Consider the following 57,671-nt stretch of genomic DNA (forward strand, 5'->3'; position numbering starts at 1 on the left):
GCGCTATCAGTGCTCAGCGGTCCAGCCGAAATCTCCGGCAACACCCTCACCCTCACCGGTGCCGGTTCCGTAACCGTAGAAGCGTCCCAACCCGGAAATGCCAACTACGCTCCGGCAACCGCCCAGCAAGCGAGCTTCGAAGTGGCTCAAGCTGCAGCTAACCTCAGCCTTGACGGTCTCTGGCACGTTTACGACGGTGCTGCCGCCGAAGTTTCCGTAGAAACGGATCCCGCATCCTTGGAGGTTACCCTGCTCTTCGATGGCGAGCCTGTCGCTCCCACGTATCCAGGAACCTACGACGTAACTGCAACCGTCGACGATGCAAACTACCAAGGCGACGTCAGCGGTAGCCTCACCATCGTGGCCACAGCGCTCGTCCAGGACGCACCGACCTTGAACGGTGGCGTCATAGGATCCGTGCAACTGATAGAAGCCGAATCGTTCAACCTCAATGGCGGAACTGCCCTATCAGGCGATCTCCTTCTCCCCGGCACTCCGGAGATTCGCGTCAACGGCCAACCTGGATTCTCCGGAGGAATTGATGCCGGCGGCGACGTCGCTCCCGACGACTACCGCATCACCTTCAACGGAGGCGCCTCCCTCAACAACGTTGTAAGCCGCGTGAATCCACCGAGCCTCCCAGTGGTAGAGGCGACACCCGCTCCAGCAGGCAACCGCAACGTTTCCCTCAACCATCCTGAGGACGAAATCGGTGACCTCGCGACCTTGCGAAACCTCACCCTCAACAGCAACGCTGGTTCACGCGAACTCCCAACCGGTACCTACGGAAAACTCACCGCCAACGGCAGCAGCAGTTTCATCCTCGGGACCGCAGGCGCTACTGAACCAGCAGTCTACAACCTCGAAGGCATCACCCTAAACGGCTACAATACCGGTATCCAAATCCTGGGTCCCGTCGTGATCAACCTTAGCGGAAATGTCTCGCTCAATAACGCCACCATCGGCGACGAGGCTTCGCCAGAATCCCTCTGGCTCCGCTTCTCCGACGGCGACCTCACCCTCAACGGCTCCTCAAATCTTAACGGATTCGTCGAAGCACCCAGCAGCAAGGTTACCCTCAATGGTTCCTCTACGCTACAAGGCTGCATCGCCAGCGAGAAACTCGTAATAAACGGAAACGCCCTCCTAACCTGGGGCGCTGAATAAACAATCTCAGTACCGGCGTACCTGATCACTGACCCGGTCGCCGTTTTCAAGAAACTTTGGCGTGGCTCGACACTTTTCGAGCCACGCCTTACCCTTTTTCCAACAAGATCCGTGAACACACTCTCCCGCTTTTTCGCAACATCTCTTACCGTATCCGTCCTATCGTTACAGGCGGAAACGCCTCCTAAGCTCTCGACCGGCTTCGAAGAATGGCAGCTCGCTGAGCAAGGCGTCATAGATAGCATGCCCGCAGGTTACGATCTCATCGGAAGACTCAGCCCTCGCGAAGCCACTGAGATCGGAGGCTCCTTGCTCGGCATCGGCGGCGAAACCATGGACCGCGACTTTACCGACTTCGAAGCGTGGGGACCCTACTTAAAACCGCTCGGAGCTAAACATGTCCGCCTGCAAAGCGGCTGGGCCAAGTCCGAACGGAAAAAAGGCGAATACGACTTCGCCTGGCTGGATCGCATCGTCGACGGCTGCCTCGCTTCCGGCGTGCAGCCCTGGCTGAGCCTCAGCTACGGTAACCCCATCTACGAAGGCGCCGGCGGCACCGGGCTTGGCGGAGGACTTCCCCATTCCGAAACCGCCCTGCAAGCCTGGGAAAACTACACCCGCGCCGCTATCCAGCACTTCCGTGGCCGCGTCGCAACTTACGAAATCTGGAACGAGGCTGACCTGCGCCACAACCAAACTGAAGTGGGCGCCTACCCTCGCCTATACGAACGTACCGCGAAGATTATCCGCGAAGAACAACCCGAAGCGACCATACTCGCCCTCGCCCTTGCCTACGTGCACGCCCGCCCCGGCTCCGGCCTGGTTGACCTCGTAGAAACCCTCTCCGCTCGCGACAGCCTCTCCCTTATCGACGGTATCACCGTGCACGGCTACCCCGCCAACCCCGACCACAGCTTCGAGCGCCACGCCGAAGTCCGCGCCTACTTCGACCAACACATTCCCCACGCCGTTATCTGGCAAGGCGAGACCGGCGCCCCCTCGGAACGCGCCGAAAAGTTCGCCCTCAAGAATCTCGACTGGTCCGAACTCAGCCAAGCCAAGTGGGACCTTCGCCGCTCCCTCGCCCACTGGTCCCGCGACATTCCATTCTCCCTCTTCTCGATATCGGAGATGAACTACAACCAAGCCCACTTCGATATTTTGAATACGAAAGGGAAACTCAAGATCCGCCCCGAGGACCTCTCCATCGAACGGCCCAAGATCTCCTACTTCTCATACCGCCACGCTTGCGCTCTCTTCTCCGATCAACGCTTTCCGCAGCAGCGCGACACCGCCGTCTCCAACCTCTCCAGCCTCTATTCCTTCAAAGTAAAGGACCGCCAAAGCGGACATCAAGGCTTCGTCTTCTGGGACGCTGCGGAAAAACCAGACGAGTCCTTCGAAGCTCAAACCGTCAGTATCGTTGCCAATGAGCTCAGCCTGCAAGAACCCGTCCTGCTCGACCTCCTCAGTGGACTCGTTTGGGCCGTGCCCGAAGACACCCTCGCCCCCTTCGGCCCGAGTCTCAGCCTCTACGATCTCCCTGTCTGGGACAGCCCCCGCGTCATCGCCGACGCCCAGCTATTCGATTGGGCGCCTCTCGACTGAACTCAGTCGCCTTACCTTTGACTATTTAAGCCCAATTCATTGCCTACTTAACACGCTGCAAAACGCCTTAAGGCTGATCCTCTCATGCAAAAATGTCCTCCCAACATCCTCTACCTACACTGCCACGACGCCGGCCGCTATATCCAGCCCTATGGTTATCCTGTAGTGACGCCCAACCTACAGCGACTCGCCGAGGAAGGAACGCTCTACCGCAACGCTCACTGCGCCAACCCGACTTGCTCTCCTAGCCGGGCCTGTCTGCTCACCGGCCAATACGCCCACAATAACGGCATGCTTGGCCTAGCCCACCGCGGCTTCCGACTCAACGACTACCAGCACCACCTCGCCAACCAATTGCGAGCCGCTGGCTACACCTCCGCCCTCGCCGGCACCCAGCACATCGCCGCCCCGCCGCTTTCAAGTATCGAAGACATCGGCTACGATCAGATCCTCACGACCGAACAAGATTTCGAAACGCCCACCGCGGCCGCTGAAAACTACTTTGCCAACCCGCCCCAAAAACCCTTCTTTCTTTCCCTCGGCTACTTCGCTCCCCACCGTACCGACGACGGGGCCTTTCCTCGCCAAGTCGAGCCCCCCAATCCAGATTACCTGCGTCCGCCCGTTCCCATTCCCGACAGCCCGGAGACGCGTGCCGACTTTGCCAACTACGCCGCCAGTATCCAAAGCCTGGATATTAGCATCGGGCGAGTCCTCGACGCCCTCGACCGCTCCGGCCTTGCGGAGAACACACTCGTCATCGCCACCACCGACCATGGGATCGCCTTCCCTGCCATGAAATGCAACCTCACCGACCACGGAACAGGAGTCATGCTCATCCTGCGCGGTCCCGGCGGTTTCAACGGTGGTAGGGTCGCTGAATCCCTCGTTTCGCAAATAGATCTCGCACCCACCGTACTAGAATTGGCTGGCCTCCCCATTCCCAAGCGCATGCAAGGCCAGAGCCTGCTGCCAAACGCAGAGGGCAAAGTCGCCAAACGCGACTGCGTCTTCGCCGAAATCAATTACCACGCCACGGAAGAGCCCTCCCGCTCCGTGCGTACGGAACGCTGGAAATACATCCGCCGCTACAAAGACTACCCCTACCAACCACTACCCAACTGCGACGACGGCCCAAGCAAGGATTTTTGGATACAAAACGGTTGGACCGAAAATGGCTACGAACAAGAGCTGCTCTTCGACCTCACCTTCGATCCCTGCGAATCGCGGAACCTCGCCACGTCCCCTGCCAACGCCGTCGTCCTTGAGGAGATGCGTTCCCGCCTCGACCAGTGGATGAAGGAGACGGACGACCCTCTACTCTCCGGCCCCCTCCCTCGAACGGAACAGACTGTCATCACCGACCCCAAGGAACGTTCTCCCAAAGGGAAACGCCTAAGCGTTTGATAAACTCCCTTCGTTCTACCAGCTGCCTATTTACCCGAATCCAGCAATCTATCTGGATTCGTGTAACGCCCTCGAGCCTCTTCCAGCTTCGCTCGCATCTCGAAGAGTATTCGCTTCAAGGTAATGTCGCTGGCTAGGTTGTGCTGCTCCTCCGGGTCGCTCTCCAGATGGTATAGCTCCTCAAACTGCAAGGCCTGCAAACTGGAGTCGTCATAGGTCGCGATATACTTCCATTCCTTGGTACGGACTGCCAGATGCGGTTGCGTTCCATGCTGCGGAAAAGGCGCCTCGTAATAAATGTATTCACGCCATCCGGACACAGGTTCACCTTTCATGATCGGAACCAAGCTTCGTCCCTGTAAGGCGTCGCTCGCTTCAAGGCCTGCCAGTTCCAGAACTGTCGGCATGATGTCGATATTGAGCACAAGCTCATCACGTACCCCTTTCTGGACCTCCGGACCGGCTACGATCATCGGAACTCGGATCGACTCTTCGTACGCCAGCACTTTACTGGTAAGACCGTGCTCGGAATTGAACCAGCCATTGTCGCCCATCAAGATAACGTAGGTATCATCCGCCAAGCCACTGTGCCTTAGGTAGTCCATCAGCTTACCCACCGCCGAATCCATGTCGGTCACCGATGCGTAGTAACCTTGAATGTGGTCAAGTACAGATTCCGCTTCTGCGTATCCATACTCCAATGCTCTCAGGCGAGGCCGGCTCCGCGACAAGTACGGGGGCTTGCCCAACAGTTCGCCTTCCCACGTTCTCGGTAGCGGCAAGTTAGATTTCGGATACTTATCCAAAGTCTGCGCGCGTGCCGGCCAAGCGAACTGGTTGTCCATGTGCGGGGCGAAAGAATTATACCACACAAAAAACGGCTGCTCCGCCCGCTTGCGTTCAAGGTAACGAACGGCTTCTTCAGTGGTCGCATCATCTACAAAGCCGCTCGTGGCAATCTCGGTCCCTTGCCGCTTGAACTCCACATCCCAATACGGCACCAGTCCGTAAAATGTGGACGCATAGTCAAAGCCGAGCCGTTCTGGCGTAGCTTTAAGATGCCATTTACCGAATACCGAAGTTTCGTAACCCGCTTCCCCTAGCCTTTGGGCAAGCGTCCCCTCCTCAATCACTAAATCAGTCTGCATGTCTACCACGCCGTTGTGCGTACCATAGCGACCCGTGAGCAACGCCGCTCGGCTCGGAGCGCAAATCGAGAGCGTCACGAATGCATTTGGAAGATAGAGACCATTTTCCGAAAGGCGGTCTATGTTCGGAGTTTGGATACGCGAATTTCGGGAAGCACCCACTGCATCCCAACGGTGGTCGTCCGTAAAAATGACAACGACGTTGGGGCGACTTTCCGCGGCAACGCGGCACACTGCAGCCAAGGCCAGCAGCACTGCCATCGCGGTTAACGATTTTGAAATACGGGAATAAACAGATAGTTTCATAGCGGGTGTGATTCTTTTCGGGGGCACGAGATTCATTACATTGGAGCAACGAAGTCGCATCGCTTACAGCAAATGCCTATTTATGCAGCAGCATGTACAGGGCATGGTCGTCTACTAAAATTCAATCTCTCCTGATACCGAACCACCCGCGTCATGCAGATTTCCTGGCAACTCGAGCTCGAGCGAGAGACGCTGCCCAGTATCGGCTTTCTCGATAGTTACGGTAACGCCTCCAGTTTCTCTCGCCGGACTCGCAAGAGTAAGCAGAAACGTTCCTTCAGCCGATTTGCGCAGGAGCACTGCGCACCGTCGGTCTACCTTGACAGAATAGCCAACATCAAGCGGCACCGTCCCTCCTTCATAGAAAACTGCACCGAATACGCCAGCGGCTCGGTCGGCGACCGCCTGAACCTGTCCTGTATTCTCCAATACAGTAAACCGAGGCTCTTCCGCAAACGCTTCAGCGGAGTCGATGTACGCATCAGCTACGACTCCATAGACATAGCGGCTCGTTTCCGGCGAATCGTGCTCTACCGAAACCGTAAGCACTTCGCCGCTCAGAGGCAGTTCTGATTCCCTCCGACTCAGCTCCCGCCAGCTCCCCTGCTGCCTCTGGGCAACGACCTCGACCCGCTGGCCTTCTGGGAAAAAGTAGACGAACCCGTCATGAGACACCCAACGCACATCGCCTTCCACCTGACGTTCGCCTAGCTCCAAGAGGGCCTTGACTCCCTGAGCCCCTCCTATCGCGACCTCCCCGTTCAAGCGGGTTTGGTTGACCGTGGTCTGAAGCTTTCCTCCCCTCGACCAATCGATATCCGCCCCCAGGCAAACCAAGCCCCAGTCGAAGCCGAAGTAGGCTTTTTTCGCGTGTACGCCGTCCTTTCGATAATCGTACCCAACGCAACCGACCCATCCGTCGCTTACGCCTCCGGCGAAATCCGATCCGCCTTTCGAGCCTGCTTTGGGGAATTCTACAGGCCGTTTCGACTCTTCGGGAACAGGGATCGTCGCTCCTGGAATCTTTCTCCAATTCCAGATCGGCAAGAGGCCTTCGTACTCATCGCCCCTTCTTAGAAAGAGCGTCGCTCCATCCGGCAGATAATAGCTCTTTAGCCCTTCTCCGTTAAGAGACTCCGTGCCGGACATACGCTGCGAATAGACGTTAACGGACGCGTAATACTGCGGCCGGCGATGCACCATGAACTCAGAACGATGGAAGTAGCGGTTACCTTCCAATTCATCTGCCGCGTAGTCACGAGTCGCCGCAATCAGCTGCCGCAGCTCTTCTTTTCGATCCGCGTCCGCGTCAAGCAAGGTCGAGGCGGCCTCAGCCAAATAGCGGGCGCTGCTCTCTGGCCGAACTACGTTCCTGCCCAGAGCAGCGAAATCCGCAAACAAGCCTCGGGCCATCCAGCGGTTGCCCTCCAGAAGCATGTCCTCTAGAAGGGCTAGCGTCTCGCGGGACATCTCGAACTGTCCGCCTTGTGACCAATAATAAGTCTGAGTGGCGTCGATGGCAAAGTCAGCCCCGTATCCATGGGAGTACAACAATGCCCCATGCTGATGAAAGCTAAAATCCGACTGAACTCCCTCGCCCGCCGTCACGCGGACGGTATCTTCAATCCGTCCGAAGGCACGCTCGACCAATGCGGGGTTCCCTTCCAGCACCCCCCGCATAGCAGTAACCTTGTTGATCCAAACGAGATTCTGGCCGGTCATCGCACGCTTCGCTCGCTTCATGACCTCCACGATTCGCTCTTTCCTCGGCTCGGAAAGCGCTTCGTCAAGCAGGGCAATTCGTCCCATCTGAAGGGGCACTCCAATTTCATTTCGCCACCAATTCTTGAATACGAAACCTTCCTCAAACCAGTAGTCCAAACCGCGATACAAAGCGGCTCGGGCTTCTTCTCCAAAATCAGAGAAGCGAACCGAAACCGCCAATTCCAATAGTCGATTCATGTGCTCCCAACCTCCCTCCGCATCGGGAGCGCCTGAGTGGTAGTATCGGATGTCCTGCCAGGAGCCATCCTCCTGCTGCGAATTGAGGTAACCTCGCAGTTCCGCTCGATCCAACTCTCTTTGCTGGGCTTGTACGATCCTCTCACGCACGCGTCGCAGGTCCTCCTTCGTACCTGGGCTTAGCTCGTGCGGCGCGTCCGGATCGGCTTGATGCCTCTCAAATCGCTCCTCGGCCCGCAGTTGATGTTCCTGCGCCCTTTGAAGCGTTCGACGCGCAACCTCGCCGCTCGAATCTCCCAAGAGCAAATCGCCCCAGTGTATTGGCAGCGGGTTCGGCCCGGGCGCCTGCTTAAGCTCGAACTTCATTCCGAGATCCGTCCCCTCGCGAAGCTTTCTTTCACTCAGCTTACCGAGGTCCGCAGACAATTCAATTTCCCATCCCTGCCCCGAGTGCCTTCCTTGGCCTTGCATCACTTCCTTTGGCTCCACTGGGCTGCCTCCCGTTCGCACGAGCGAAAAGGATAGCTGACCATGTTCATCCGGCAGGGATACCGAGAAATGGTAGTCGTCTTCCTGATACGCGAAGTCACTGTCGTTTTCAAAATCCAGGCAGAAGTGAAAATAGCGCCCCGCTTTCATAGCCGCATCGTCTAGCTTGATTCCCACACTCAACTGCCCGTCAGTCCAACCGAACTTCAGCCAGTAGTCAGCCAACTCCCCCGTGACTCTCTCCCAGGGAACATCAGCGAGCTCCTTTCGTTGCTCGCCATCCAAGCGCTGGGCGATGTGCATGCGAAGCGGCTCGGAAGCGTTGCAAGTTATCGCTCCCGCGAGGACGAATGCGTATACGAACCCGATCAATCTCATAATGCTGCGTTACTCTTTTTTGGAAGTTCGTCCATCTCGGCCTCAGAAGGAGCAGGGAATTCGCGCATCGGGCTGTAGCGTAGATAGGAATCGAATACTTCCTTGTCCGGACCGACCACTCGTGGATCGTTCGTTTGCTTGAGCTCCGCGAAGAGCGCTTTCTTAAGCTTAGCTTCTTGCTTCGCGTGGCTTTCATTGCCCGCTAGGTTACGGAGACAGTAGGGATCCGCCTGCACGTCATAAAGTTCGAACTGCGGGCGCTTTCCGACCGCTAAATCAAGGAAATGCCTCGCCCCTTTGTTCACGTATTCTTCGACTAGATGCGACTTGCTGGGACTGGCGTCGATGTCGGTGAAAGCCCATTCGCTCACGTGCTCGCCTGTCTCGTTCATGCCATATAGGGGCAACAGTTTCCTAGAATCTTCTGGATCGACGCACTGGGGAGCGCCAGCGGGCCAGCGTTCTGGCTTTGCGTTCCACACCAGCAAATACCGCTCGCTGCGGATCGCCCGCTGCGGATACCCCCAATTGTCGTGACGAGAGGAAGAATGCCGCTCCCTTCCAGAGAACGCGTATTGATTTCTCAATACACCGGATCCGCTCTTTTTCGAGCTCAGAGCAGCGGCTATGCTCTTGCCCCTCATGGCCAGCATTTCTTCCGGCTTCGTACGCGTCAGCTCCAATAGGGTCGGCGCAAAATCAATGAAACGAACAGGGTCGTCGATAACGCGGGCTCCCGGGAACGCCTTCGGGAAGCGAATAGCCAGCGGCACGCGAACGCCGTAGTCGAAGCAGTTGGCTTTCGCCCTCGGGAACGGCATGCCATTGTCGGCAGTCACGATCACGATCGTGTTCTCAAGCTCACCCTTCTCTTCGAGATAACGCAGCATTCGCATCAGGTGGAGGTCAAACCACTCGATTTCCAAGGCATAGTCCAAAAGGTCACCGCGGATCACGTCATTGTCAGGCAAAAATCCCGGCACTTGTACGTCAGTGAGTCGCTTATCGCTCCGCTTCCAGCTTCCTTTCTCGTAGCGGCGGTGCGGCTCCGTTCCTCCGTACCAGAAGAAAAAGGGTGCTCCATCAGGACGATTCTCCAGGAAATTCTCAAAATTCGAGAAATAGTCGGACGGGCCGATCCGGGTGGTCGGACGTCTGTCCTCATGCCCCTCTTTACCGTAGCGAATGTCGCTAAGCTCAGGTCCGGCCGCATTTCCTTCGCGCCACTGACTATCGCTTTCGTCACGAGCGTACTGGAACGGGCCCACGCCCTTGCCAGTCCTACCGACGTAATATCCATTCCGGCGAATTTCGTCGATAAAAGGAACGTGCTTTTTCAGCCAAGCGGAAGCGTGCTGCCCCGATTGTTCGTTCTGCCAGTGGTGCCGGCCGGTAACAAGGGCGCTACGCGACGGAGCGCAGCCAGGCGAGCCCGCGATGCAATTCGTAAAATAGACTCCTTCTTCCGCGATCCGGTCGAAGGCTGGCGTATTCACGAATGTACTACCCGCAAAACTTGTATGGTCGTAGGACTGGTCGTCGCTGATCGCAAAAAGGATGTTCGGGCACTTCCCTTCCTCTCGGGCCCCGAGGGTTTCCACAGAAATAAAAACGAGCGCTACGCAGCAAAGAGAGCAAGTTGACTTCAACACGCTATTGAACGCAGCAAGGCAGCGCTTACCTACCCATAAGACTAACTTTATTCTGAATGGGGTCATAAGTTTCGGGGTTTAGGAAATTCGTTTCGAGATTCGGATACGAACCCACCACTCTCACAATAAAATCCTTATTGATGGCGGGTGAACAAGTTTCGACATCGAAGCACGGACGGGAGCGGACTGGATCCGATCCACTCTACGTGATTGATCTAGTATGACATTCTCGCTCGCAACGGCCTGAGTTCATTTACCGTAAACAATCCTAGGTTCTATCGGATTTTGCGCACCGTCGGCCCGCCGAGCCAACTGCCTTCCATCTTGACTGTCTTGGGAGCCGACGGCAGCCCCAACTCTCGGCTGTGCAGCTGACCTACAAGCTGCTCGACCGCAGCCCTTCCCAGCAAGTTAAAGCGGGTCCGCATTCCAGCAACCTTCGCCCCATCCTCAAAGAGTTCCAGTTGAGCGAAGCCGACCTCCTCCGGAACCGCCACACCTAATCGCTTCAAGGCGTCCCAAGCTGCAGGACGGTTCGAGACCACGACCTCTGGTCGATTCTCTTGATACCACGTCTCGAAGCCTCCGTCGTCCCAATCCTTGTATTCATATATCGGAACATATAGTTCTTGAGCCACTTCGGAGAGATGACAAAGCGCAGCCGCTTTGTGGCGCATGGCGTGCATACGCTGCACGTCTTCGTTGAATACAAAACCGAACTTCCGGTAACCGAGAGCTTTCAATTCGGCGAGCAACGTGAACGCGTTGTTGAAGTGAAACTCCATCACTCGATTGACCCGAGGTTCCACGATCGTGTCTCCCAACGCCACAAACGAAAACCCCGAACAGTCGAAGTCCAGCTTCGTGCCCGCCTTGCCCGACGAGGAGAGAATGATCCCCTCTATGCCCCGCGATTTAAGGATGCCCGCCAAACGTTGCGGACTGGTGCGTGGCTGATGGTACCAAAACAGCTCCAAGTGGTAGCCAAGTTCCTCCGCCCTTTCCGTAGCGGAATCATGGAACATTGCCAGCAAGACCTCGCGCTCTACGAAACGGCTATCTTCGCTCGTGTTCAACAAGGCGATCGTGTTCTGAAAAACCCGTGTGCCCTTCCGCCCAGCCAGATAGGACATCATGCGGGAAACCGCGGGATCCGGAACATAGCCCATCTCCTCTGCAATCTTGATGATGCGCTTTCGCTTCTCCTCAGACACGTTCGGCGCCCCCCTTAACGCATAGGAAACCGCCATCGGCGTCACTCCCGCCCGCTCTGCGATGTCCTTTAATCGTACCCGCTTTTCACTCATGCATCCAAGGTTGAGGGCCGCCAAAAGGCAGGGCAATTCATTTACGGTAAACAAACGGGAAACGTTGCTGGCAACAGTGTCAATTGGCGACAAGGTAAGGGTCAGAGGACACATCACCCCTCTCTCCCTGACACGCCTTTTCATACCAGACTTTACATGGACAGCTCCCCATTCACCGCTATTGATTGGACCTTGCTAATCGCATTCCTGCTCGGAACCACCTGGTTCGGACACGCACTGCGCGGCAAGGGCCAAGACGTCGAATCCTTCTTCGCAGGAGGCCGCGACCTGCCATGGTGGGCAGTCTCCGGCTCTCTCATCGCCACCAGCACCAGCGCCCTGACCTTCGTCGCGGTTCCTTCCGTGGTCTTCAAGCCGGGCGGCGACCTGACATTCTTCCAGATTTCCCTAGGGTTTATATTGGGCAACATCCTGCTGGCCCACACCCTCCTTAAAGCGATCTACAATGCGAAGTACTACAGCCCATACGACTTCGTAGAGGACCGGCTCGGCCGCAAGGTTGCCAACTACACCCGCCTGCTCTTCACCGTGGGGGCCGTACTGTCGCAAAGCGTACGCCTGCTTTCCACCGCTCTAATTCTTAGCGTTGTAACCGGACTTTCACTACAGCAGTCCATCCTTGTGATAGGGCTGTTCGCCGTCATTTGGACCTGGATGGGGGGCATCACCACCGTCATTTGGACCGACTTCCTGCAGTTAATGATTTTCATTTGCGGCAGCCTGTTCATACTGGCAAACCTGCTATTCGCCCTGCCGGGCGGACTGACGCAGATTTTGGAAATCGCTGACGACAAGGGGAAGCTCGTCATCCTAAACCTGACCGCCAACCCTATGGTCACCTACACCCTCTGGGTCGGCATCTTCGGCACGAGTATCTTCGAGTTCGCCCAGAAAAGCGTGGACCAAGTCGTAACGCAACGTCTCTACTGCTGCCGCAATTTGCGCGACGCCCAGAAGGCGCTCTACGGAGCCTGCTTCGCCAACGTAACCGTATGGATCATGCTCGCGGTCGGCATCGGCCTCGTCGCCTTCTTCGAAGTCAACCCGCTTCCAGCTGAAGCGGCGGCCCAAATCGCTGCCGAACCGGATCGCGTAGTGCCCTACTACATCGTGAACCACTTGCCAGTCGGCATCTCTGGCTTGCTGGTCGCCTCCCTCTTCGCAGCCGGTATTTCGACGCTCGACTCCGCGCTCTCAGCCCTCTCCCAAACCACCACCACCAACCTACTGCGCACCTACATTTTCCCAAATCGCCCCGACCGCTTCTACCTGAAACTCTCCAAAGGCTGCGTGCTCTTCTGGGGCATCACTCTTAGCATAATCGCCCTACTTTTCAACTCTACCAAAGAGCTCGGACTTCTCGACATGGGACTATCGGTACCAGGCTATGTCTATGGCTCCATCCTCGGTATCGCTTTGCTTGCTTGGATGCGACTGGGTAACTTGCAAGCGATCCTCACCGGCAGCGTCGCTGCCACTGTATCTATTCTAGCACTACAGAAGTACGGCGTGAGCTTCTTCTGGTGGTACCCCGTCGGCGCCGCCGCCCTGATTGCGATTGCCTTGGTCACCCTCCGACTGTTCCCAAGCAAAAGCCAATCTAACTAATCCGTATCCAATTTCCATGACAAGCTCACCAAACCTTTCACCTTCCTACGACATCATCGTCGCCGGAGGCGGTCCTTCCGGTTCGATGGCTGCGCTCGCCGCCGCCCGCGAAGGCTGCCGCGTCTTGCTCGTCGAGCAGTTCGGCTTCCTCGGCGGCAGCCTCACCGCCATGGGTGTCGGCCCCATGATGACCTTCCACAACAACTCCGGCGATCAGGTTATTCGCGGATACCCGCAAGAACTGATCGATCGCTTGATCGCGAAAGGCGGAAGCCCCGGACACGTCGAAGACATCATCACTTACGTTTCCACCGTTACCCCTTTCGACAGCGAAATGCTGAAAATCGAGCTGGAGGAAATGCTCACCGAAGCGGGCGTCGACATCCTCTTCCACACCTTGCTCTTGGACGCAGAAGTGGAAGACGGTCTTCTAAAGGCCATAACCATTGCCAACAAAGCTGGCGTTTCCCGCGTCGAGGCAAAGGTGTTTATCGATTCCACCGGCGACGCCGATCTCGCCTCGCGAGCAGGCGTGCCCTTCGAGTTCGGGCGTGAAGCGGACAGCCTCACTCAGCCCATGACCATGAACCTGAAGCTGGGCAACGTCGACCGAGACAAGTTAATCGACTACGTGAAGAACAACGTCGACGACTGCGAGTTCGACTACGGATCTGAGCTGGGGCTCAAGCGGCTCGAAACGGCCCCTCGCCTCTCGCTCAAAACCTTCATCAAAGCCCTTGAGCAGGCGCGCAAAACAGGGGAGATAAGCTTTAATCGGGAATTCATCCTTCTATTCGAGACGAGCGAAAAGGGAACCTTTATCATCAATGTATCCAGAATTCAGGGACTCGACCCGACAAATCCTCTCGACCTGAGCAAGGCAGAGATGATCGGACGCAAGCAGTGCCTTGAAATCTTCAATTTTCTCAAGAAGCATGCAGCAGGCTTCGAAAACGCGATCCGCCTAGACTCCTCCAGCAAAGTTGGAGTGCGCGAATCCAAACGCGTCATTGGACGTTACACGCTCACTGCTGAAGACCTGCTGGCCGCCCGCCAATTCGATGACACCATCGCCCTCGGCGGCTACCCGATCGACATTCACTCACCGGACGAGAACGGAACGAATACCCAGTTCTTCAAACCCGGAACCACTTACAGCATCCCGCTCCGTTCGCTCATGACAAACGAAGCCCGGAACCTGATCGTCAACGGGCGCTGCCTCAGCGCCTCGCACGAAGCTTTCGCCGCTATTCGCACCACGCCTACCATGATGGCGATCGGACAAGGAGCCGGCACCGCCGCCGCATTTATGCAAAGGTCGGAAAGCTTCAGCGACCTAGATCTCGATCTCGAACAGCTACGAAACTTGCTCGAAAAGAACGGTGCGCTGCTCGTCCCACCCACCGCTGCCATCGAAGCCTAGCCCTCGGAACACGCGTCACCTCTCAACCTGCCATGATCGCTGGAAACGCACAATACTACCGTTCGCTCTTGATCGCACTCGCGTCGCTTTTCCTCAGCGCGGGCGGCTATGCAGAACTGCGTCTCCCTTCGCTCGTGAGCGACGGGATGGTACTTCAGCAGGATAGCGCGGTGACGATCTGGGGATGGGCGCGAGAGGGTCAAGAGGTGCAGGTACAAGCCTCCTGGCACAAACCCACCAACTCCCATTCCGCAATCGCGAACCCAGACGGCCGCTGGTCTGCCGAGCTCGAAACCCCAGGCGCCGGTGGTCCCTACGACATACAGGTCCGCACTACCGACGATTCATTGTCCGTATCCAATATCCTGATCGGCGAAGTTTGGCTTTGTTCGGGCCAATCCAACATGGCGATGCCTGTTCTTGGCTTCAAAGACCAACCCGTCGAAGGAAGCCAAGAGGCTTTGCTCGCTAGCCGTGACGACCGCTTAAGGCTCTTTTCAGCGAGAGTTCAGCTCGCCGAGAAACCAGTCGAGGACGTCGAGGGCCAATGGATCCCCGCTAAGCTCGAAAGCGTCGCCCGATTCAGCGCTGTCGGCTACTTCTTTGGCAATCGCCTCCGCGAGACGCTCGATGTACCCGTCGGCATGATACTTGCCGCTCGATCCAGCTCCGCGATCGAGTCGTGGTTGCCGAGCGATGCAATTCTCGAATTCTCGCCTAATGACTTGATCGAAGAGGATCCAGAGATTCCGCACCGAGCCCACTCCTCGCTCTACAATGGCATGATCGCTCCGGTTAGCCCATACAAGATTCGCGGCGCGCTCTGGTACCAAGGCGAAGGAAACCGGCACGATCCACTGCCCTACGCCCGGCTCCTGCCACGGATGATCCAGTCCTGGCGCCATGCCTTCGGCGATTCGCAGCTCCCGTTCTACTTCGCTCAAATCGCTCCCAACGTCGAGCGATACAACGAGCTCACCCGTAAACAGACGCGGGCCGCCTACTTACGCGAGACACAGTTTCAGACTTCGAAAAACGTCCCCCATACAGGCATGGTTGTCACCCTCGACCTCGGCTCGCCACACACCGTGCATCCGCCCCAGAAATGGGAAGTGGCCAACCGATTCGCCTACTTCGCCCTCAACCGGCAATACGGATTCGCCCCCCTCGGGGCAACTGGCCCCGTCTTCCAAAACGCGACTTTCGAGGACTCCATCGCTATCCTGAGCTTCACCGGCATGACGCACGGCTTTCAGAACTACGAAGTCCCGCTCGAGCACTTTGCGCTCGCCGGGCCAGACCGCATTTTTCATCCCGCCAAAGCAGTCGCCAAACGCGACGGCACCGTGCACGTATCCAGCAAGCTGGTACAGGAACCGGTAGCTGTTCGCTACGCCTGGAAGAATTGGACCGAGGCGAGCCTCTTCGACTCGGCCGGCCTCCCCGCTTCCTCGTTCAGGACCGACGACTGGTCCTGGTAATTTTTGTCACAAATATTCAAACCGCCCCCCGCGTGACGCTAGGGGCTCAAACTAAACGATAACACCCTTATGAAGAAACTGCCCCTTATACTACTTGGAGCGCCCTTGTTCACGACGCTTCCCTCCTACTCCCAGTCAACCGACCAGGATGATGAAGAGACGTTCGAGCTATCGCCCTTCGTCGTATCCTCAAACGAAGATTCTGGATACATGGCAACGAGCACCCTAGCCGGCTCGCGCCTGCGTTCCTCTTTACAAGACGTGAGCGCATCCATCTCGGTTGTCACTGAAGAGTTTATGGACGACACCGGATCCACCGACGCCAAGAGCCTGCTAGTCTATACTGTTGGAACAGAAGTAGGCGGATCGGGCGGCAACTACTCCGCTACCGGTGCCTCCAGCGGATTTGCAGACGAGCGGACCAGCCGTGCCAGCGCCACAGGCCGCAACCGTGTGCGGGGACTCGCGTCCGCGGACCTGACACGAAACTACTTCGCCACCGACATCCCTTTCGACGCGTACAATACAAGCCGGGTCGAGATCAATCGCGGAGCGAACTCTATTCTATTCGGATTGGGAAGCCCTGCGGGCATCATCAACAACTCGACCGAAACCGCGCTCTTCGATGACAGCACTACCGTTGAAGCGAAAGTTGGCTCTTACGGCTCTGTTCGTGGCGTTATCGACATTAATCGCGTGGTGCTCGAAGACCAATTGGCCATCCGCATCATCGGTCTGGAGGATCGCAAGAAATTCCAGCAAAAGCCGGCGTTCGAAAACGATTCCCGCCTTTTCCTAGCTCTCGACAGCAAGCCATTTGCTGGTACGGATGGAATGCTCTCCAGTTTGTCATTACGCGGCAACTACGAGAAGGGCGAGATCGAAGCCAACCGCCCTCGCATAACGCCTCCATCGGACAACATCACCCCGTGGTTCGATCCGTGGGACCCTTCGTCCGAACCCAAATTCACCTTCGATCCGGGCAACACCCCCTACGGCAATCGCAATACCTCCGAGGCGGAACCGATGGGAGGAGCTCTGCGCAACCCAGTCGTAATCTATCCAGACGAAAACTCGCCGACGCCGCTCGATCCCGCAGCCACCGCCAGCCAAAACATCATCGGCCGCCAATTCGTTCTCTCGAATTGGACCTTCCCGAGCGGACCAACAACTACAGCAGTTCACACTGGCATTACTCGAATGAGCAACGCCTTGCGTGAAGCAGGTGAACAAGATTGGAGCTTCTATCAGCAGCCAAGCTTAACCGATACAAGTATCTTCGACTTTCGGAACAACCTCATCGACGGGCCGAACAAATATGAAGATTCGGAGTTCGAAGCGTGGAACCTGACCCTCGAACAACTCTTCCTCGACAACAAAGCCGGTATCGAACTCGCCTTTGATCAGCAGGAAATGAGCAACGCAAACGGTTCGCTTCTTGGCGACGAACGTAACGCCACGCTCGCGATCGATAACGCGCTGACCATGATCGACGGCACGCCAAATGCCAATTTCGGACGCCCCTACATCGTCAACGTACCCAAGATGTACTACGACGAAGCGCAGCGTAGCGCATGGCGAGCGACCGCATTCTACGACTTGGACCTCCGCGACACGGAGAGTGATTTTCTAGGTCGTCTGCTCGGTCGCCACGTCCTAACTGGCGTTCTCAGCGAGCAAACTCGCGAAGCCCAGTCCCGCTACGGAGCCACCACATATGCGGGTTCCGAGTTCACCCACGGAGCCAGCACGAGCATCAGCAACGGCCAAGGCCCACGTTTCGGAGCGATCCATTATCTGGGCGACAGCTTGGCCGGTCTCGATTCTCCGTCGGGAGCGAACATCCCTCGCCTTTATACCGAGCGTAGCCTTTCGGCCTTCAACCTAACCGGCAATGACGCGGTCTTCTTCCTCAAGGAGCAAGGCTCAGGCGCCGAAGCAGAGGTCATCCCGCTGAACGTGTTTAACAACGACCGCAACCTGACCATCGCTCCGGAGGACGCCGATTTCGGTCGCTCCGAAGTCGAATCGCTCGCGCTCGTTAGCCAAAGCTACTTCTGGAACGATCTCCTGGTAGCGACTCTCGGCTGGAGAGAAGACGAATTAACCACTTACGACGCAGGCCCCGCACCTCTGCACCCCCAAGGCTCGCGCATCGTAGATCCCGAGGTATACACCTTGCCGGAGAACCCAACGTTCTCGGACAAGAATGACACCTTCTCGTGGGGAGCGGCCTTCCACGTCCCCGACAGCTTGACGGAGAAGATCAGCTGGATCGATCGAATCAGCTTCTACTACAACGACTCCTCTAACTTCCAGCCTACCACCTCGCGCTTCAATGTGTACGGCGATCGCATCTCCTCCCCTCAGGGCGAGAATGTGGACAAGAGCATCGGACTCACGCTCTTCGACAATAAGCTGCATATCCGGGCGACTTGGTACGAGACCAACCAGGTAAACGTAAGCCAAGGCACCATCTCCAACCAGATCCGCGAAATCGTTAACCGCCAGTACGTGCGTTTGATCGAGACCACTCGATTCGGCCTCAATCCAGATCCAGACGGCGATGGCATCCCCTTCGAGTCTGGCTATGTCGCTCCGCCACAGTTCCTCTTGGACACCTTCAACGTGGCTCGCCTCTCTGACGGATCCGCGACCTTCAGCGATCCAGGAAACGTCGTCGGCGTAACCGAGTCACAGTCCTCCGGATTCGAACTGGAAACCGTCTACAATCCGATTGAGCGACTGAGCCTCGTACTCAACGTCGCCAAGCAGGAAGCCATACGCGACAACAGCGGCGCAGCCCTGCGCAAGTTCTACTTCGAAGATCCAGTCGGAACAAACGGCGAAAGCCTCTACGACAACTGGACTGGCCCTGTCGGACAAGGCCTAGTGATAACTCAAGGCGGCGTCACCCTTGCCCAACAAGCAGAGACGATCGCCAACGAGATTCGCTCGGTCGTAGCCCAAGACGGAGCTATCCGTCAGGAGGTTCGTGAGTGGCGCGTCAACGCCGTCGCCAACTACCGTCTCGACGACAGCTGGAATATCGGCGGAGCCTACCGCTGGCAGTCGGAGCCAGCGATCGGCTACCCAATCATCGACGGTCCTGCCGGCGACCGCATCATCGACGTTTCGAATCCCTTCTTTGGGCCGAACGAATCAAATCTCGACGTTTGGGTCGGCTATCAGCGCCCCATCATGAACGACTCGGTTGATTGGAGGCTGCAGTTCAACATCCGAAATCTACTAGACGACGATGACCTGATCCCAACCGTCGCCCAGCCCGACGGAACGAGAGCGATCTACCGCATACCAGAAGAACGCCGCCTGGAGTTGTCCTCCAGCTTCACCTTCTAGCTTCATCTATATCGGATTCGAACTTCGAAAAGCTCGATCTGCCACAAGCCAATTCTACCGCCATCAGTCTGTACACTGATGGCGGTTTTGCGTTGCGAGGACCACACGCCCCTCCCAGCACCCTGGCCTTTTGGCAGAAGACCGCTTCAAAATATAGATACCCCCCTACCCATCCTCGAGCTCGAGAGCTGCAGCGACCCACAAAAAAGCCTCTTTCGTAACGATTTACGAAAGAGGCTTTCTTTTCAAATGGTCGGGCTAGCGGGATTCGAACCCACGACCTCTTGTCCCCCAGACAAGCGCGCTACCAGGCTGCGCCATAGCCCGAATTTGAAAGAGCGGCCAATGTGAACAGCCGCTCCGCGAAGTTCAATGAAAAGTTACGCGAATTTTGACTAGCAAATCAAGGAGTCGAAATCCGAGAAATCCGCTCGAAACCCGCCATGTACTCCTTTGCAGATCACCGAAACGGCATCATGCGAGTGCAGCGACTCGAGGTGCGAGCAAGCAACCTGGAAATCAGCGATCCGATCATCGCTGGCCAGCTGCTCGTAAACGAGGCGGGCCGCGTCTTCCACAAACTTGATGTAGGCGCCGTTGAGCTCGGCAAAGGCCTGTTCGTCCTCGCGCTTGACCATGACCTGCGTCTCGGTCTTAAGGGCGGTGGCAAGGTGCTTTTGCAGGTCTTCGATATCGAGACGAGCCCCTTCCGCCAACTTCACAAATACGCGCGCCTTGCTGCGCTGGGAATGCGGGATCGAGTATGCTTCTCGCAAGTCGCGGGCGTGCTCCGCGAGCTCCGCTGAGCAAGGACAGGCAGACGAGTAAACGAAGTCGAAATGGATCAGCCGCTCAAAAGTTCCATTTTTGGACAACCGCCCTTCGAAAGCGCACTTGTAATACTGGTACCCTTCCAGACCGCTGCGCAGACTTTGCTGCACGATCGGATAATTGAAGCGGATGATAATGCGGGCGTCGTAAGACACCACCTTGTCGCGAAACAGGTCCAGCACTGTCTTGACCGTATCAATGGTGAAAACCTCGTCCTTCAATTCATAAAAGGAACGCATGATGCGGGACATATTGATCCCTTTCAGGTTAGCCTCGAGAGAGACAGACCCGGTAATGCTGGCTTCGAGAGTCAGCAGCTTGCCGTCCGCCCCGCGAAAGGTAAGCGGCAGCTTGAAGTTTGATACTCCGACCTGCTGGATCGGAACGGCCGCGCCTTGCTCCGATTCGACTGCGTCCATGATGTCCGGCATTGACTCCCGATAGGCTTCGGAAGGCTTGAAGTCGGCATCGTACGACCGCTTGACCGGTGCCGCTTCCGCGGGATCGGTTTTGTGCAGGTACATCTTTGGTTTGTTCTTAATCGACATCGGAATGGTGGCTCGCAGCCAGCTTCAATGGATCTCCCACTTGGCAAGCTACAAAAAATCGAGCCGCCAGTAGAGGTTTCGCGAGAAAAAATGCAAGAAAACAAGCTGAACGCAACGTCACGCCTCACGGCTGCGCTCATTCCCAGCTAGTTCCACTTCCCGGACAGAAGCGTCGTACCTTCTATCCACTCGCTTTCTACCAGCTCGATACGAGGGTTATCGGGAATCCCAAAGTTTTGGTTCATTATTCGGGAGGCTAAGAGCTCGACCGCCCACTCGCCCATAAGCCTTTGGTTCTGCTGCATGCCTGAGAGCTCGGTGCCTTCCAAAAGCTGTGTCACAGCGGCGATACCCACATCTCTAGGCACGCTTATCCCGTTGCTTTGTAGAATCTTCTGCAGTTTTTCCACTTCCCTGCGATGGTGAACGCAGACAATTACATCTGGTCGATTGCTGCGAAACCACTCCAAAGTTCGCTCGGCACTCACCTCCGAAGTTCGCAAAATTGGCATCAGCAAAGGATTACCCAACACATGCTCGCACCAGCCGAGATAAGCGCTGGGGTAGACATGGGCCGTTCTCCCCTCCTCGTACTCGTTGAGCAGCAACCCCGGACGTCTATACCCTATCCTATGCAGCTTGTCCAAGGTGCGGTAAAGATCGTTGAAAAAGTGACTCGTGACCCGATGCAGCGGCGTGGAGATACTCAAACCCACGGTCACCACAGCGTAGTGATCCAACTCATTGGGGAATTCCTCCTCTACGTTGGGACTTCCGAAGCAGAGAAGCCCCTGGATACCGCGGGCATCTAGCACCGAGCGAAAGCGAGCGGGGGTCATCCCCGGAGCTTTCAAACCGAGCGATTCGAGCCGATACCCCAAAGCCTCGCCGCGGGCCTGCATCGCTTCGTAAATATAAGAAAGGTGCTTGGAACGCTCCCACGGCCTTAGCGTGTCGTAGAAGGAGACCACCCCGAAACAAGCCACATTGGGCCCCGTGCTGTTGAGGCGCAGGTGGCTCATCAATTCGTTGAGCTTGGCATTGGGCCGATATCCCAAGCGAGTAGCTTCCTTCAAAACCTTGTCCCGAGTCTCTTCCGATATCTTGGGACTGCTGCGCAGCGCGAGCGATACAGTGGATGGAGAGAGTTCCAGCGTCTTAGCAATTTTCCTTACACTCATCGGTTCAAAATCAAAAGTTCGACTAGGAATAACACGCCCAAACCAATTCGACGAGTCAACGTCTAACTCACCAACTCTTCCCAGTTCCAGCACCCGTGTCATCTTTTTGGGGTAGTATTGATAAATTCGCCTCATTCCTATATCTTTGGTCATACCTCCTGTATCTCTACCTACATACCCCCCTGTTTCAACGTCTAATAAACCTCCATTTGATTCTGTTAAAAATTCCTGATTACTGAGGTTTTATTAGTTTTTTAGCCTTCCACCAAAAAACGATTTAGAAACTCTCCCCCTGCCTCTTCTTGCCTCATACTAGCAAGGCCGAAAAACCAAAAGCCTAAGTAGATACCACTATACCCCTTATATGTGCGGCTCTGACCTTATCGGGAACGTGCTAGGTACCGCATATCCCAATCCAGCATCCCTCCTTAGATGCATCCCTTTCATCGACGCTAGACACTCCGTCAGCCGTCACGAAAAACAAACGAACCCATACCCAAAAAACCAAGCTACAACTATGTATCGTATAGCTACAGACATCAAAGCACTTGATAGACGGCGATCCCTGCGGATCGCTTTTGCTCTCGGGCTCCTCGGATGTGCGCCGTTCGCATTCTCCCAAAGTGAATCAGAGGAGGATGAAGGCGACGTCTTCGAGCTAAGTCCCTTCGAAGTCACAAGTGAGGGAAACGAGGGATACCGAGCGAGCAGCACCCTAGCTGGCACTCGTATCCGCACAGACTTGAAGGACGTTGGCTCCGCCATCTCTGTCTACACCGACCAGTTCCTAAAGGACATCGGAGCGACAGACGGAGGTACACTCCTTCAGTACACCACTAACGCCGAAGTTTCCGGCACGCAAGGCACCTACCTAGGACTTAATGCTTCTGGGTCCATCGACGACTCTGGCACGCTTCGAAACCCAGTTAGCAACTCCCGTATCCGTGGCCTCTCCGGAGCCGACAATACGCGCGACTACTTCGGCACGGACATTCCATGGGACTCCTACGCCGTCGATCGCGTCGACATCCAGCGCGGCGCGAACTCCATGCTCTTCGGACTAGGTTCGCCAGCAGGTATCGTTAACGCGACCTTCTCCGATGCAGCATTCCAGGATGACGGGAAAGTAGACCTTCGCTTTGGCTCCTACGGGAACCTCCGTACCAGCATAAACCTGAACCGAGTGCTACTCGAAGACCAACTGGCAATTCGCGTTGCCGCGCTTCGCGATGCTAAAAAGTACAAACAAGATCCCGCGTTCGAAGATGACACCCGTCTGTACACAGCCGTCCGCTGGGAGCCTAACTTCGGCGGCGACGGCATGAAGACGACTATACGCGCGAAGTACGAAAACGGCGACCTTGATGCCAATCGTCCTCGCAACACCCCACCGCTCGATAGTATCACCGCATGGTACCGGCCTCTCGGGTATGATGAGGATACCAATCCACTGGGAGGTCTAGGTAAGTGGACCTCTGCAAATGTCTATGACACACAGGCCGACTTCGTAGGCACCCGCGACCACGCGTGGGTCCAAGCATTCGGTGGGCAACAGTCGCCATTCTTCACCTTCGATGGAGCGACTGGTCAACTGTACGATGCCAAGATGGGTCCCGTTAACCTTGGAGCGATCCAGTCTGACGGTTCAGTCGGCGGCACTGCGGAAAGCCTTGCCGGAAGACGCTACGCGGAACCGTTTTTCGGAATCACCTCTCTGAATTCAGCAGCGGACACCGGAGGCTGGAATTTTGAAGAGTACGGTCTCTACCGAGGACAGTCTCTCATGGACCCTACGGTCTTCGACTTCAACAACAAGTTGATCGATGGCCCCAACAAGTCCGAATGGGGAAGCTGGGATGCCTTAAATCTCGATTTATCGCAGACCTTCCTGAACAATCGCATTGGGGTCAACCTCACCTATGACAAGCAAGACTACAACCGTGGAGGCAATGGCCTTCTCGGTTACGGCACAGCGATCAGTGTTGATCTTACAGAAACCTTCCAAGACGGTACTGCGAACCCTAATCTTGGCAGGCCTTTCATCACATCTAACGGCGGAAGCGGTTCCAACTTCGACAGCTCGCGCGAAAATAAGCGCGCATCGGCTTTTGCCGAGCTTCGCGCAAGCGATGTCTTCGAAAGCGACAGTTTCATGACGAAGCTGCTTGGAAAGCATCTCTTCAATCTTGTAGGGACGGAAGAAGACTACACCTACGAGAATATGAGCTGGAGAAACAAGGCTGCCACCCAAGCTTGGCAGGGATTCTGGAATAAAAACGATGGTTCAAGAACCCAGTTTGCTGACCGTGCTCCTACCTCGATTATCTATCTCGACGATTCTGTCGCAAACCTCAGCTCCGCCTCTGGAGCGAATATCGACAGGCTACGATCGGTCATCGACTGGAGAGGCGAAATCCCGATCCAGACTTTCGAGACGATCTGGAACCCTCCGGCCGGCGTATCATGGGACGACCCATGGGTCGGTCCTATGGGTGACGTAGCGATGAGCGACACACCTCCAGATGAGGAGATCGGCTGGCAACAACGTTCCAATCCTGCTAATTACGTTGGTTGGACGCGTTCGCGCAACATTGGTATCCGCAGCTATGACAATGGAGCCGATCCTGGCCTAATCACTGGCGCCAACATGACCCAGCGGGAAATCAGCTCCGTCGCAGCGACGTGGCAGGGCCACCTGTGGAATGAATCGCTTGTCGGGACCTTCGGCTGGAGAAAAGACGAGGTGAAGTCTCGCTCTGATGCGGCAGTTAGCGGCAACGGCACCGGTACCTACGATCTGTCGCCAGATTCGTACTTCCTCCCCGAATACGATCCTGCAGCGACTTTCGAGGATCAAACGACCTCGTGGGGTGCGGTATTGCACCTCAACAAGATCCTCGAGAACGATCCTCTACCGATCAACGTGAGCCTCTCTTACAATGAGTCCAGCAACTTCCGAGTTGGTGAGGTGCGACGTGACATCTACGCTAACCCAATCGCTAATCCATCGGGAGATACCAGAGACGTTGGCATCACTCTGGGCACCAAGGACGGTAAGTACTCGTTCAGAGCTATCAAATACGAGTCCAATGCCAACAACGCCACCGCCCCCCTCGGAAACAAGGGAGACATCGGTGGCATTATCCGCAGAGGTCTCACTTGGAGAAACGTGTTCCTCTACAAGATGTCGGCATATGACTACAATGTTCGTGAAGTCAGTCAGGCAAACGCAGGTCGTGCTTGGCTGTCTTCTGTCTACGGTCCTCAAGACGATCCGGCCGACAATCGCCAATGGGTTGTAGAGACTGGGTCACCCGAGGAAATGGCACTCGAAGACGAGATGATCGAGACCTGGAACCAGATCCAGCGTGACTTGGATGCCTCTGGCTTCCTAGACGCGTGGCAGTTAACCAACCTCGTCCCGCTCGACAAGCTCACGAATCGTTCGACCTACGCCGCCTCTTTGGACGATAGCAATCCTCCAAACGCTGCTGCTCAGTACACACCAGATCCATCGCAAGTCAGAGACTACGCAGCAGTTGCTCCACCAAACCTCGAGGTCACTGCCGACGTAGTTTCCGAAGGTTACGAGTTCGAGTTCACTGCAAATCCAATCGAAAATCTCCGACTTTCCTTCAATGCCTCCAAGTCCGAGGTGGTGAACTCAAACGTTGGTGGTGATACACTGAATGAGTTTATCGAATACCTCGACCCTCTTTTGAGAGGAACCATCGCGGGTGAGATGCCTATGTGGGGTGGTTATAATCCAGTCATCAACGCTGGAGGCTGGAATAGCTTCATGTCGCAGTACACGCTCATGAAGTTGCAGGAAGGCACTGCAGTTCCCGAACTGCGTAAGTGGCGCTACAACATCGTAGGTAACTACAACTTCACCGATGGTAAATTCAAGGGTCTCGGCATAGGTGGATCTTACCGTTGGCAGGATAAGGTAGCGATCGGCTATCCTTTGATTCCTCTCACTGATACGGAATACACCTACGACCTGGAGGATCCGATATACGGCCCAAGCGAAGACTTCATCGATCTATGGGCAAGCTACTCCAGGCCGCTCAACGACAGGATCGACTGGAAGGTTCAGCTAAACATCCGCAACGCCTTTGCAGATGAAAAGTTGATCCCCATAGCAGTCCAGCCAGACGAGGATCACACGATTGCGGGAGCTCGCATTGCTCCAACGCAGGAGTGGTACCTCACGAATACATTCTCGTTCTAGCGAGAAAACAATACGCTTTAAATCCAAGCTCCCTGCCGCAAGGCGGGGAGCTTTTTTTGTCAACAAAACACCCCTCTCCTACAAAAAACTAAACTCGCTAAAAGTTCGCTGGTGTCATTCAATCAATAGCATGAAATCGTCTCGACACTTTTATACACTATTTGAATACATCCGCTCAGATTTCTGACCTCTACCATATAAGAACAGCTGGCATCCCTTTCGAACAAAAGGATTAGCAGTCTAGCAGAACTTAGCTCCGTCAGCCCATTCCGTTTCCAAAACAATGAAACAAAAATCGTCCTTATATCTATCCGCCCTAATAATATATTTCGCGTTCTTAACCGGCTGTTCAACTGCTGGCCTCGGTGAAGGCAAAGAAGTGACTGGAGCGATACTGGACGTAACCAAAGGAAGCTCGACTGCGGACCTAGTCGCCGCGTTGGGCGAGCCTATCAGCATAGAGCCCTACGAACCCGACCCAAATGTAGAGATTTGGACCTACGACTTCACGAAATCCAGAGTCGATATGGTCGGCGTCGATACCCAAGAAATACCGTACGTCGACCCCATCACCGGTATCGAAAGAACCATTACCGAAGCAGTCTATCGTCCACAAACCACCACTGAAAAACGTTTAGTTAGGGTATTTGTGGCGAAGGACACAGTCATCGGCTGGAAAGAGGAGACCGATGTGGATCGCGACTTAGTCCGCTAAAGCGCACCTTCCTCGCTCACGAAAATATAGCCACCAGCGGGTGGCACCTCTAACCTAGCAGAAACGCCATTCGGCCAACGAATTCTAAGTTCTGCATCGTGAGAAGCTTCGTCCGGGATAGTCAGAAACACTGTCGCGGATGATTGGCTGGCGTATCCACCACCTGCACTCACTTCCCAAACCTGCACGATCCGACTTTCGGAAACGAGCTCGATCCGACTGCCGACCCCGTTTGGATTGCCCTCCTTTCCACGCAGCTGGAGCGCTACAGCTCGCGTTCCATCCGATCGATTCAAGAACGCCAAGCTCTCTTGGTTGTTCCGACTAGCCAACAAATCCGGACGAGCATCCCCATCGAAATCAGCCACCACTAAGGCCTTGACGTTCCCAGGCACAGAAAATCCACTTTTCAGTAAAGACAGAGGTTCGAAATCTCCACATCCATCTCCCAGCAAAATATAGCCCAGACCGCCGTCGAAACGACCCAGAGTAGGATTTGCAGAGTAGTCATTGCCGACAAGCGCCAAATCCTGCGATCCATCACCGTTGAAGTCCGCCACAGCGATTCCCTGCGCCGGAAAAGCCTGAGCCAAACGAGGCAATGGAATGAAAGAAAATCCTCCAGCTTTTTGACTCATTAATACACCACTTCGTAGCTCATTTGCACTGTAGAGCTGGGCTTTCTCAATTTCGTTCGCTCCGAAGATCTCTTCTACAGTAGAGGCAGCATAGACATCGTTGGATGGGAAACTCTTTAGAACTTGGGGTATCTTCGCCGCAATCTCAGTTCGTCCAAAGACGGGCAAAATTTCGCCTTCTACATTATACGACAGGATAAGTTGAGGATTTCCGCTCCCTGCAAAATCGCCTGAATACAAGTGCATGGGGAATTCCCGACTCGCCGAAAAGATAGTATTCAATCCTTGATTACCTAGGACATAATCCAGTCTTCCATCTTTGTTGAAGTCACCTGAAGCAACAGAAGTCCACAAGCCAAGACCTGCAGAATCAAATCCCCACTTATCGGATACATTCTCAAATATTTCGCCTTCGATATTTCTAAACGCAAGCACGCCGCCCCATTCCAAAGTCAGGATAAGATCGATCCAGCCATCGTTGTCCACATCGCTTGCTAACGCCGACGTGACTAAACCGATCTCCGCGAGATCTGGATTCATGTCATCAATTATATTCTCGAACCTGTTTCCTTTTCGAGACAGCAATGCACTGATGGCAGGTTCCGGATAAAAACCCGGATACAATCGTCCCCCCAAGAAGACATCCAAGGTACCGTTCCTATCAAAATCAGCCGCGACTGCCGCTCCTACACTGATCGGCACCTCGGGCAACATCCCCTTTGCAGCGCGCGAAAAAAATCCCTTTCCATCGTTGATCCAAAGTGTTGGCTGATATTCCGGCTCTTCACCCATAAGCGCTGCGCCTCCCGCCGTCAGGAGCAAGTCGTTGAGGCCATCCCCATTCGCATCGAAAATAAGCGGAGCCCCACCATTTATAGGAGGAGGCATGGAAAGCTCACCCGTATTCAAATCTTCATATACTTCCTCCTTGGCGACAAGCACCTTGGCACCATCCTTTGCCGTAGCCGCAAATACGATTTCGTCCCTCCCGTTACCGTTCAAGTCACCAACAGCTAATCCAGGCCCTCTACGGTTGAAACCGCGATACAGGAGCGGCTGCGTCACGGTTCCCTCCAAAACTTCCTCAGTTTTTTTCACTTCCAATCCTAGACGATTACCAACCTGCTCAAATAAGGGGTTAGCAACCAGCGCATCGACCTCTTCGCCAGCGATCACTCCGCTCACTTCCTCGATCGTATATCGATATCCTGCCTTCAGATTTCTTACGCTTTGAACGCCTCCACTCGGCCAGAATATTCTCAACTCCTCGACCTCGGCTTCCGCTCCCAATCCAAAGTGGGCGACCGGTTCACTCGTGGAAAGATAACCACGTGCCAATACCAGCTGACGCGCCTGAGTGCCCTTTGCTGTAGTCGCTTCGATCCTAGCTCCTATACCATAGCGATTTGAATCAACTCCTCGCAGGGCAATCACAATGTTATTCCCCTGCTCGTTGTCATTTCGCAACACGGTCGCTCCCTCTTTATAATTAGAAAAGACCAAGTCTAAGTCTCCATCACCATCCAAGTCGCCAAATGCCGACCCAAAGCTCACCCCAAACTTATCGAGCCCCCATTTTTCTCCAACTTCTTCAAAAACCAGATCGCCTCGATTGACGTATGCCAAATTCGTTTGGGAGAGAACTGGGCTCATCTTGGTAATTTGGATACGTTGCATAACATTCGTCGCTTTCAGCTTCTTGACTATAAAATCGAGATTGTTGTGCTCTCGGTCCATCCCATTGGTAACGAATAAATCAAGACGCCCGTCACTATCGAGGTCTTCAAAGCGAGTGGACCATGTCCAATTCGTTCCTTCCAAACCCGCGAGGTGAGCTACCTCCATACTACGTTCGGTTCGCGTATTCAGATACAGTGCATTGCTGTGCACTTGTATTGCGGTATTCAGTTTAAGATTTTCGCTGTCTGGTAACATGCCTCGCGTATCGACTAAGCCTCGCTGGGAAAACTCATGAGTAACACCCGCCATATCCGTCACGAAAAAATCGACATCTCCGTCGTTATCAATGTCTCCCAAGTCTGCCCCCATTGAGGAGAATGGCGTATGTGGCAATGCTTCGTCGATCGCGTTGTAAAAGGTGCCGTCGCCATTGTTTCGATACAATATATCTGCCGGAGCAAAGTCGTTCGCAACATACAAATCCGGCCAGCCATCGTGGTTCTGATCCCACCAAGTCGCGGAGTGGCCTTGCGTTCGCCGCTTCAAAATTCCCGCGGCATTTGTCACGTCTTCGAAGGTTCCGTCACCCCGGTTGCGAAACAAATAATCTCGTTGCCCTTCAATATTCGCTACCGAATCCAAAATATTAGTCTGTATGTAAACGTCCAGCCAACCATCGCGATCGAAATCGGCAAAGCAACCCATCCCCGAAGAATCGACCACAGCGAGACCACGCCGCTCTGCTTCTTCTCTAAAACTACCGTCTCCAAGATTCATATACAACAGGTTAGGCGCGTCGAAGCGGCAGATGTACAAATCGAGTAGTCCGTCATTATCGACATCCACAAACGATACCCCCTGCTTCCAAATCCCGCTGTTATCCTCGAGACCAGCAGCTACCGTGACATCTTCGAATTTCCACCCCCCGAGATTTCGAAACAATCGCCCGGATTCCACTTTGCTCACCACGAAAAGATCTGGCTTTCCATCGTTGTCGTAATCGCCAATAGCGACTCCGGTTCCAATTGCTCCAACGTTATATTCGCTATGAAGGCTACCCCACATTCGCGGGTCGTCGTAACGGTTACTGGTTACGATTCCAGTGAGCTCTGGACTCAGTTCCGTGAACATCGTTTCATCGCCTTGGACAGACCGTTCGGAGAATGGTACAATCGAAGGTTCATTCGCTTGCAAGGAACTTGCCATCAACACTATAGGTAGTAACGCTTTCATGCTCGCATTGGTTGTGAGAGGCTGGGTAGTCTTCAAACCTTCATTCATAATCCTCGTTGACTGAACCGAGGTAAACCAGTCGAGTCAAGGGCTAGGAAACGTCCAAAGATCGCCAAGCTCCGACACCAAAAACACTCCCTTTCAACGATGTCCGCTACCTCCTCCGACACGCCAAGCTCACTCAAAAAATTCCTCCCCCACGCATGGTGGATTGCCCTTGTCATTGCGTTTGCCATTCACTGGACAGCCACAGAACGACGCATCGATCGAGTCCTTGAGATAAGCAGCACCCCGACCTGGTCAGCCGACCGACCAGAGATAGACCCGCAGAGCCCCACCGGATTCGAACACGGACAGCGTTCTCTGATTATCCCGGGACACCACAATGCTAGTTATTTCTGGATAATAGAGGCCCAAGAAGCTGCCCACACGGGCAATCTTCGTATTCGCGAGGTCACATACGACGCGATGCCCGACGGACGCACAATCGACCGCACCTCTCCTTACCGGCTTTGGCTTATATCTGTCGGTTGGTTACACTCCTTGGCCAACGGGGAATCCCTAGGGTATTCTATAGAGCGAGGCACTCTCTGGGCCGACCCTGCACTACTCGCATTGATGCTCGTCTTTGGCTCAGTCTATTCTGCGCGCTATTTCGGAAGCTTAGCTTCCGTTGGGTACAGCCTCGCCTGCGTATCCATTTTTCCACTCGCCGCCAATTTTCAACCGGGCGCCCCTGATCCACACTCCCTTTCCTGGGTGCTCGCCCTAGCTGGAATTCTTCCTCTCCTCGCAGCCTTGCAAGAAAACAAGCGGATTGGCAGACCCAATTTACACTTCGTTTGCGCGGGCGCCATCTCAGGCTTGGGCGTCTGGACCGACGCAAGCAGCGGCATGCCGGTCCTGCTCTCCCTCTTTCTTGGCGGGCTGGCGAGCGAGTTCCTACGTTCCCGAGAGCATGCAACTTTTTCTCCTCGGGCCAACGGCTGGAGAGTTTGGGGCTCTTCTGCTGCAGCAGTGATCCTGATGGGAGGTTTATTCGAAAAACTACCCGAGTACCTCTCTCTGTCACTTAACTCCGTAAATCCAATACAGGCACTCATCGCCCTCGGATTTGGAGAATTCTTACGCAACTTTTCTTTACTGCTGAAGCATGGGAGAAGCGGGCTCGGCAAGGTCAGCCTCACATTACTGGGTATGTCATCCTTGGCTCTGCTCATTTGGCCGATTGTTGGAGCAATCAGCGAATCCGGCTCTCTCCTCGCGGCGGATTTCTACGCCCGGGAGCTGGCTAATCACCCCAACGGCACCATAGCCTCGAGCCTAGGCACATGGATCAACGAGAAAGGACAAGGAGCTGCTAAGTTCACCACACTGCTTCCTGCAGCTCTAGTATTTGTTGCCGGACTACGAATGGTACAAAACAGAAGCAATACCGCCAGATCGACCCAGATCGCGCTCGCTTTGGTTGCTGTCCTGCTAGCACTAATCCTCGGCTACTTTGAGCTTCGCTGGTGGAATCTCTTCAATGCGTTTTCTCTTGCTCTCGTGGTCAGCTTGCTCGCGGACGCGAAAACTTGGAAACAAAGCAAACTGCTACCGCGATTCGCGATCCTCCTTCTACTCGTGCCAGGGCTGCTGCTCGGCTACCCGGAAACGGCAAATGGAAGTGCAGCAGAAAACCTCTCGCAGTCTGACAAACAAGCTCTTGTAGGCCGCGACTATTCCTACTGGCTAAACGAAAGACGCGGAGAAGACACCCCCGTCGTGCTGTCCACGCACATATTTTCTAACTTACTCGCTTACTATGGAGGGTTTGGGACTATCCTCTCTAGCGACGATGGATACGAAGAAGGGTACCGATCAGCAGTACGTATCCTCAGCACTAATACGATCCAAGAGGCAACCATCCTTCTCAACGACAAAGGTATCACCCACATAGTTCTGCCGCTGTGGGATCCTATACTCGATCGAATGGTTCAAGTTGGAACGGGGGTTGACCCCGGCGAAATACTGCCACCCTCGGCCTTCGCAGTGTCATTACGCGAGTGGGACTTCCCACTCTGGCTCCAACCACTCGCCTACTCGACCCCCAAAACCGGCGATTTCGCGAGCTTCGAGATTCGCAGCTTTGCGCTTGGACCGGAGCAGGAAGAGGAACTCAGACTCAGCCGCTTAGCCGACCTTTTTGTCGAAGGCGGCGAGAGTTGGAGCTATCGAGCAATGCGCGAAGGCCTCAAAGCCTATCCCCGCAGTCCGGCCGCCCTCGGAGCCATTGCCAACATCGAACTCGCTTCACAAAACAGGGTTGCACTCGAAGAGACACTTGAAACGTTAATCCCCTATCTCTCCCGCCGCTCAGCTCGAAACTTGCCTACCGATCGCCGGGTTAGTCTAGCGATACTGCTCGCTCGAACCAAACGCATCGAGCTAGCCAAGGAACAGCTCTCGAAATCCATGGAAAATTTGGATACAGATACACTTCGCTTTCTCACTCCAAACACAGTCGCCAGCTTAGTTCTCCTTTCACGTTCCTTAGATGTTCAGTTCCCCAACGACGAGACTATTAAGTTGGCTAACGAATTGCTGCCACCCGATATTCGAGAACAACTAGCGTCAGTAATTGCTCCAAAATAGAGATCCCGAATTTGATATCTCAAAGGGGGCTGGTGATAACCCATAAAACTCGACGCTTGAACCATTCGTACATCGCGTCTCAATCGTCGGAGTACCAACCCATGCAGAACACTGATGCAACTAGACCGGCGCCTCCAGTCGCCATTCGCCCGGAACTCGAATGAAAAACTACTTGAATGCAGCTTTTAGAACGCTCTGTGCTCGATCAAAAGCTTCAAAACGTTTTACTCCATCAAGTCCGGCACCGTACCAGTCGCCAAAATATGGTTTCACCGTCGTTCCAGCCTTCTTCAGGGTCTTGATGAATCGCGTCGCTTGAGCGGTATTTTCGCCGGGAGACCATTTTCCGTAGCAGACGAATGCAAACTTTGGATACGTTTCGATGTCGCTCACAGTTTGAAAGGAAAGTACATCTTCTCGAGGCATCCCACTCCAACTCGAGGCAAATGGTAAATCCACTCCAGCTCTCGCATCATTCCCCGTTTTCTCGTCCAGAGCGGCCTCCATATCATAAACACCGTTTATGCACAGAACCGCTCGGTACCTGTTCGGCGAAAGCTTGCCAGCGTAGGAGGCTGCCCATGCTCCAGCGCCTTCGCCTCCGATCGCTACCTTTTCGGGATCTGCAACTCCAGCTGCCACGAAAGCCTCAACCACATCCTCGATGTCACGAAACATCTTTGACACTCCATCCTTGGTGTTCTTGTCCGCTGCTAAAGGCCCAAGCAGCCCTTCACTTCCGCGATAGTTTATTCGTATTACGATAGAACCGGAAGCAGCGAAGTAATTTGCTTCGGGCGACCATTCCAACCTATCCAAACCTCCCCATACTTGCGGTCTGATCCAAACCAGAACAGGTGCCTTCCCATCCGAAAATGCCGAGGGGGTCGTCACTACGACCGAGAGTATGTCCCCCTCTCTATTCGGAATATTGAAGAGCTTGTTCGTGCCCACCTCATCAGGTGAGATCTTGCCGCCACCGTTTGCGACTACATACACAGACTTAAGCGAGTGCTGAACCAAACAGACTTGGCGCGGCAACATTGGAAAAGTACGTTCCACCAAAACCCTATCTCCGCTTAAGCTCAAATCCAGGATACGGTTCACGGACCCCACCAGGATCTCGTCGACCTGTTGCTGGTTCTTCTGGTACTTGGGGCTCAACCAGAAGCTCTGCGTCTGAAATCCCTGGAGGTGAAAGCCAGCGATGTTCCCCGTCGTGGCATCGAAGGCTACATCTCCGTAGTCTCCAAACGAATACAAAGAATTCGAAGTTAACGTTTTGGTAAGCTTGTCCGCGTCGATATCGTACACCACAAGGGAAGACCCGTCCCCGCCAAAATCGCCGGCTGCAACCACCTGACTGCTCGTACCATGAACTCCGAATACGCGCACCCAAGGCTGCAGCCCAGTCAGCTTGAGCTCTTCTCCACCGTCACCAATGCGGAACCAAGCTTCTGTCTCTCCTTCGCCCCCAGTTTTTTTGACTAAGCGAAGCTTCCCCTCAGCATCAAAAAAAGCTTCCAGCGTCTTGGATTTGACTTCGTAAATCGTTTCCGCGGACGACTCCCCCTTCTCTGCATCGTAAGCTACCAGACGCGACCACTCGGGTTCGCCGTCTTCGGAAGTCTCTTTGACGATAAAACGAGTAGTGCCGCGAATCGTCGTTAACAGAGATCGCTTCCCCTCTTTCTTCCATCGCTCCGGGTATTTGTCTCCCAAACTAAAAACGTAAAGACCGTTGCCGGAATCGAGATTCGAGGTAAGAATCAGCTTTTGACTGTTTAGCCACCGCATGCCGGTGACATCCGTGTGGCCACCTTTGCCGTTGCTCAAATGAGTCAGATCGAGCTTGAAGTTATCGGTTTCAGCGATCTTTACGATCACGTCGCCGCCCACCGGACGTTCAACCATCGCCACATGCCCTCCATCTGGGGAGAGCTGGACGAAGTCGAAAACGTCAGGCAATAGAAACTTGGAGTCGTCGTTCGCAGCGTGCAGAGCGACTCCAAGCGCGAGGGATATTTGGAAAACGAGTATACTTCTGACGGGGATCATGGGGTAGAAGAAACGAGGTTTGGGGCGAGACATCGGGTCTCGAAACGCCATGGCAAAGAATCATTACCGCCATGATCGTTGTCGTATCCCGACGTCGGTTGCGTGATGAATCGATAAATCGATTCAAGGACCCAGAAAAACGAGAGCCCGCATATTCGGCAAAACTAATCGTTCTAAATTTTGCGCTTCGGAAGCAAGATCCTCCAGCGCCCCTGAAGTCTAGTTCGCAGCCCTGATCGCGATGGTGGCGGGTTCCAAACCAGCGCCCGACACCCGAAGCTTGAGTGTGCCTTTCGCGTTCGGATCAGCACGGACAATAGCTAAGCAAAGCCCATTGAAGGCGGACCGTTCCAGCGACTTGAAAGATACAAGGCTAGTCGGGTCGCCATTGTCCGTTGCCACAATCTCGCCGGGACCTTCAAGCTCGAATTCTAAAGGCGTGTTCGCATTACGCACAAAGCGGCCTTCGCCATCGAGGATGCGTACCGTAACAAATGACAGGTCCTCTCCATCCGCCAATATTTTGGTTCGATCTGCTTCGAGCTCCAAAGAGCTGGGACTGCCAGTGGTTGCGACCTGACCCTCTGCCCATTTCTTGCCATCCTTGTAAGCGACGACCTCAAGTTCGCCCGGCTCGTACACTACATCGTTCCAACGAAGTCTGTATTCAAATTCTCCTTTCGCTTTCCGACCGAGCGATTCTCCATTAACGAAAAGCTCTGCTTCGTCTCCAGAAGTGAATACATGAACAGGAGTGACCTCTCCCTCTCGTCCTTCCCAATTCCAATGCGGCAAAATATGAGCCATCGGATAATCCGGGCGCCAGTGAGACTGGTAGAGAAAGAAACGATCCTTCTTGAAGCCAGCTAGATCGATGACTCCGAAGTAAGAACTGCGGGCAGAGTAGTAAGGCGTCGGTTCACCCAAATAGTCCCAACCACTCCAAACAAATCCGCCCGCCACGTAAGGATGCCGCTCGAGAGACGCCAGGACTTTATCTGCCGAAGATCCAAACGGAGCCGTGTAGAGTTCATAGGAACTGACCTGCGCTGTGATTGGATCGCCTCCCGATCCATCTGCCACCGGAGCGCTGATACCTTCAGCAACTGGAAAGAGGTACTCGCCGCGTGAGCTTACCGCGGCGGCGTTCTCACTGCTTACTATCATTTTCCTCCGATACTTTTCATGAAAATCTGGATACAGCGGCGGAGTATTGATCCCTTTCAGGTGAGCGTACGCCGGAGCGTTTCGGATACCTTCACCTTGATAATTTAAGCTGATAGAATCCATCACAGCCGTGATCGGCATGTGAGGCTTGGCATAGTTGAAGGAAGCAGCGGTCGGCCGCGTTGGATCCTCCTCCTTTACGATATCATGCAGGCGCTGAGCCACCGCGGCTCCCGCTTCATCGGTGTACTGCTCGCCGACCTCGTTTCCGATGCTCCACATGATCACCGAGGGATTGTTGCGATCACGGCGGATGAAGGATCGCAGATCCGGCTCGCTCCACTCGGAGAAAATCAGATGAAAATCGAGAGGAGTCTTTTTGCGTTCCCAGCAATCGAAAATCTCGTCGACCACCAAAAAGCCCATGCGGTCGGTCAATTCCAGCAACTCCATGGCGGGCGGGTTGTGGGCGATGCGAATCGCATTGCATCCCATCTCTCGCAAGATCTCAAGCTGGCGTTCCGCGGCCCGCTTATTGAAAGCCGCTCCCAACGCACCCAAGTCGTGATGCTGGTTCGCCCCTTGCAGGTAGATGCGTTCGCCGTTTACGAACACACCCTCGTCCCCATCTATGCGAAGGTCCCGAATGCCAAAAGTCGTCTCATAGCGGTCGGTCTGGCCTCCGGCTGTTTCAACCGTGGTGACCGCAACATGCAAATTGGGAGTCTGCGTCGGATAAGGACCCCACAGCTTCGGATTCGTTATAGTAAGGAAGTTGGAAAACACCCGGCTCGATCCCTGTTCCACGATCCCTGTCTGCTCTCGAAACGAGCCCACCTTCTTCCTTCGATTCCCCGAAGCGTCCAAACGAAATACCTCGGTTGATACGAGTGCCTTTGCAGCGTCTTCACCATCGTTGTCTATCGTCACCTTGAGGCTAAGAGTTGCCGACGATTTAGATACGTCGTACGTGTTCATTTGCGTACCCCATTGTCCGACGTGAACTTGAGGGGTTTTGGTCAACCATACATTGCGGTAGAGTCCGCCTCCGGGATACCAGCGTGAAGAGTATGGCGGATTGTCTACACGAATGGCCAATTGGTTAGATTCTCCGAAGTTCAAATACGGCGTCAAATCAACCCGCCAAGACGCGTAACCGTAAGGCCACCCACCCACCAGATGACCGTTGCACCACACCATCGCATAGGACATCGCCCCATCGACATCCAAAAAGATTGAGCGTCCCTCGTCCGAAACAGGAATGTCCAACGATCTCCGATACCAAGCGACTCCCGGGCTCGGCAGGCGTCCCATTCCACCGCCAACCGGAGTATCTGGGCCTTCCATAAATGGCCCTTGGATCGCCCAATCGTGAGGCAAGCGAACCTGCTCCCAAGCGCTGTCGTCAAAGTCATGTTGCACGTACGGAAAGTCGCTCCCCGGGGTTCCTTCCGGACGCTGGTGGCGTTTCTCAGGGTCCTTGATAAAGTCGTTAGCGGTCGGCAGTATCCACCCCTTGAGGACAGGTTCCTTTACCTCCACTTCGACTGCTTCGGTTGGTTTCGCGTCCGCTGCTTTACCATCTTCTCCATCCGTCACCTCGGGGCGCACGTCGTAAATGAGGCGATCCGCGACATCGGCAGATTCATACTTCATGAATCGCCATTCTTCGTTGAGGGAAATACGCACCCGCCCCTCGACGGCGTGAATTTGCGCCACATGGACCCATGCTATTACCAAGATCGCCCTCCTGAGGGCAGGTGAGAAACGACGAAAGTAACTAAACATATCGGGAAAACGGATCGAAAATTGATTGGGGGCGGATTCGTAAACAGCAGGGCTGAATCACAAGAATTACAAAAGCAGCAAGCGCCTCTGCTGTCGAGGTTAGCACAAAGGGAACAAAGCTATGAGGTCCTTGCGCCGGTCTATTCACAAGCGATCTTTGCGCATAACAAATCTATATCTAAAGTCATAGTTTTAACTAAAGTCTTGCAGCTACCTCTCGCCGTAGCCTCAAACAAAGTTTATCAAGCTCTCACCTACCCTACCCCGCTCCTTCAAATGCAGCCAGCCCTTCGACGATCCAACGAAATCCTTATTTTGAGAGGGTTGTCAGCCAGTCGAACTGTGTCCCTTCTCTGCCTTGCCTTGCTGGCGGCCTTGTTGGTTAAGCCTTCCCATATCTCAGCCAGCCCGGAGGTAGGCATCCCGTTTAAGCGCTCCTATCCTTTGGAGGAAGTTGGCGTCTCCCGCAGCGTTCAACTCGACTTCGACCCGATAGGTCGTCTCGCCGCCGTCGACAACAATAAGTACGTTGTGCTCAACGACTCTTCCTGGAGCGATCTCCTCGACGAGAACCAGCTCTCCCGGACCGAAATGTACGCCACCACAGATAGCGAGGGTCACACCTACTTTGGCGGTCTGGCTGCGTGGGGCTTTCTGGAGCGAGGCTTAGACGGCACACTACAAAGGCTCTCATTCCGCGACCGCTCTGTCCCGTCTTGGGTCGATGCAACGAACTTCGATATGGTCCTACCCGTCGGAGACGGAGCTTACTTCGCCGGCATTAACGGTATCGTGCACTGGAATCGGCCCTCGCAAACGAACACCTACATCGAAGCTCCCGATCTTGTACGCATCTTCGTGATCGAAGGGATCGCCTATGCATCAACCCATAGCCAAGGTCTGTGCGAGATCAGCATCGAGGAAGAGAGGCTTATCCCTCTGCAAACCGAACCGAAGGAGCTTATCGTCCCCTTCGGAGTGGCCGCTCTAAAAAATGGGCAGACCATTTTCAGCACTACCGACTACACCTTCGTTTCATACGAAAATCGGCAATTCGAAGCGTGGCCCAACGAACTAGGTGTCCAGCAAAAAACGCAGATCTCCAACCTACTGAAGCTGCCCGACGGAAACCTAGCAGTGGCCATCGACAATCGAGGACTGTTCGTTCTCAGCCCTAATGGGAAATGCCTGCAAGCCCTCACCGCTTCCGAGTACCATCGCATCAACGACCTAGCTGCCCGAGAAAACGGAGTCCTTTGGGTCGTATCCGAAAGCGACATACAGAAAATACTATACAACGACCCCGTCACCATACTCGATCAGCGCTCCGGGATCACCGTAAGCTGGCCCCACATCGTTGAGAAAGAAGGAAGCTCTCTCATCGTCTCGCACCGTGTCCTTTACGAGCTAGCTCCCGCTGAACTGAGCTTAGCTCCTCGCTACCAGCCTACCGCACTTCAGCCACCCGACGGCGTCCTGGCCGCCGCCGAAATGGACGGCCAAATATTGATGGGGAACCGAGACGGTGTGTACGTAAGAAACAATGACACGCTCGATCATTTGATTAGAGACATCGAGGTCGTTCGAATTTTGGAACAGGGAGAGTCGGATTTCCTCGCTATCGGTCGCGATCAGATTGCAACCTTGAGGTGGGACGGAGTGCGGTGGTTCGAACCGACACCACGCATCACCGGAGTGGGATTCCCTTTCATATGCCTAGCCGCCAAAAATTCCGTTTGGATAGAACTGGGCAAGAATCGAGCCGCCCGCCTATCCATTCGCGAAGGTGAAATCAGAAAACAAGTTTTCGAAGATTTCCCTTGGGAGAACGCCTCTTGGGTGCATATCGGGGTCGTCGACGAGATTGCAGTGCTCTCAGGCCTAGAAGGGAAACGGCTCTATTTTGACGAGACTACCGAATCCTTCGTCGAGACTCTCCATCTACAGCGCCTGCTAGACAGCGCCGGCTTCACCGTTTTCCGCCCTGTCAAAGATCAAAACGGGATCGTTTGGGCAGCTCACGAAAATGGCATATGCACCATTGAGGAACGCCAAGGCACCTTCCATCTCGACTTTGATTCCTACCGGACGATACGCGATCACGTCCCCGTCATCCACCTATCTGACGGAACCGAAATCTGGGTCTCCAACGGATCAACTCTCTACCATGTCGACGGGAATCGGGCCGCGAAAAGCCCGGCCCCGTTCCTCCCTACGCTCGTATCCATAATAGACATAAGCGACCGAACGCTTCTGTATTCAGTTTTCGAAACAAATAGTATTCCAGAAGAGATCCCCTTCGCTCGCAACGACTTGGAATTCCACTACTTCGCTGGTAGCTACGCCTCCGCCAATACTCCGATCTACCAGTTTGAAATGTCCAACCGAGCCACCGACTGGTCTGTGAGCAGCACCGAGTCACTCATCTCGCTCACTAAACTCAAGGAAGGGGAATACCAGCTCTCCGCTTCGATGGTAGATTCCAAGCAAGTCCTAGGAGAGCGAAGCTTCGCTAGCTTCACCATCGCTCCACCTTGGTACCGAACCAGTTTCGCCTATTTCTCGTACTGGACACTTTCAGCCTTCCTGATCGCGCTCATCGCACTCGCGTTAGCCACCCGTAGCAAACGTCGCCATGCCGAACTGGAAGCCCTTGTCCACGAGCGAACCGAAGAGCTCCGGGATACATTGGAAAAACTCAACGAGAAGGAACGCAAGGCCGCCGTGCTCTCCGAACGCAACCGTCTGGCCAGCGAGATCCACGACAGCGTCCAGCAAGGCCTCAGCGGCCTTGCCCTACAGATCGAAGCCACTCTCAAGCTACCCGACCTAGTCGATGCTGTTCATTCCCGCCTCGCCGTCGCAAAAAACATGGTCTCGTTTACCCGCCACGAGGTGCAGCAGGCGGTCTGGGGCTTGGAGTCTCCTCTTCTAGAAAATTCAGATCTCGCTACCGCCTTGAAAAAGATGGTGAGCCTCGTCAGCTCGGGAGGGCCAGAAATCGAGTTCAGATCGCAAGGCGCTCGCTTCGAGCTCGGAGCCAGCACTCAGCACCACCTCCTCCGGATCGCGCAAGAAGCTGCTACTAATTCGATAAAGCATGCCGAGGCCTCCAAAATCACGGTACAGCTCGACTTCGAGAAAGACAGGGTCTCACTGGAAATAGCCGACAACGGCAAAGGCTTTGACAAGTCCAAAACTCTCAACGGCGGTTTCGGCCACTTCGGCCTGCGCGGCATGAAATCCAGAGCAGCCAAAATCGGCGGCAACCTCTTCATCGAGAGCGACCCGCAACATGGCTCGACCATCCGTATCGACGTGACCCCCTCGGACTCTCACCGTTAAAATGGACCAAGAAAGCAAGATACGCATCCTTCTCGTCGACGACCATATCGTCCTGCGCATGGGCCTCGTCACAGCGGCAAACGGAGAATCTGACATGGAGATAGTCGGTGAAGCTGAAAACGGGACCGAGGCCGTAGATGTCTACGAAAAAGTCGCGCCTGATGTAGTTGTCATGGATCTACGAATGCCAGAAATGGGCGGTTTGGACGCGATCCGAATTCTCAAAAAGGCTCATCCAGGTTCTAAGATTCTCGTCTTCAGCAACTACGCAAGCGGGGACGAAGTTCTTCAGGCTTTTCGAGAAGGAGCAAGCGGCTTCGTGGTTAAGGAAATGCCCCTCGAGCGACTTCTGGACGGGATTCGCAAAGTTCACAGCGGCGTGCAGTACATGCCAGAGGAAATCTCAGCCCGCTTGACCAGTCGCATCGGTTCTCAACTATCAACCCGCGAGCTGGAGGTTCTCACGCTCGTCGCCCGCGGCTGTAGCAATAAGGAAATAGCCAGCGAACTCAATCTCGCGGAGGGCACTGTAAAGGTTCACGTCACTAATATCCTCTCCAAACTCCGAGTCTCTGATCGGATACAAGCTATCCTAGCGGCGGTTAAACGCGGTATTATTACCATGGAGTAAGTGGCTCACAAGCAAAGCCCAAGGCTACTTCTTCTCAAATGATTCAGGATATGAATACGCTAGGACCAGCCCATGAAGATACCCGCCAGAGAACCGCTAGGGTATGCGCTTAACTAGGGTAAAAGAGAAAGTCCACCTCAACCATCGCCACGCGGTCGCTATTTCGGCCATCGAGGTCGATAGAATCCTCGTCGCGACGGGAAGACTTCCAAATGTCGAATCGCTCACCCTTGAAGCAACCGGTATTAAGTCTACCAAGAAAGGAGTGACGGTCGACGAATACCAACGTACCAGCAACAAACCCGTCTACGCCGCGGGAGACATCAGTGGGCAGGAAAAATTCACTCACGCTGCATAGTCGTATGCTGAATACGCTACCCTAAATACGCTTGCTCCAATCCGCCTTTTCAAGTCAAGCAAGCGTCACATCCCTTACTCAACCTACACGGTCACACTTTGCGGCAAGCGACCGAAGTCCACCTGCAGCTCGCCAGCGGTGACAGTGTCACGTTTTGAAGGCTGGTGAAATCAGCTCCAAGCTTCCCTTTTCAGCAGGTCTTGCCAACCTACGCCGCACCAGTCGATTAATCCTTCGGTCGTGCGTATCCAAAATCTCAAAACCTCCACCCTTCACCTCAGCGATTGGACCCTCCAAGCAGAGGAAACTTGGTGCGTGCTGGGTAACAATGCCTCCGGCAAAAGCCAACTCGCCGCGGTATTATGCGGAGAGGACGTCAAAGGTTTGGTTGAGCTCGACGATGCTCCTAAAAACGCGGCTTGGGTAGGTTTTGAGACCCTACAGTCGCAATACGAAGATCAGCTCGCTCAGGACGAAAGCGACTTCCTCGACCGCCAAGACCACGGCTCCACCGGACTCGAACTACTGCTCGAATCCGGCGCCACAGAATCGGAGGCTCGCGAGCAAGCACAGCGATTCGGCATTTCTGCCTTACTCGACCGAGGTTGCCGTCTATTCTCCAGCGGCGAGCTGCGACGCGTGCAAATCTTAGTCCACTGGTTGTCGAAACCGGACCTTCTCATTCTCGACGAACCTTTCGATGCCTTAGACATACAAGCCTACGCAGAATGCTCAGCCCTTTTCGAGCTACTCGTCAAGGAAGGCCAACGCATTCTGCTCCTCGTAAATCGAATCGAAGATATCGCCCCTTGGGTCAGCCACATTGCCCTGCTGCAGGACGGAAAACTCGTCGCCAAGGGTCCCCGCTACGAAGTGCTGCAATCCAAGGCTTTTACCGAAATCTCCACGTCCGTGCACAAACCCATGGTTCATTTGCCTGAACCTCCCAAGACGGATATTCAGGTTCCCGACCCTATTGTTAGGCTAATAGGCGTTTGCGTTAACTACAGTGACGCAACGCAATTCGAAGGACTCGATTGGACTCTCCAAGACGGTGATCACACCTTGATAACTGGCCCAAACGGCTGTGGAAAGTCCACCCTGCTCGCCCTACTAACCGGCGATCATCCTCAGTGCTATACCAATCACATCGAAATCTTCGGTTATCGCCGTGGATCCGGGGAGAGCATTTGGGACATCAAACGGCACATCGGTTACGTGTCCCCGGCACTGCACCGAGACTACCGCGTGAGCTGTTCCGTTGATAGCGCCGTCCTATCCGGGTTTCATGACAGTATCGGGCTCTACGAGCAGCCCACTCTCGCCGAGCGAACTGCGTCACGACAGTGGCTTGCCCTCTTCGATCTAGAAGCCCACTCAACTCGCCCTTTCCGCTCCCTTTCCTACGGGCAGCAGAGACTCGTCCTCATCGCTCGGGCTCTGGTCAAGCAACCGCCGCTCGTCATTTTGGACGAACCCACCCAAGGTTTGGACGACCTCAACCGCCACTTGGTGCTCGCTTGCTTGAAGCGGCTCGCCCGACTCAAACGCACGACCTTGCTTTTCGTCAGCCACCGGCAAGACGAGCACTTGCCGCTTTTTCGCAAGCGACTCCATTTCGAAGTGAATACGGTAGAAAGCCCGCGTTTTACCATACGTAAGCTAAACTAATTTCTGCTTAACAGTTATGCTGAAGAAGGCTGGAGTTCATTTTTGGTTTCCATAATTCAATACTCTAATACCTAATCCGCCCAAAATTCCTCATGACTATGCAATTCTCCATCCTTGGTAGCTCCAGCTCCGGCAATGCCGGCCTGTTGCTCACGGAGAATTGCAAGGTGCTGATCGACGCTGGATTCAGCTGCAAGCGGATCTGCGGCATGCTTGAGGAACGCGACGTTAAGCCGGAGGAAATCGACGCCATTTTCGTGACTCACGAGCATAGCGACCACATCGCCGGCATATCCACATTCTCCAAGCGTTTCGGTCCCAAGATCTTCGCCAATCCTCTCACCGCAAAAGCTATCCAGCCGAAACTGAAGAATAGACCCAATTGGGCCTTATTCCAAACCGGAACCCAGTTCGAGTTTCGCGACATTACAGTCGAAAGCTTCTCCATCCCCCACGACGCCCACGACCCGGTCGGCTTCAAGTTTACCTCCGGACGTGGGGACGACCTTTTCTCGCCTATCAAGCGTATGGCCTGGGTTACGGACCTAGGATTCGCTCCTCAAAACATAGCCCAGCGTATCCAGGACGTCGACACCCTCGTGGTCGAATCCAACTACGACGACCAAATGCTTCAAGATGACACTCGTCGCCCTTGGGCTCTCAAACAAAGAATAAGTGGCCGCCATGGCCATCTATCTAACTCCGCGGCCAAGGACCTGCTCACATCGATCGAGCTCCCCAGGTGGAACCGCGTTTACCTCGCCCATTTGAGCAGCGACTGCAATAGTTCCGCTGCTGTAGACTCTACCTTCGCAGAACTGCGCCAAAACGCGTCCTTCCACATCGAGACGATCCACTCAGGCTCGGGCTGTGCCCTCGACGCCGTGTAGGCTACGCCTGCTTTCCTCGATTGCGGTTCCGGCGCGCGAAGGCCACATCCCACACCTTGCCTCGAGCGGCTAAGGTGAAAATCTAAACAAACACTCTTCAAACCCAGAACTCATACATCATGTATCAGGACTCACATCGCATCCCTCGACGCACAAAAATCATCTTCACCATCGGTCCAGCGACCGACAGTGAAGAGATGCTCGAAAGCTTAATCGGCGAACATTACGTCGACATTTGCCGCATCAACATGGCGCACGCCGACCACGACTACGTACGAAAAGTAGTCCGTCGCGTCCGTAAGGTGGGAGAACGCCTTAACCGCCATATCCCCATCATGATGGACGTCAAAGGTCCAGAGGTCCGGACCGGCGACCTGGAAGCACCTATCGAGCTACGAGAAGGCGAAACCTTCGACTTCACCATCAAGCCTGGTGGCGAAGATGCCAGAGGCAGCAGCGGCGAAGAAATTCGGTCCGTAGACGTTAACTACGCGGAGCTGATCAACGACGTCGAAGTCGGCTCCATCGTCCTCGTGGACAACGGCCTCATCCGTCTCGAAGTTCTTGAAAAGATCAACAACCGCATCCGCTGCAAGGTACTGATCCCCGGTGAACTCACCAGCCGCCGTCACATCAACCTTCCAGGGGTCAAGGTCAACCTGCCCGCCCTCACCGAGAAGGACCGCAACGACACCCGAGTCGGAATCGAGGAGGGCGTGGATTTCTACGCCCTTTCCTTCGTTCGCGAGAGCTCGGACCTGCAACTCTTGCGCGACTTCCTCGACACAAACGGAGCCCACCGATCGCTCATTATCGCTAAGATCGAAGACCAGTCGGCGATCTCGAACCTGCACAGTATCGTGCAGGATTGCGACGGACTCATGGTAGCCCGCGGAGACCTCGGAATCGAGTGTCCTTTCGAAACTTTGCCGACCATCCAGCGCAAGGCCGTAAAAGCCTGCCTCACCCTCGGAAAGCCCGTTATCATTGCGACTCACATGCTCGAGTCCATGATCAGTAGCCCTATGCCTACCCGAGCCGAGGTGTCAGATGTCGCCAACGCGGTACTCGAGGAAGCAGACTGCGTCATGCTTTCCGGCGAGACAACCATCGGCCAGTACCCTGAAGAATGCGTGGACGCCATCACTAAGATATCCACCGAGGTCGACCGAAACGGTGAGAAGACTAGGTTTGCGAAGCACTTCTCGCTCAACAGCGACAAGGCCAAGATCCAGCACTCCGCCGTCGTCATGGCAAATGAGCTCAACGCCGTCGCCATTATTTGCTTCACCCGTAGCGGCAACATGGCCAAGGGCGTATCCGCTCTTCGTCCTGAGCGCTCTCCCATCTTTGCCTTCTCGAACTCTCACGACACCATCAAGCAGCTTCGCATGCACCATGGCGTGATCCCTTTCGAGATGATCTTCTGCACCGAGCCGGACGCCACCGTCAGCCGCGCTATGAAGCACCTCAAAAAGATGGGGTACCTCATCCCTGGAGACAAAATCGTAGTCGTGTCCGACATTCTCGCATCCGACTCCGTTATCGACTCAATCCAGTTGCGTACCGTCTCCGCGGATTAAAGGAGATACGCGTATCCGCCGCGTCCTCTCAAGCAAGTTTCCAACTACAAACGCGAGCCCAACCGGCTCGCGTTTTTCGTGTCGGAGTTCAACCGTCATCCCTACCAACGCAACGCCCCTAGAAACGGTGGACGTAGAAGCCATGCTTGGTTCGACTGCCGATTGTGTAATGGCACGCGGCGATCAGGAACGGCAACCATATGAGCACCTGCAAAGTCCAAGGCATTGACCAAACATCGGTGTCTCCAAATATTCGATACGCACCGAAATAGGCAAACATCGACAAGCTCGTCACTCGAAAGACGTAGTTCCCTTGTCCCACGCCCACTATCGCCAACATCAGAATACTCCACGGATAAACTGTCGTCGCCAAAGCGATCGTCCAAACAAGGTAAAAGGACATGAAACGCTCGAGACTCTCGCAAGCGTGCACCATCCAAACCGTGGCCAGACAGAGGATCGAGAGGAAAAAGATAGGGCTGATCTGAAAACCCGTGACGAATGAGATCATCGCCGGAATAAGGGATATACTACGCTCCCCGGGACCAAATTCCGGAGCTATGATCTTAGAAAAATCTACATTCAGCGAAATCGACGCCCACATCAATGAGAGGACCAGCGGAGCCGCTGCAAAGACCAAAGTCACAAGTCCTGCTCGTATGCCGCTACGTTTCAAGACATGCCAAATCAACCAAAGCAAGCCCGGCACCATCAGCACGTTCATAGCGGCTCCGATTCCCATCAAAAGCGCAGCCACGCATACCAGTTGCCCGAGAGCGCTGCCGATACCACCCGAGGCCTTTATTGCAGAAACGCCCCCCTTCTGATCTATCCAAAATTCCCAAATAAGGTAGCCCGCTACAAACGGCAGCAGGTACAGGCAATAGTCGATGCCAAGTCCCCCGACCGCATAAATCACAAGCGGATTCCAAGCATAAAGCGCCGCTCTATCCGCTCCAAACCTCAAGGCGAAAAGCAAGCAAAGGGCTAAGTCAAAAACCACCAGCAGCGATTTGAACCAATTTTGCGGATCTCCCAATTCGTCGAACGCGCTGTACACCCAAAGCAGCCCGGGCAGATAGCGGGACGGCCTGTCCTTGTCTCGCACCGACTCCCAATGGTCTCCGCGAAAAGGCACCAACCTGTCTGCGCTAGGCGCCAATTCGTAAGGATTGTGCTCCGCAGCCAAGATCTTGCTGTCCCAAAGGCGACGGTTCAGCAGATCCCCCGTTTCGACTGGCAGCATCGCGATACGCGCCACCGCAGCGACAAGCAGCATCAGCCAAGTCAGGCGCTTCGCAAAGTGCCACGATAGCAGGTATCCGAGGGCGATGAACCCGAAGCTGATTTGAAATTTGGATACGTTTTCCGCAAAACCCAAATCCGAGAAACCAACAAGGCGGAAACTTCCTAGCAACACCAAGGCCGCCGCCAAGAACGGCAGCACGAAGTCGCGCCGCTTGGTGCGGTAGAACGAGCCTCTGCTCGAACCTCCGCTCGGTTGATTTAATATTGCCGAATTCCTACGCATAAATGGCTAAGAATCAAAGGGCTGCCAATCTGGGGATGGCAGCTCAACCCCAACTCTTGGCATTTCCGCGATGCACTCAAGCAATATGCGGCCCGATTCGTATAATTAGAAAGTAATAGCTCGATTTGAGCTTACTGCTTTGTGATCCGCCACTTGCGCATGCATGGGCTCAGACTAAGCTAGTACATTTCCCAGACAATTCGCATCACCCGAGATAGACACCCCATGAGCTCATATTTGCACCGATCCCTCGAAACGTTAACGGATCGAAACCCGTCCCAAGCCTTATTTAAACAAGCGGTCACGGAAGTTTTCGAATCGCTCGAGCCGCTGCTCCACGAGATCCCAGAAATCGAAGCGAACGCTATCTTGGAACGAATCTCCGAACCGGAGCGCCAGATCATGTTTCGCGTAACTTGGGTCGACGACCAAGGGTGTATCCAAGTCAACCGGGGATACCGAGTCGGCTTCTCCTCCGCCCTCGGCCCCTACAAGGGTGGCATGCGTTTTCATCCTTCGGTCGAGCTCGACGTCATCAAATTTCTCGCTTTCGAGCAAATCTTCAAGAACAGCCTCACCGGCCTCGGCATCGGCGGCGGAAAGGGAGGCTCCGACTTCGACCCCAAGGGCAAGTCCGACGGAGAAGTCATGCGCTTTTGCCAAGCCTTCATGAGCGAACTCTACCACTTCGTAGGAGAAGACACCGACGTGCCCGCAGGCGACATCGGCGTCGGGGCCCGCGAAATCGGGTATTTGGCCGGCCAATACAAACGGCTCACCAAACGTTTCGCCCACGGCGTTCTCACTGGCAAGCAAGTCGGCCTCGGCGGATCTCTCGCCCGTAAAGAAGCCACCGGATACGGCGCCGTTTACTTCGCAGCCGAAATGCTAGCTACCCGCCAAGACAGCCTGAAGGGAAAGCATTGCGTCGTGTCTGGCTCCGGCAACGTCGCCATCTACTGTGCCCGAAAAATCCAAGAGCTTGGCGGCAAAGTCATGGCAATGTCCGATTCCACCGGCTGCGTACACGATCCAGCGGGGATTGACCTTGATATCGTAACCGCTTTGAAGGAAGTCGAACGCGCTCGAATATCTGAGTATTCAAATCGACGCCACGGGTCGAAATTTTTCGAGCAACAGAAGGTTTGGAATTTTCCCTGCGAAGTGGCCTTCCCTTGCGCGACCCAGAACGAGCTAGCCCTCGAAGATGCCAAGGCATTGCTCGAAAATGGATGCCAAGCGGTCATCGAAGGGGCCAACATGCCAACCACTCCCGAAGCCATCGCCCTACTTCGCGAGAAGGGAACACTCTTCGCTCCGGGCAAAGCAGCCAATGCCGGCGGAGTCGCCGTTTCAGCTCTCGAGATGCAGCAAAACGCAGCCCTGCAAAACTGGTCTTTCGCGCAGGTCGACGACCGCCTGAAAGCCATAATGGCAAATATACACAACGACTGCGTCTTCTACGCCAACAAGTATCGCCGCACAGAGGATTACGTCTTCGGGGCCAACGTCGCGGGATTCCTAAAAGTCGCCGAAGCCGTCAAAAGCTACGGAGTGTTCTAGTCAGCGAACTTCCGGCGAGCGGAAATCGCCGTGTCCGCAGGCAAATGCAGCCCATTACTTTCGCAATACTGGTTGTGTAATAGGCTTCATAACGCTTCGTTATAGACACATTTGAGCCGGGTTTACTCTTCCATACAGACGCCTTTCCCTTACCTTTTTAGGACTACTCCGAACTTACCCTACTATGAATAAACTTCCCTTGATCCTCGCAGGGTTGCTCCTTCCATCGTGTCTCCTTGCAGACTTTGAAAAAGCACCACTCGCCCCTCGAAGCACGCCAGCAGGTGAAACTCTCTTCAGTAAGCTGACGCCGGGTGAAATCGGCCTGGCCGGCAAGAACGCGTATGCAGATCCCGAGATGTGGGGCGAAAAGTATGGCGAGTTTCAAGGTGGTGCCGTCGGGACAGGTTTGGCTGCAGGCGATATCGACGGCGATGGACTCGTCGACCTTTTCGCCGTCACAAAGACGGGACCCAACCGCCTCTACCGCCAAGTCGCTCCCCTGCAATTCGTCGACATAGCCGCCCAATCAGGTGTGATGGGAGGCGAGTCTTGGGGAACAGGTTGCTCCTTCGCCGATATCGATAACGACGGCGACCTCGACCTTTACGTCTGCCAATTCGATGCCCCCAACCTGCTCTACATAAACGACGGAAACGGGAAATTCACCGAGGCGGCAGCGGCAGCTGGAATCGCTGTCCAATCTGGCAGCGTCATCGGGGCATTCGAGGACTACGACCGTGACGGCGACCTCGACCTCTTCCTCCTCACCAACGTTCTCGACGCAACCGGAAATCCGGAAGGCGAGCCCGACCTGCTCTTCCAAAACCAAGGCGACGGTACCTTCAAGGAAGCCACAGGTGCGGCAGGCATCGCAGACGATCGGGGAAAGGGACACTCCGCCACTTGGTGGGATGCCAATGGCGACCAGTGGCCAGACCTGTATGTATCAAACGATTTCGAAGCGCCCGACCACCTGTATAAGAACAATGGCGACGGAACGTTCACAGACATTACTGACCTAGCCCTCCCTCATACCGCATGGTATTCGATGGGGTCTGATTTTGGCGACATCAACAACGACGGCCGACTCGACCTCCTCACCGCCGACATGGCCAACACGACCCACTTCAAGTCGAAAGTCACCATGGGCGACATGGGAGGATGGGTAGACTACTTCGATGCCCAAGTAACGCCGCAGTACATGAAAAATGCGGTCTTCCTCAACTCCGGCACCCACCGATTCATGGAAGTTGCCAAGATGACCGGCCTCTCCAGTACGGACTGGACATGGTCTACCCGCTTCGAAGATTTCGATAACGACGGTTGGCTCGACCTGCACGTCACCAACGGCATGGTTCGTTCCTTCACGGACTCCGACATGGTGAACAAGATCAAGAGTCTCCAATCGAAGCGCCAGGTCATCGCCCTCGTTAAAAACAGTCCTGTCCTTCGCGAGAAAAATCTAGCCTTTCGTAATGATGGAGCGGATACGCTACATTTCTCGAAGGTTACCAGCGAATGGGGCTTAGAACACGAAGGCGTTTCCTTCGGATCCGTTTCTGCTGACTTCGATAATGACGGCGACCTAGATCTCGTTTACGCCAACTACGAGGATGAGCTATCCTTCTACCGCAACGATAGCCAAAGCAACTCGCTTGTCATCGAACTAGATGGGACTCGCAGCAATAGCCACGGCATCGGAGCCCAGGTCGTCCTCGAGACCAGCCAGGGTACCCAAATCCGTAAGCTCACCGTAGCACGAGGTGTCCTTTCTTCTTCCCAAGCAATCGCTCACTTCGGACTCGGTGGCGACACCACCGCTAAATCCCTCACCGTATATTGGCCAAGCGGCAGCGTTCAGACGTTTAACGATATCCCCGCACAGCAACGCATCCGTATCCAAGAGCCCGACACAGGCCCGAGTCCATCGCCTGCAAAAGAATCGATCACCACAGTCAAAGGACTCTTCGCTGAGAGCGCTAACACGCTCGGTCTGGATTTCGAGCACAAAGAGGAGACCTTCGACGATATGGTTCGCCAGCCACTTCTTCCGCACCGCATGAACACCTTGGGCGGCGGGATCGCAATCGGCGACGCCGATTCAGATGGCGACTCTGATATCTACTTCTCGGGAGCAGCAGGCCAGGCCGGAGCCCTCTACCTGAACAATGGGAAAGGGCACTATTCGAAAGACGCAAGTGCTCAACCTTGGGATAAGAAGATCCAGACCGAAGAAATGGCTCCTCTCTGGGTTGACCTAAATCGCGACGGGCTGCTCGACCTCTACGTCTCCTCCGGGAGCGTCGAGACGGAAGCCGGAGACAGTTCCCTCAGCGACAGCTTGTATTTAAATGTTGGAAACGGACGGTTCGCTGAGGCAGACGCCAGTGAATTCAACCCCGTCTCTTCCAGTAACTCAGTCGTGGCCGCTGCAGACTTTGACGCAGACGGAGACATCGACCTTTTTGTTGGCGGGCGAGTCGTTCCAGGAGAATACCCACGAGCCCCTCGCAGCGCCCTTCTTCGAAACGATGGCGGTGTCTTGGTCGATGTGACGGACGAAGTCGCTCCTGGTCTCGCTGAGTCCGGCATGGTCACGGCGGCTCTTTGGACAAACGCCCAAGGCTTATCATCAAGAGACCTGCTCGTTCTCGCGGAGCTCGAAGCCCCCAGATATTTCGAGAACCGTAGCGGCAAGCTCACGGAATCGACTCACGACAAGGGTCTCGGAAACCTGAAAGGTTGGTGGAATTCGCTGACCGCGGCCGACGTCGATAACGACGGGGACATCGATTACGTCGCAGGAAACCTTGGTTTCAACACCAAGTACAAAGCCAATTCCGCTCACCCCTTTCGCATCTACTTCAACGACTTCGAAGGCACTGGAAAGTGTAACGTCGTCGAAGCGAAGTACGAAGGCGACAACCTCCTGCCCGTGCGCGGTCGAAGCTGCAGTTCTCGAGCGATGCCTTCCATCGCCGAGAAGTTCCCGACCTTCCACGATTTCGGAGCTGCTAGCTTGGAGTCGGTATACGCACCCGAAAAGCTGCAGGAATCGTTGGTCAAAGAAGCGACTGAGCTGGGAAGTGGGATATTCATCAATAACGGTCCCCAAAAGGCATTTAGCTTCAAACACCTCCCTCGCGTAGCTCAGATCGCACCGATATACGGCATCGCCGCGGCAGATTTCAACGGAGACGGAAACATCGACCTAGCCCTGGCCCAAAACTTTAACGGGCCCCAGGTCGAAACCGGACGCTACGATGGAGGGATCGGACTTCTCCTCATCGGTGATGGTACTGGCAGTTTTCGCGGAGCCGAAGCAGACGAGAGCGGTATCTTCATCGAAGACGAGGCACGCGGCATGGCAGTCGCAGACTTGAACTCGGACGGTTGGCCGGACCTGCTTACGAGTCGGCCGAACAACGCGATCCAAGCTTACCTCAATACCGGCGAAACGAGCCACAAATCCATGGCGATCAGCCTTCGTTCCGCAACCCCGGGGAATCCGCAAGCGCTCGGAGCTGAGATATTGGTTGTCTATTCGGATGCTTCCAAACGTGCCTTCGAGCTCAGTGGAAATTCGGGCTACCTCTCTCAGAACGAAGCCTGCATCTACCTTGGAGTCACTGATTCGCTGAAACCTGAGAGAATTGAAATAACCTGGCCCGATGGAAGCCAAAGCCAAAGCAATATCGACAGTAACAAAAACTTCCAGCTGATTGAGCAGAACGACCAGCTCGCCGCTCGATAGATCGATACTGGAATCTCGAACGAACTAATTCCCCCTTGCTGGCCTGTCTCCGACAGGCCAGTTTCGCATCTACATGCTTCGTCTTATAGCACTCTTCTTCATTGCGTTTCACGCATCTCCATTGGCGCTTTTCGCGAATAGGCTGAGCGATTCGCAGTCCCCCTATCTCCTGCAGCACGCAGACAACCCAGTCGACTGGTACCCTTGGGGCGAGGAAGCTTTCTCAAAAGCTCAAGCTGAGAATAAGCTGGTCTTCGTATCAATCGGCTACTCGACTTGCCATTGGTGCCACGTGATGAATCGCGAATCATTCTCCGACACCGAGATTGCCGCGTATCTAAACGAAAACTACGTCTGCATCAAGGTCGACCGCGAAGAGAGGCCAGATATCGACAGCGTCTATATGAACTTCGTGCAAAGCCTCACCGGCCATGGAGGTTGGCCACTGAATGTTTGGCTGACCCCAGACAAGAAACCTTTTTTCGGCGGTACCTATTTTCCGCCTCGCGACGACCCGCGCCGCGGGAGGGGGTTCCTACCAATCGTTACCGAGATCAACGGATTCTGGCAAGAGGACCCAGACGGTTTGCTTGCTCGTAGTCAGTCAATCCTAGAGACTTTGAATAAGAACGACCGTGGTCCTGAAGCCTCCGACAGTGACTCAGCTCTCTCCTTGGACCGCGTCACAGAAGCCGTCTCCTCGTACCTCTTCGCTTACGACGAGGAACATAAGGGGTTTGGAACTGGCGAAAAGTTTCCCAGCGCCAACAGTCTGAGCCTGCTTTTACGAGCCGCAGCCACACCTAACCTCCATCAGGAGGACCGAGCAACTGCTCAGCGACTAGCTCTCGAGACCCTTGAAGCCATGATCACAGGGGGAATCCACGACCAAGTCGGAGGGGGCTTCCACCGCTACACTGTGGACGCGGGGTGGAAACTTCCGCACTTCGAAAAGATGCTCTACGACCAGGCACTGATAGCAAACGCCTTGATAGATGCCTGGCAACTCACTGGCGAGACGCGTTACCGTAGCGCAGCCATGGATACGCTCGATTATGTCAAAACCGATTTGCGTGACAAACGAGGTGGATTCTACAGCGCCGAGGATGCTGAGAGCCCCGACCCCGACAAACCTGATGCAAAACGGGAAGGCGCTTATTACCTCTGGACGACCAGCGACTTCGAAACCCTTTTCGAAGACCCCGATCAACGCAATTTCCTGATCGAGTATTTCGGAATCAAGGCTGCCGGCAACGCTCCCTACGGTAACTTTCCACGAGACATTTTCGATGGTTACAACACGCTTCGTGTTACCAGCAAACCCACATCCGCCGAGGAAAAAGGTTGGCTCCAAAGTGGTCTTGAAACACTCCGCTCTGCACGGGAGAGACGCGAGCGACCACACCTCGACGACAAGATCATAACCTCTTGGAATGGCCTCGCTATTTCTTCCTTCGCTCGTGCAGGACTGGTTTTTGATCGTCCAGACTACACCCAACAAGCAATCGCCGCAGCCGAGTTTATATTCGAAGAACTCTACGACGAAAAATCGAACGTACTGTCTCGGCTTTACCGAGAAGAAGCCTCCTCCGTAGCAGGCTTCGCGGAAGACTACGCTTTTCTGATCGAAGGGCTTCTCGAGTTGTATGAAGCGACTGCTGACTACCGCTGGATTCAAAAAGCCCGCACTCTGCAAACCGCATTCGACAACAAGTTTTTGGATACAACGGACGGCGGCTATTTCCTTTTCGAGGCCACCGAAGACATCGTATTCAACCGAAGTAAACGGCCATCGGATTCAGCCCTTCCCTCGCCTAATGCTGTCAGCGCAAAAAATCTAGCGCGACTCTCACAGTTCTTTGACGACTCCGGTCTGCAAACACAGGCCGAGAATGCCATCTCCTCCTTCGCAGCGGAGCTGCAGCAAAACGGAACGACCTATCCCACTCTTCGCGAGGCTATACTCTATGTAGCAAGAAAACCGCTACAGATCGTAATCGCCGGCGACCCTAAATCCGACTCCGTACAGATGATGCTTTCGGAGGTGAATAGTCGACTGCTCCCCGCTCGCGTCCTGCTCTACGCTGACCAAGCAGAGGGACAAGCCTATCTAGGCAAGCACCTGGGATTCATTCAAACTGCTAGATCCTACGACAATTCCGCAACCGTGTTCGTCTGCGAAAACTTCGTTTGTCAGATGCCCACGGAGGATAGAGCGGTTCTCGCTAGACAACTAGACGCCAAAGGTGACACCAATCATTAGCCGGCGCCAGTATTCCAAGATCAATTCTCCATCGTCCCGCGCATCCGATTTCGCTTCTGCGTCTGAGCAACAAGAAGCGGAAGACTGCTTCTGCTTTCTCCATCGACGCTCAACCTGATGTCGTAGGTGCCGAAGCGAGGAAACCGCATCCCACTGATATTGAGCACCAAATTTTGGGCTCCGCTTGCGCGACCATCCAGGATCTTCACGCGCACTCGAGCTGACATCGTAGGACCGATCGCGTTTCCGTCTTCGTCCGTGATATTCACTTCGATCTTGTGCTCTCCGGACTCGCTAGCGTCAAACCTCATGCGAACCGCTAAGGAGCAACGTTCCTTTTGCACCGGCGCTACAGGCGCGGCGATTCCCTCAAAGGCACCCAATATGTTGAGACGTCCCCCATAATCGGTGGCCGCATCACAGATAGTGAAAATCTCAACAAACATCAGAAAGGAAGACTAAGGCGGACCCTGCTCAAATCAAACCGGCATCCCAAAACAACAAACACCTAGCGGACCTTGGTCCCTGCGACCAGATCGCTCACGAGCTCGCCCATCCGAGCGGTCATCGTCGACGGATCTCCGAGGTTTTCTTTAATTGTATTCACAATAGCGCTACCCACTACCACACCATCAGCCAATTCGCATATCGTCCTTACTTGCTCCCGCTTTGATACGCCGAACCCCACGACCAAAGGCTTGTCAGTTGCCTTGCGGATCATCCCGACCATTTCCTTCAAATCGTCCGCTAGATCCTCTCGGACGCCCGTGACTCCGGTGCGCGAAACGTAGTAGATGAACCCCGTCGCATACTTGGCTATGTGTCCAACCCTCGAAGACGGAGTCGTCGGAGCGATAAGGAACACCGTCTTCATGCCATGCTTTTCGCACGAATCCATGTGCTCTTCCGCTTCCTCGGGAGGCAAATCGAGAACCAGAAGCCCATCCACTCCAGCAGCTTTCGCATCCGTGATATACTGGTCGAGCCCGTTGCTGAACATCAAATTGTAGTAAGTGTAGAAGACGATGGGGACTTCGTCGTTTTCCTTCCGGATGTTTCGAACCAGCTCGAATACATCTGCTTGAGTGGTGCCGGCTTCGAGGGCGCGTTGGGCTGCCAGTTGATTGGTAAGCCCGTCCGCTAAAGGATCGGAGAACGGAACACCGAGCTCCATCACGTCGACACCACTTTTGATCAACGTACGACACACTTCCAGAGAGGTATCGATATCCGGGTCGCCGGCGCAAACGTAGGAAACAAAGGCAGAGCGCCCATCAGACTTAGCTTTGGAAAATGCAGACTCGATACGATTCATCGCCAAAGCCATGGAGAATCCGCTGCGCTAGGTCAAGCGCTGCAGCGTCGAAGGAAAAGCGCCCCTCGCTGCAGGGGTCCGACCGGGCACAAAAAAAGCCGAGACTATGAAAGCTCGGCTTTTTTCTCAGGATGGGGTGATAAACCGGACTCGAACCGGCGACCCCCGGAATCACAATCCGGTGCTCTAACCAACTGAGCTACTACCACCATCCTAAAAAAGAGGAGCACTAAGTTTCATCGGGTCCCCCCTTTGTCAATGATTTTAAGGAGGAAATTCATCCGTATTCAATTTACGGAGGAGAATCCTTTCCGCTAATCGCCCTTTCCGATTTCGCTCTACCGAGGATCAATCTTAACGGTCGAGTGGCTCGTTTAGTGTCTTAGTTGTGGACACTTACACAATTTTCATAATCGTGTCTGTCTTTGCCGCAACTAGTGCGTCACGTCTCACTGCCGAGCGACACTCCCCGACTGCGACAAAATCCCCCAAACAATCAATTGATCAGCCGCCCCAGTCCTTACCCGACCAAAAGCTTTAACCTGATTTGATCCCTCAACTGAACCTAACTGCGTCGAGCAATCTTCTATGAGTAACATAAATCCCTCCAAACTGTTCACAGCGAGCTGTCTCGCCTTGATCGTGACCGCGATGACCTTCGCCATCCGCGCAGGCATCCTGTCGGAACTCGCCACCGACTTTGGCCTCAGCGACACCCAATTGGGCTGGGTCAATTC

The 57,671-nt window shown here is 54.7% G+C and carries 32 protein-coding genes and 2 tRNA genes (1 of these 34 running past the window's edge); 20 read left to right on the top strand and 14 right to left on the bottom strand.

Annotated elements, in window-relative coordinates:
• The 3 genes from QEH53_RS19675 to QEH53_RS19685 all read left to right on the top strand — a co-directional run.
• On the top strand, window positions 1–1,167 hold a 1,167-nt coding region (locus QEH53_RS19675; protein ID WP_309024933.1), incomplete at its 5' end, for an MBG domain-containing protein.
• Between the two features lie 111 nt (window positions 1,168–1,278).
• Window positions 1,279–2,775 carry a hypothetical protein gene (locus tag QEH53_RS19680; protein WP_309024934.1) on the top strand — a complete coding sequence of 499 codons (1,497 nt, stop codon included), beginning with the start codon at window positions 1,279–1,281 and terminating at the stop codon, window positions 2,773–2,775.
• Window positions 2,776–2,859: 84 nt separating this feature from the next.
• Window positions 2,860–4,182 carry a sulfatase gene (locus QEH53_RS19685; RefSeq protein ID WP_309024935.1) on the top strand — a complete coding sequence of 441 codons (1,323 nt, stop codon included), beginning with the start codon at window positions 2,860–2,862 and terminating at the stop codon, window positions 4,180–4,182.
• A gap of 26 nt (window positions 4,183–4,208) precedes the next feature.
• On the opposite strand, the gene QEH53_RS19690 is transcribed toward QEH53_RS19685, so the two are convergent.
• From QEH53_RS19690 to QEH53_RS19705, 4 genes are all read right to left on the bottom strand, one after another.
• Window positions 4,209–5,636: a sulfatase-like hydrolase/transferase gene (locus QEH53_RS19690; RefSeq protein WP_309024936.1), complete on the bottom strand. Its 1,428-nt coding sequence runs from the start codon at window positions 5,634–5,636 to the stop codon at window positions 4,209–4,211.
• A gap of 114 nt (window positions 5,637–5,750) precedes the next feature.
• Window positions 5,751–8,465, bottom strand: coding sequence for a polysaccharide lyase family 8 super-sandwich domain-containing protein (locus QEH53_RS19695; RefSeq protein WP_309024937.1), 2,715 nt, complete (start codon window positions 8,463–8,465; stop codon window positions 5,751–5,753).
• Complete coding sequence (locus QEH53_RS19700; RefSeq protein ID WP_309024938.1) at window positions 8,462–10,066, bottom strand: sulfatase; 1,605 nt, start codon at window positions 10,064–10,066, stop codon at window positions 8,462–8,464. The genes QEH53_RS19695 and QEH53_RS19700 overlap by 4 nt, the downstream gene beginning before the upstream one ends.
• Window positions 10,067–10,392: 326 nt before the next feature.
• Window positions 10,393–11,424, bottom strand: coding sequence for a LacI family DNA-binding transcriptional regulator (locus tag QEH53_RS19705; protein WP_309024939.1), 1,032 nt, complete (start codon window positions 11,422–11,424; stop codon window positions 10,393–10,395).
• A 156-nt stretch (window positions 11,425–11,580) separates the two neighbouring features.
• On the opposite strand from QEH53_RS19705, the gene QEH53_RS19710 reads away from it, so the two are divergent.
• From QEH53_RS19710 to QEH53_RS19725, 4 genes are all read left to right on the top strand, one after another.
• Window positions 11,581–13,053 (top strand): hypothetical protein, encoded by a 1,473-nt coding sequence (locus tag QEH53_RS19710; RefSeq protein ID WP_309024940.1) that lies wholly within the window; start codon window positions 11,581–11,583, stop codon window positions 13,051–13,053.
• A 16-nt stretch (window positions 13,054–13,069) separates the two neighbouring features.
• A complete protein-coding gene (locus QEH53_RS19715; protein WP_309024941.1) occupies window positions 13,070–14,476 on the top strand; it encodes an FAD-dependent oxidoreductase in 1,407 nt (468 codons plus the stop codon).
• 32 nt (window positions 14,477–14,508) lie between these two features.
• Complete coding sequence (locus QEH53_RS19720) at window positions 14,509–15,957, top strand: sialate O-acetylesterase (protein WP_309024942.1); 1,449 nt, start codon at window positions 14,509–14,511, stop codon at window positions 15,955–15,957.
• Window positions 15,958–16,026: 69 nt separating this feature from the next.
• Entirely contained in the window at window positions 16,027–19,317 is a 3,291-nt protein-coding gene (locus QEH53_RS19725) for a TonB-dependent receptor plug domain-containing protein (RefSeq protein WP_309024943.1), read from the top strand.
• 250 nt (window positions 19,318–19,567) lie between these two features.
• On the opposite strand, the gene QEH53_RS19730 is transcribed toward QEH53_RS19725, so the two are convergent.
• The 3 genes from QEH53_RS19730 to QEH53_RS19740 all read right to left on the bottom strand — a co-directional run bounded on the left by QEH53_RS19730 (window position 19,568) and on the right by QEH53_RS19740 (window position 21,877).
• Window positions 19,568–19,644 (bottom strand) — tRNA-Pro (locus QEH53_RS19730).
• A 68-nt stretch (window positions 19,645–19,712) separates the two neighbouring features.
• Window positions 19,713–20,696 (bottom strand): GTP cyclohydrolase FolE2, encoded by a 984-nt coding sequence (folE2, locus tag QEH53_RS19735; RefSeq protein ID WP_309024944.1) that lies wholly within the window; start codon window positions 20,694–20,696, stop codon window positions 19,713–19,715.
• Window positions 20,697–20,842: 146 nt separating this feature from the next.
• Window positions 20,843–21,877, bottom strand: a complete 1,035-nt coding sequence (locus QEH53_RS19740) for a LacI family DNA-binding transcriptional regulator (protein WP_309024945.1) — start codon at window positions 21,875–21,877, stop codon at window positions 20,843–20,845.
• A gap of 517 nt (window positions 21,878–22,394) precedes the next feature.
• On the opposite strand from QEH53_RS19740, the gene QEH53_RS19745 reads away from it, so the two are divergent.
• On the top strand, window positions 22,395–26,111 hold the full coding sequence (locus QEH53_RS19745; protein WP_309024946.1) for a TonB-dependent receptor plug domain-containing protein: 3,717 nt from the start codon (window positions 22,395–22,397) through the stop codon (window positions 26,109–26,111).
• A 283-nt stretch (window positions 26,112–26,394) separates the two neighbouring features.
• Window positions 26,395–26,826 (top strand): hypothetical protein, encoded by a 432-nt coding sequence (locus tag QEH53_RS19750; protein WP_309024947.1) that lies wholly within the window; start codon window positions 26,395–26,397, stop codon window positions 26,824–26,826.
• Here QEH53_RS19750 and QEH53_RS19755 read toward each other — a convergent pair.
• Complete coding sequence (locus tag QEH53_RS19755; protein ID WP_309024948.1) at window positions 26,823–30,350, bottom strand: FG-GAP-like repeat-containing protein; 3,528 nt, start codon at window positions 30,348–30,350, stop codon at window positions 26,823–26,825. The genes QEH53_RS19750 and QEH53_RS19755 overlap by 4 nt on opposite strands.
• Before the next feature lie 174 nt (window positions 30,351–30,524).
• Between QEH53_RS19755 and QEH53_RS19760 the strand changes: the two genes are divergently transcribed.
• A complete protein-coding gene (locus QEH53_RS19760) occupies window positions 30,525–33,014 on the top strand; it encodes a hypothetical protein (RefSeq protein ID WP_309024949.1) in 2,490 nt (829 codons plus the stop codon).
• Window positions 33,015–33,182: 168 nt separating this feature from the next.
• Here the strand turns inward: QEH53_RS19760 and QEH53_RS19765 are convergent, their stop codons facing one another.
• Entirely contained in the window at window positions 33,183–35,072 is a 1,890-nt protein-coding gene (locus QEH53_RS19765; RefSeq protein WP_309024950.1) for a prolyl oligopeptidase family serine peptidase, read from the bottom strand.
• Between the two features lie 219 nt (window positions 35,073–35,291).
• A complete protein-coding gene (gene galB / locus QEH53_RS19770) occupies window positions 35,292–38,027 on the bottom strand; it encodes a beta-galactosidase GalB (protein ID WP_309024951.1) in 2,736 nt (911 codons plus the stop codon).
• Window positions 38,028–38,303: 276 nt separating this feature from the next.
• Between galB and QEH53_RS19775 the strand changes: the two genes are divergently transcribed.
• From QEH53_RS19775 to pyk, 6 genes are all read left to right on the top strand, one after another.
• Window positions 38,304–41,372, top strand: coding sequence for a sensor histidine kinase (locus QEH53_RS19775; RefSeq protein ID WP_309024952.1), 3,069 nt, complete (start codon window positions 38,304–38,306; stop codon window positions 41,370–41,372).
• 1 nt (window position 41,373) lies between these two features.
• The gene (locus tag QEH53_RS19780) at window positions 41,374–42,003 is read left to right on the top strand and encodes a response regulator transcription factor (RefSeq protein WP_309024953.1); all 630 of its coding nucleotides are present in this window, start codon (window positions 41,374–41,376) and stop codon (window positions 42,001–42,003) included.
• A 103-nt stretch (window positions 42,004–42,106) separates the two neighbouring features.
• Window positions 42,107–42,361, top strand: coding sequence for an FAD-dependent oxidoreductase (locus QEH53_RS19785; protein ID WP_309024954.1), 255 nt, complete (start codon window positions 42,107–42,109; stop codon window positions 42,359–42,361).
• 240 nt (window positions 42,362–42,601) lie between these two features.
• On the top strand, window positions 42,602–44,032 hold the full coding sequence (locus QEH53_RS19790) for an ATP-binding cassette domain-containing protein (RefSeq protein WP_309024955.1): 1,431 nt from the start codon (window positions 42,602–42,604) through the stop codon (window positions 44,030–44,032).
• A gap of 98 nt (window positions 44,033–44,130) precedes the next feature.
• A complete protein-coding gene (locus QEH53_RS19795) occupies window positions 44,131–44,922 on the top strand; it encodes an MBL fold metallo-hydrolase (protein ID WP_309024956.1) in 792 nt (263 codons plus the stop codon).
• A gap of 119 nt (window positions 44,923–45,041) precedes the next feature.
• Window positions 45,042–46,505, top strand: a complete 1,464-nt coding sequence (gene pyk / locus QEH53_RS19800) for a pyruvate kinase (RefSeq protein WP_309024957.1) — start codon at window positions 45,042–45,044, stop codon at window positions 46,503–46,505.
• A gap of 118 nt (window positions 46,506–46,623) precedes the next feature.
• Here the strand turns inward: pyk and QEH53_RS19805 are convergent, their stop codons facing one another.
• A complete protein-coding gene (locus QEH53_RS19805; RefSeq protein ID WP_309024958.1) occupies window positions 46,624–48,036 on the bottom strand; it encodes a hypothetical protein in 1,413 nt (470 codons plus the stop codon).
• Window positions 48,037–48,261: 225 nt separating this feature from the next.
• Here QEH53_RS19805 and gdhA point away from each other — a divergent pair, with 225 nt between their 5' ends.
• The 3 genes from gdhA (at window position 48,262) to QEH53_RS19820 (ending at window position 55,619) form a co-directional block, all read left to right on the top strand.
• Entirely contained in the window at window positions 48,262–49,599 is a 1,338-nt protein-coding gene (gene gdhA / locus QEH53_RS19810) for an NADP-specific glutamate dehydrogenase (RefSeq protein ID WP_309024959.1), read from the top strand.
• 184 nt (window positions 49,600–49,783) lie between these two features.
• Window positions 49,784–53,356, top strand: a complete 3,573-nt coding sequence (locus tag QEH53_RS19815; protein WP_309024960.1) for an FG-GAP-like repeat-containing protein — start codon at window positions 49,784–49,786, stop codon at window positions 53,354–53,356.
• Between the two features lie 73 nt (window positions 53,357–53,429).
• Window positions 53,430–55,619, top strand: a complete 2,190-nt coding sequence (locus QEH53_RS19820; protein ID WP_309024961.1) for a thioredoxin domain-containing protein — start codon at window positions 53,430–53,432, stop codon at window positions 55,617–55,619.
• A gap of 20 nt (window positions 55,620–55,639) precedes the next feature.
• Here QEH53_RS19820 and QEH53_RS19825 read toward each other — a convergent pair whose 3' ends face one another.
• From QEH53_RS19825 to QEH53_RS19835, 3 genes are all read right to left on the bottom strand, one after another.
• Window positions 55,640–56,065, bottom strand: coding sequence for a hypothetical protein (locus QEH53_RS19825; RefSeq protein ID WP_309024962.1), 426 nt, complete (start codon window positions 56,063–56,065; stop codon window positions 55,640–55,642).
• A gap of 62 nt (window positions 56,066–56,127) precedes the next feature.
• Window positions 56,128–56,934 (bottom strand): tryptophan synthase subunit alpha, encoded by an 807-nt coding sequence (trpA, locus tag QEH53_RS19830; protein ID WP_309024963.1) that lies wholly within the window; start codon window positions 56,932–56,934, stop codon window positions 56,128–56,130.
• A 132-nt stretch (window positions 56,935–57,066) separates the two neighbouring features.
• Window positions 57,067–57,143: transfer RNA gene (locus QEH53_RS19835), tRNA-His, on the bottom strand.
• Window positions 57,144–57,522: 379 nt separating this feature from the next.
• Here QEH53_RS19835 and QEH53_RS19840 point away from each other — a divergent pair.
• On the top strand, window positions 57,523–57,671 hold the start of the coding sequence (locus tag QEH53_RS19840) for an MFS transporter (protein ID WP_309024964.1). It continues 1,063 nt past the right edge of the window; only the first 149 of its 1,212 coding nucleotides appear in the window; its start codon is at window positions 57,523–57,525; its stop codon lies off the right edge, out of view.

This window comes from Pelagicoccus sp. SDUM812002 (assembly GCF_031127835.1).
Classification (GTDB): Bacteria; Verrucomicrobiota; Verrucomicrobiia; order Opitutales; family Opitutaceae; genus Pelagicoccus.

Bases quoted from the DNA above. Each gene is read 5' to 3' on its own strand.
- QEH53_RS19685 (WP_309024935.1), top strand. From the start codon at position 2,860: ATGCAAAAATGTCCTCCCAACATCCTCTACCTACACTGCCACGACGCC.
- QEH53_RS19690 (WP_309024936.1), bottom strand. From the start codon at position 5,636: ATGAAACTATCTGTTTATTCCCGTATTTCAAAATCGTTAACCGCGATG.
- QEH53_RS19695 (WP_309024937.1), bottom strand. From the start codon at position 8,465: ATGAGATTGATCGGGTTCGTATACGCATTCGTCCTCGCGGGAGCGATA.
- QEH53_RS19705 (WP_309024939.1), bottom strand. From the start codon at position 11,424: ATGAGTGAAAAGCGGGTACGATTAAAGGACATCGCAGAGCGGGCGGGA.
- QEH53_RS19710 (WP_309024940.1), top strand. From the start codon at position 11,581: ATGGACAGCTCCCCATTCACCGCTATTGATTGGACCTTGCTAATCGCA.
- QEH53_RS19715 (WP_309024941.1), top strand. From the start codon at position 13,070: ATGACAAGCTCACCAAACCTTTCACCTTCCTACGACATCATCGTCGCC.
- QEH53_RS19720 (WP_309024942.1), top strand. From the start codon at position 14,509: ATGATCGCTGGAAACGCACAATACTACCGTTCGCTCTTGATCGCACTC.
- QEH53_RS19725 (WP_309024943.1), top strand. From the start codon at position 16,027: ATGAAGAAACTGCCCCTTATACTACTTGGAGCGCCCTTGTTCACGACG.
- folE2 (WP_309024944.1), bottom strand. From the start codon at position 20,696: ATGTCGATTAAGAACAAACCAAAGATGTACCTGCACAAAACCGATCCC.
- QEH53_RS19740 (WP_309024945.1), bottom strand. From the start codon at position 21,877: ATGAGTGTAAGGAAAATTGCTAAGACGCTGGAACTCTCTCCATCCACT.
- QEH53_RS19745 (WP_309024946.1), top strand. From the start codon at position 22,395: ATGTATCGTATAGCTACAGACATCAAAGCACTTGATAGACGGCGATCC.
- QEH53_RS19750 (WP_309024947.1), top strand. From the start codon at position 26,395: ATGAAACAAAAATCGTCCTTATATCTATCCGCCCTAATAATATATTTC.
- QEH53_RS19755 (WP_309024948.1), bottom strand. From the start codon at position 30,350: ATGGCAAGTTCCTTGCAAGCGAATGAACCTTCGATTGTACCATTCTCC.
- QEH53_RS19760 (WP_309024949.1), top strand. From the start codon at position 30,525: ATGTCCGCTACCTCCTCCGACACGCCAAGCTCACTCAAAAAATTCCTC.
- QEH53_RS19765 (WP_309024950.1), bottom strand. From the start codon at position 35,072: ATGATCCCCGTCAGAAGTATACTCGTTTTCCAAATATCCCTCGCGCTT.
- galB (WP_309024951.1), bottom strand. From the start codon at position 38,027: ATGTTTAGTTACTTTCGTCGTTTCTCACCTGCCCTCAGGAGGGCGATC.
- QEH53_RS19775 (WP_309024952.1), top strand. From the start codon at position 38,304: ATGCAGCCAGCCCTTCGACGATCCAACGAAATCCTTATTTTGAGAGGG.
- QEH53_RS19780 (WP_309024953.1), top strand. From the start codon at position 41,374: ATGGACCAAGAAAGCAAGATACGCATCCTTCTCGTCGACGACCATATC.
- QEH53_RS19785 (WP_309024954.1), top strand. From the start codon at position 42,107: ATGCGCTTAACTAGGGTAAAAGAGAAAGTCCACCTCAACCATCGCCAC.
- QEH53_RS19795 (WP_309024956.1), top strand. From the start codon at position 44,131: ATGCAATTCTCCATCCTTGGTAGCTCCAGCTCCGGCAATGCCGGCCTG.
- pyk (WP_309024957.1), top strand. From the start codon at position 45,042: ATGTATCAGGACTCACATCGCATCCCTCGACGCACAAAAATCATCTTC.
- QEH53_RS19805 (WP_309024958.1), bottom strand. From the start codon at position 48,036: ATGCGTAGGAATTCGGCAATATTAAATCAACCGAGCGGAGGTTCGAGC.
- gdhA (WP_309024959.1), top strand. From the start codon at position 48,262: ATGAGCTCATATTTGCACCGATCCCTCGAAACGTTAACGGATCGAAAC.
- QEH53_RS19815 (WP_309024960.1), top strand. From the start codon at position 49,784: ATGAATAAACTTCCCTTGATCCTCGCAGGGTTGCTCCTTCCATCGTGT.
- QEH53_RS19820 (WP_309024961.1), top strand. From the start codon at position 53,430: ATGCTTCGTCTTATAGCACTCTTCTTCATTGCGTTTCACGCATCTCCA.
- QEH53_RS19825 (WP_309024962.1), bottom strand. From the start codon at position 56,065: ATGTTTGTTGAGATTTTCACTATCTGTGATGCGGCCACCGATTATGGG.
- trpA (WP_309024963.1), bottom strand. From the start codon at position 56,934: ATGAATCGTATCGAGTCTGCATTTTCCAAAGCTAAGTCTGATGGGCGC.